Genomic DNA, 57,671 nt, shown 5'->3' on the forward strand with positions numbered 1-57,671 from the left:
GCCAGATCACAGGTTTGTTTGTTGTTGCAAGATTTATTACAATGTCTAATTCCATTGTTAAGTGCAACTGCACATTTGATCGAAATTAAATACCCGCAAGCACCTGATACCAGATACCCTTTTTGGAATAGAGCGTCTTCTTTACCTCGGGCCAGCCGCCGAGATAGCTGATGTCGAACAGCTGCTCGGGAACCACGTATTTGCTTGCCGATTCCTTCGCTACCGTCTCATTTACGGAACGGAAGCCGTAATCGACAAGCACACGCTGCGCTTCGTCGCTGTGCAAATAATGGATGAACGCCTCGGCCACCTCGCGAGTGCCGTGCTTGTCTACATTTTTGTCTACTACCGTCGCCGGGTTTTCAATCAAGATTGTGCTTTTCGGCACGACGATATGATAGTCCTTGCCCTGCTTAATGCGGGCGAGCAGTTCGTTCTCATACGTCACGATCACGTCGCCGACACCATATTCGAACGCCGCCATAGAGGCACGGCCGCTTTTATCGAGCGATTCCACGTTGGCATGGACAGCCTTGAGGAAGTTTTTGGCATAGGCCGGATCCTTGGTGCCTGTCTCTACTTCCGACTGCTTCAATCCCGCGCCATAAATCGCATTAATATCCCACTGGGCGCCGCCAGAGGTTTTTGGGTTCGGATAGACGACCTTGACTCCACTGCGAGTGAGATCGGACCAATCCTGAATGTTCAGCGGATTGCCTTCACGCGTGCCAAGCACAACAATCGACTTGGTCACGAATTCACCGTCCGCTTGCTTCTTCCAATTCGGGTCAATGAGTCCCGCATCGGCAATTTTGTTGATGTCGCCTTCCATCGCCAGCACCGCAACGTCGGCATTAAATCCGCCTATAATAGCCCGCGCTTGCGTCCCGGAGGCTTCATAGGATTCCTGAAATACAACCTTTTGTCCCGTTTGCTGAAGCCAGTAAGCCTGGAACTGCGGCAAAATTTCGGCGAAAGCATCCTTCACTATGGAGTATGCACCAATGACAAGCGTGACATCGCCGTTTGGAACGGAAGATTCCGCCGCCGGATCACTCTCCTGCGCCTCGCCACAGCCCGCTGCTGCAAGCAGCAGGGAGATGGCAAGCAGCAGGGCGAGCAAACGGCGGCCTGTTGTCTGAATAGCATTCATAATGGCATACAACTCTTTCTGCTCGATGTTTTCAAAACCAAGCTATTAGATATGAATTGGCATTGGATCTTCCTTCAGGCTGTTTTCCTGAATCCAGCTCTCTTGATCATTGAACAAATAAGCCCGATGCACCAGCACATGAACGCGGTCGCCCGGCTGCAGCACATCCTTCTCCAGCGAACGGTAGGTGACGAGCTTAACCGAGCCTACCTCTAGCTCGACCAGCCACTCGCTGCCGCGGAAATGAATATGCTTGACGCTTGCTTCCAGCGCGGCAGATGCAAGGCGAATTTCACCCGGCTTGCCGATTTCGATATATTCGGGACGGATAAGTGCCTTCGTGCCCGGTTTGCCAGCAGCAGATCCAAAGCCCTTCAACGCGCCCACATCCTCGACAATTGTCGATTCCCCGATAAAGCTCGCTACGAACGGCGTCTGCGGGTCCTTATAAATCGCCCAAGGTGAGCCCTTCTGCTCCAGCCTGCCCTTGCTGATAATCATAATTTCATCAGCGACCTCAATGGCCTCATCCTGGTCATGCGTAACAAATATCGACGTAATGCCAACGCGCTCAATCATTTCCTTGAGCCAGGTACGCAGCTCTGTGCGGATTTTCGCATCAATCGCCGCGAATGGCTCATCGAGCAGCAGCAGCTGCGGTTCAGGCGCGAGTGCTCTAGCAAAAGCGACACGCTGACGCTGACCTCCCGATAGCTGATGGGCATAACGATGCTCAAAGCCTTTCAGCCCTGTAAGCTCAACAAGGGTCATGACACGCTCGCGGATTTGTTCTTTGGTTTGCTTTTTCACCTTAAGTCCAAAAGCGATATTATCATAAACGGTCATATGCTTGAACAGTGCATAGTTCTGGAATACAAAACCGATTCCGCGCTCCTGCGGCGGCAAATCATTGACGCGCTTGCCATGGAATACGATATCGCCAGAGGAAGGCGATTCAAGCCCTGCCAGCATGCGGAGAATTGACGTTTTGCCGCCGCCGCTCGGCCCTAGCAGGCCAATAAGCTGGCCTTTCTTAATGTCGAAGCTGACATCCTGCACCGCATGAAAATCCCCGAAGCTTTTGTTTAAATTACGGACTTCAATATGCATGGCTCAATGCACTTCCTTTCGTTTCTTGGCCCATTCCATTAATAGCAGCAATCCAACGGAGAACGCCGCAAGCACGAGCGCAACCCCGTTCGCTGCCACAACATTAAAATTTTCCACATCCTGATACACGAGCGTCGTGGCCGTCTGCGTCTTATTCATAATATTGCCGGAGACGACGAGCACGGCGCCAAATTCACCAAGCGAGCGGGCAACCGTCAGCACAACTCCGTAAATGACACCCCAACGAATCGACGGCCATGTCACCTGCCAGAACGTATACCACGAGTATGCGCCAAGCGTAGACGCCGCTTCCTCCTGCTGGGCCCCGATTTCCTGCAATACGGGCAGTACCTCGCGCACCATAAGCGGGAAGGTGACGAACAGTGTTGCGAGCACCATGCCTGGCAAGGCATAGACGATTTTAAAGCCCGACGCTTCAAAAAAAGTTCCAATAATTGTACTTGGCCCAAGAATAAGGACAATCATTAGACCGCCGATAACAGGCGATACCGCAAACGGCAGATCGACCAAGCTGTTCAGCAGGCGCTTGATACGCGGCCCAATCCATTTTGCCCGTACCAGATAAAGCGCAAGCATGACGCCAAACAGCGTATTTAATGCGGTTACAATAACGACGATTAATGCGGTCATCTTAAGGGCATGAAGCGATTGCTGCCTTAGCAGCCCTTCCGTAAAGCCGCTCCAGCCCTCCGCCCAGGACCCGCGCACGATTTCGACAAGCGGTATGATGAGTAGAAGTATAAATACGACATAAGTGAGCGTAATCCAAAGTTTCCTCATTGGCCCGGCCTCCTGGATTGAATCAGGTTAACCGTCCACAAGATGACGAAGGACAAGGTGAGCAAAATAACGGAAACCGCGGCCGCTCCTTGCGGGTTGTCGCTTTCGATTTCCCCAAAAATATAAACCGATGCAATGAGCGTTTTGCCAGGAATGTTGCCTGCTACAAGCACAACTGCCCCAAACTCGGCTATGCCGCGCGAGAACGCCAGCATCGCTCCGCTAATAATACCCGGAACCATCGACGGTAAAATAATGCGAAAAAACGTCAGCGCTCTTGAAGCACCCATCGTATACGCCGCTTCTTCCTCCGAGCGATCCAGCTCCTCCAGCAAAGGCTGTACAGCGCGGATAACGAATGGGAAGGTGACGAACACCATCGCGATAATAATCGCCGGTTCATGGAATACAATGTCGAAGCCCAGCTTCGTCGCCAGTCCGCCAACAAAGCTGCGTGGGCCCAGCAGCAGCAAAATCATCAGCCCAGCAACCGCTGTGGGCAAAGCAAAAGGCAAATCGACGAGCGAATTGAGAAATCTTTTCCCGGGAAATTTGTAGCGGATAAGCACCCAGCCAATCATCGTTCCGAGAAAAATGTTGATAATCGTCGCAATAACGGCGAGCCTGACGGTGAGCAGCACCGCTTTCCACGCCAGAGGATCGCTTACACTTTCCCAAAATGGCTGCCAGCCAAGCGACAGCGATTGCGTGTAAATACCGAATATCGGAATGATTATCAGGATAATAAAATAAAGCATAACCGTACTTCGGAAGCCGAAGCTCCACCATTTGTTTCGAAACATAGCATTCACGTTGACATTACCCTCCAGACCATCGACTCGTGTCGTAGGTGAAACCACAGACGAACAGCGAAAAGTAAAAATGCAAGGTGAAACGGCTGTCGCCATCCTTTGGCGGTAAAGCTACCGTTTCGCGATGAAATATAAGCCCATTATAATTGTGTAACTTATAAATGCTTATATTTCGAAAAAAGATAATCCCTATTAACAAACTTGGTATTATCAATTTAGCAGATCATATTAGTCCAAGTCAATGCTAAATTGGCCTTTTGTTTGTGGAGTTCAATGGATTGCTGGAAATATGCTTATGAAGATGCTTTCCTGCGGAAAGCTTTAGGCGAACGCTCCGCTTCAGCCCAAACTTCCACTCCGCTCCTACAAAACCGCCAAAACCATCAATCAAAAGAAAGAAAGAAATTTCTGACGGATTCCGATTTTTCTGAAGGATTCTCCGAAAATAGCTCCTTCGAGTTATTGCTAATTTTAGTGTCTGGACTATAGTTTTGGAGCCCTTTCGACGCTGGTCTGGCTACTCTCCCAACTCGGGACCGAATCCTAAGCAGCGGATTGCTGATATTCTACTGTAGGAGGAAAAAAAAATAAGAATGGATCCAAATATCGTGAAACAAGGGAGAGTAAAAAATGAAAACCGTTCTGAGAATTATCGTTTGCTTGTGCTTATTAGTTGTACCTGTAGGAGCTGCAGGAGCCGCTGGCTATATCTATACAATGAATGATGTCATGTCGCTTTACGATAAAAGTACCCCATCTCTACAAAATGTGCAGGCACCCCCTTACGATTCGGGCAAGCCTACGGTAGCCGTTCTGCTTGCTGCGGAAGTTACCGAGGTTTTTGATTTCCTGGTACCCTATGAAATGTTCGCGATGACGGAAGCTTATAACGTGTATGGAGTTGCACCCGACCGCAATATCAAGTCACTAACAGGCGGCCTTGATGTTGTGCCGCATTATTCTTTCGAAGAAATGGACCATTTGCTGAATGGAAGCCCGGATATCATTGTCATTCCATTCATGCCTATATTGGATGAAAACAAATATGCACCCGTTCGCGAATGGATAAAAAAGCATGCTAGTGATCAGACGATACTGCTATCCATCTGTAATGGGGCCGAGAACTTGGCCAACACCGGCTTGCTGAGCGGTAAAGCTGCTACGACACACTGGGGTGATATAGACAGGCTGATCAAGACTTATCCCGATATTGACTGGAAGAAGGATCAGCGATACGTCCCTGTCGATCATATCGTATCCTCAGCGGGTCTTACTTCCGGGATTGATGCAACGTTGTATGTGATCTCGCAGCAATTGGGAGAGCCAGCAGCCGCAAAGATAGCAGCGGAGATGAAATATCCGTCCTACGCCTATGTGCGAAATCCACAAATAGAGCCCTTATCAGCAGGGCTTAGCGATTTAACCTATGTAGTTAACAATGCTTATCAGTGGAATAAAGTTAAAGCGGGCGTCCTGTTATACAACGGTGTAGATGAATTGGCATTGTCAGCGGCATTCGATACGTATTCGGCATCTGGAACAACGAAGACGATAACGGTATCCAGCTTTAATGAGCCAATCATCACCAAGCATCATTTGACTCTGGTTGCTAGAAACTCGATTAATAATGCGCCGAAGCTGGATAAAATGATCGTTGTCGGAGCGAAAGCACAAACAAAAGCGGGGCAGGATATCGAACGCTGGAGCACCGAAAACAAGGACACGCCAATGCTCATGCTGCATGAAGGCAAGGCTGAGCGGTTTGCTATGGAGCCTGCGTTTGAAGACTTGGCAAAGCAAGAAGATGTGCGTACAGCCCAATTCGCCGCAAAGCGTCTGGAATATCGCGCGACCGAGCAGCTCAACCTGCAAGGGGGTTCCTTTTCGCTTGAGGCGTTCGCCGTTCCTGCCTTCATAATGCTGCTTTCCTTGCTGGCAGCTTTTTATATAGACAGACGATTTTTTGCAAAGAAAACAAGACAGCAGAAATAAGCATAAAGTTCTGATTTCTGCAATGAGCCGCTTCGGATAACGGCAAAAACGCCTTATTCATTATCCCCAGCAATGGGTTTATGAATAAGGCGTTTTTTTAAGAACAGGCGACTTTGCTTTATTCGCCCTCAATATAATAGACGCTCTCGCCTGCTTCTATCTCGGCTTGGCCCTGCGTTAAATCCGTCATCCACGCGATAAAAGCTTCCGCCTCCGGCTCCACCGGCAAACAGCTGACGATGACGCGGTCGGTAAACGCCGTATCGCCTACGCGAATGCCACGGCCGTGCAGCTCATTCTCCAGCTTGCCATACCAGGTGTAGTCAACGGACACCCGCACCTCGCGGTGCAGGACGTTGACGATTTCATCAGCTGCTTCGATTCCGGCAACTGCGCCATCCGTGTATGCACGGACGAGGCCTCCAGCGCCCAGCATCGTGCCGCCAAAATAGCGGGTGACGACGACGGCGATATTTTTGAGACCCTTGTGCTTAATGACCTCCAAGATCGGCTTGCCCGCCGTGCCGCTTGGCTCGCCGTCGTCAGACTGCTTCTGGAATTGGTCGCGCTCCCCCACCATATAAGCGGAGCAGTTATGCGTTGCGGTTTTGTGCAGCCGCTTGATCTCGTCAATAAACTGCACGGCCTCCTCCTCGGTCTCTACCGGCTTTGCATGGCCAATAAAACGGGAGCGCTTGATGACGATTTCGGCATGGGCCTGCTGCCTAACCGTTCGGTAACGTTCAAGCTTCATCAGGAAGGCTGCCTGAAACGACGCCTACAGGCGCGCTTCCAGCTCCGCTTTCTCCTTCTCGTAGCCCGGTTTGCCAAGCAGCGCGAACATGTTTTTCTTGTAGGCTTCTACGCCCGGTTGGTCAAACGGATTTACGCCGAGCAGGTAGCCGCTGATGCCGCAAGCCTTCTCGAAGAAATACACGAGATAGCCGAAGGTGTATGGCGAGAAATCCGCAATGTTGACGATAAAGTTAGGAACTTGGCCGTCTGTATGCGCAAGCAAAGTGCCTTCAAAAGCTTTTTTGTTGACGAAGTCCATCGTTTTGCCTGTCAGGAAGTTCAGACCATCCAGATCCGCATCGTCATGGCCGATGGAAATGTGCTCGGACACTTCCTTCACTTGAATAACGGTTTCGAAAATGTTGCGGTTGCCCTCTTGGATGAACTGGCCCATCGAGTGAAGGTCTGTCGAGAAATCAACGGAGGACGGGTAGATTCCTTTGTAGTCCTTGCCTTCGCTCTCGCCAAACAGCTGCTTCCACCACTCCGATACGAAGTGAAGCGACGGCTCGTAGTTCACGAGAATTTCAGTTGTTTTTCCTTTGCGATACAGCGAGTTGCGGGCAGCCGCGTATTGGTAGGCTTCATTTTCAGCCAGATTCGGGTTGCTGTATTCTTTGGCAGCGTCAGCCGCGCCTTTCATGATTGCATCAATATCAACGCCAGCTGCTGCAATTGGCAGCAAGCCTACAGCTGTCAATACGGAATAACGGCCGCCAACGTCATCAGGGATGATGAACGATTCGTAGCCTTCTTCGGATGCGAGCTTCTTGAGCGCGCCTTGCTGTTTGTCCGTCGTTGCATAAATACGCTTGCGTGCAGCTTCCTTGCCGTATTTTTTCTCCAGCAGTTCACGGAACAGACGGAAAGCAATCGCTGGCTCAGTCGTTGTGCCGGATTTGGAAATAACGTTGATCGACCAGTCGCGGCCTTCAAGCAGCTGCGTCAAATGCGTCACGTAAGTGGAGCTGATGTTGTTGCCGGCAAAAAGCACTTGCGGCGTCTTGCGCTGCTCATGCGGCAGCAGGTTATAGAAGGAATGCGACAGCATTTCGATCGCTGCGCGCGCGCCCAGATAGGAACCGCCGATGCCGATTACGATCAGCACCTCGGAGTCCGATTTGATTTTTTCAGCCGCTTGCTTAATGCGGGCGAATTCTTCTTTGTCATAGTTTTCAGGAAGGTCAATCCAACCCAGGTAGTCAGAGCCTGTCCCCGTGCCGTTATGTAGTTGGTCATGCGCAAGGCGAACTTGCTGCGTCAAGTTGTCGATCTCATTTTGCCCAATAAAAGTTAGTGCTTTGCTGTAATCGAAATGTACCGTTTTACTCATAAACAAATAAGCCTCCTTAGGAATATAAACAGCATCTCAGCCGTTTTCAAAATATTGTACGACTAACGGCGAGGCTCAAGCTCCCCACTGATAATCAACATCATGTATAGCGTCAAAATCTACAATATCGGATTTAAACTATAAAAACAAGCTTATAACAATGAAATCTTGATGAAGAAGCCGTATAATGAAAGGAAAACGCTAGCCATGGGAGGAACCTATTGATGAAAACAGCAGCATTTATCGGACTTGGTGTAATGGGTATGGGAATGGCGGCAAACCTGCTGCGCAAAGGCTACAGCGTCACGGTGTACAACCGTACACCCGGAAAAGCGGCAGCGCTAATTGAGCTTGGAGCGACAGAAGCATTAACTCCGGCCGAAGCGGCCGCTGGCAATGACGTCGTGATTACGATGATCAGCAATGATCAAGCGATTCGGGACGTTTATTATGGTGAAAATGGGATTTTCAGCGCCGTCCGTTCCGGTGCTGTGCTTATCGATAGCAGCACCATCTCGCCAAGCTTGGCGCGCGAGCTTGCAGCAGCCGCCGAGCAGAAAGGCGCCTCGTTCCTTGATGCTCCGGTTACAGGCAGCAAGCCGGCAGCCGATGCGGGGACGCTTGTATTTATGATTGGCGGCAGCAAGGCGGTGCTCGACGCCAATGACGACATTTTGCTGGCAATGGGCGGCAAGCTCATCTATATGGGACTAAACGGCAGCGGCTCCATCGCCAAGCTGGCGCATAATACAATTGTCGGCATCAACGTTGTGGCCCTGACAGAAGGCATGGCGATTGCCGCAAGCGGCGGACTCGACAGCAATGCGTTTCTAGAGCTGGTGCAAGCCGGCAGCGCATCGAGCAAATCCGCTGAGCTGAAGGGACCTAAGCTGATCAATGCCAACTACGATGTGCAATTTTCGCTGGAGCTGATGCTCAAGGATCTCAAGCTGTCCTCCGTGCTGTCAGACAGCCTGCGGGTGCCTACCCCGCTGCTGGAATCGGCGAAGAGCATGTTCCAGGTCGGCGAGTCAATGGGACTGAGCGAGCTGGATATGTGCGCCGTAGCGCAAGCTTACGAGCAGTATATCGGGCGTAAGCTCGGCGGCGGCAGCCTGTAAGCCTATCTTGCGTGCTAGGCTTGCCTTGTATATTCCTTTAATTATAAAACCGGGTACGGCATGTCCTTCTAAAGAGACAAGCCGTACCCGGTTTTATTTTTGCAAGGCGAAGCAGTTATCCGCCCCTCCTTAATAATACGGCGATATCATCAAATACACGACAACGCCCGTAAAGCTGACGTAGAGCCAGATAGGCATCGTCCATCTCGCGATTTTGCGGTGGCGCTCCACCTGCATCGAGAGGCCTCTGGCTACAGATATGAGCGCCAGCGGCACAACGACGATTGCCAGTAAAATATGCGTGATCAGCACGAAGAAATAAATGCTTTTCAACGCCCCTTCGCCGCCGTATTTCGTCGATTCCGTCAAATAGTGGTAGGTCACATAGGATACCAGAAACAAGGTCGTCGAGACGAATGCCGCTCCAATAAAACGGCGATGCAGCTTGATGTTCTTTTTGATAATCGCAACTAAAGCGACGACCAGAGCAATAAACGTAAAGCAGTTAAAAATAGCATTGAGCAGCGGCAGCAGCTTCACATTAAAGCCAAGCTCCCCATCATAGGCCGGCAGAAAAAACAGCACCGTCACCAGCCCTACGATCACAACGGTCAAAATCGCAATCAGCGGCGTATAGTTTTTGTCCGGCAGCAGTTTAAGCGACTGCTCCTGTTCCCTTTTATTCATCGCTTCTTCCTCCTACAAATATGCTTCATCATATACTTTCCTATATTTCAAGCGGAAAACACAAGCTTCCTTTCCGATTATGCCATGCCAAAGGAAGCTTTTTCAGACGTTTATGTCACAAAAAATCGAATTCTGGGCATGAATTAGAAAAGTTGACACATATGAAGCTCGAGCCGGGGACAACGCAGCTTATACCGAATGAAGCTCCCGATAATCCTGCGGGGTCATGCCGTACACCTTCTTGAATACTTTGATAAAATAAGGCGCATTCTGGTAGCCGACTTTACTGCCGATTTCATAGATTTTCAGCTTTGAGTTGCGGAGCCAATAAGCCGATTTCTCCATGCGTATCCGCTGGATGTATTCGCTCAAGCTTTCATCGGTTGCCGCCTTATATACTTGAGAGAGATACACGGGGTGCAAAAAAACATGCTCTGCAATCATCGTCAGGGAAATCGTATGCGCAAGCTGCTCGTCAATGAATCGCTGCACCTTCTTAATGAGCCTGGAATGGCTGCCCATTGCCTCGGTCTCAAGCGCGCTGCGCATGTTTTCCGCCAATCGCATGAGCTTATCCCGCAGCAGCCGCTGCTGTCTTAAAGACTCGAATGCCATCATATGCTGTTCCTCTATTTCCAAAAAGTCAAACAAGCCATATCCGCTTTTATGGGCAATAAAGCTAAGTGTCCCTGTAACAGCACAATAAACCTCCAATGAATGCTCTGCGGAGCCATCGAAATCAGTCTCAAGCTCATCGAAAATCAAGCCCAGCTTCTCCATGAAGGAATCCCATCTTCCTGACTCCAGCAGATCCGGCAGCAGCGGCGGCTCATACAAATGCTTGAAGGTGCGGACCGGCGCCAGCACACGCTGCTCGCCGAGCGAGAGAAACAATCCCCTGCCAGCGCCAATATGCTTGATATAAGCCGTCAGCGCAAGATGATAGGAGGATGACAAATGATCGGGAAACAGGTCCCAAGCACCGATAACAATCGAGATTGACCCCTTCAAATATCGCTGAACCTGCTGCTGCAAATATAGGCAGCGCCGCATAAGCTCCTGCTCCGCCAATCCGCCAGCGATGCTGCTGCTCCCATCCAAAGCTTGGACCACAACGGCCAAATAGTCACGGGAATCGCTGCACATCCATATTTGATAAAAATCGCTGAGCACCTCCTCGGCAATATTGCCAACCGCATATTCGAGCAAAGTCCGATCATTGTGCCCATATTGGAAAAAAGGCTCCTCTAAACGGATAAGCAGCAAACTGGCAGCGTGCTCCAGCGAGAAGGGAAGCGCGAGCTTCTGGAGCCTCTTTTCCAAAGCAGCTGGTGTGATCGCCCGATTTTCGAGCAAATCAATCAGCAAATTCCGCTGCAGCAGCGGCAAATTTTCCCGTAATGCCCGCTGTGTGTTATCACGCGAAATGGCTGCTTCCCTCTCCTTCTGCACAGCCAGCAGCGCCTTCTTAACTGCGCTAATCAGATCCTCGTCATTGACCGGCTTGAGCAAATAATTAGAGGCGCCGCTAGTCAGCGCTTCCTTGGCATATTCAAATTCAGCATAGCCTGTCAGCAAAATGACAGCGGTTGAGCTTGACGATTTTCGCACGCGCTCCATCAGTTCTAGACCGGAAATGCCCGGCATCCGTATATCCGTAATCATTAGATCAATGAAGCATTTGCGCATAATGGCCAGTGCATCCGAAGCTGAAAAAGCTTTATGAATCTCAATGTCGGCCATACCGAATTCAAGCAGCGTTGCCGCAACCCCTTCAACTACCGAACGTTCATCATCAACGATCAAAAGCTGGTACATGGCCGAATCTCCTTTTTTTCCTGACATGCTTACAGCATCGCGTACAGCGTACATCGGGTACAGCCTTCATTCGTTCACTATCACTATCACTGTCACTCACTCCCGTTCACTTGGAAGGGCACTCCACCGTATCGTTGCGCGAAGGCCCCCATCAGCGGACTGCTCCAGCGTGAGGCCAGACTTTCCACCGTATTTATGAACAAGTCGCTGTTGAACGTTGCGCAGGCCGCAGCTCTCGTCCAGCACCGCATTAGAGCTGATTTTCTGCCGCAGCAGCCGCAGCTCCTGCTCACTGAGACCCACACCATCATCTTCACATACGATTTCATATCCCTGCTCGCCGATTAAGCCAATAACTCTAATCATGCCCGCCCCTTCTCTTGGCTCTAAGCCATGAATAATGGCGTTCTCAATTATCGGCTGCACGATCAGCCTCGGCAGCTTGAGCTCCAGCATCGCATCCGGAATTTTTATTTGAAAGTGGATGCGGTCCATCCTCATTTTTTGAATCGACAAATAGTTGTGAATCAGCTTGATTTCCTCACGCAGCGTCGTTTCCTGCTGATCTACATGCGTCGTATAGCGGTAATAGTCGCCAAGCTTGACCGCCATTGCCATTACCGCATCCCGCTCGCCAATGCGCGTCATATTTTTAATGAAAAACAAGCAATTGTATAGGAAATGTGGATTAATTTGCGATTGCAGCTGCTTCAGCGTAGCTTCTCTGGCATGCAGCTTCTCCGCATAGATGCTGTTGATTAAATGCTGGATTTGCTCGCTCATCAAATTGAACTGCTCAAATAAATAACCGAATTCATCATGCTTGCGGCTGCCAACACGTACGGAATAATCGCCCCTGCGCAGTCGCTTGGCGGCCAAATACAGCTCCCGGATCGGAACCTGCACATTACGATAAAGCAAAAATGCAGATAACACACTTATGAGCAAGATTAAACTCAGCGATAGCCAAAACCAATTTCGGCTAGAGGTTATCGGTGTTAGAATGTTCTCCAGCGGCATGTATTCGATTAAATACCAGCCTGTAGCCTCCGACTTGGCATAAAGAATCATATACTGTTCGTTTTGCAACGAGGCTAGAAACGTCCCTTGCTTGACATCCTTCTTATTATTCTCAAACAGAGGCAGCAGTTCATTAATTCGCTTCATGTCCGCTGTACGCGCAACGATGGGCGCTTCATTTTCATGAAATAAAAAAGGGTCGCCGGGGCTGTCCGCCTTAAACCGGGTCAGCATATCCGCAATATCTTTCGTATCGACCCGAATCTCGCCTACCAGATCAGCTTGCTCCAAATCCTCATAAACGAACAGCGGCTCCACAATCCGATAAACGAAAGCGTTCGGTATTCGGCTGTTATCCTCTGCGGAATAAGTCCAGATGAAAGGCTTGAGCCCGCCTCCGTGCACCATATCGACGAATTTTTGCTTATAGGAAATAGAGTTATGCGTACTGACTACTTCTCCTGAAAGGGGCGCAAATAACGTATATGCACGCTCCAGGATGCCTGCCTTCCCTTTAATCTCCAAATCCTCCTGCACGCTCAGCTTTGCCTCAAACAGCTCGGAATCCGTGCTAGCGGGAGGCAGCGATATAAAGGCGCGTACTAGCGGCTCAATTCCTAAATTATTGACTGAGATCATATATTGATCGAATTCAGCATCTATCTGCTGTACAAAAAAAGAAAGCTTGTCCCCGCTGTTTTGCCTGATTTGCTCTTCTACAACATGAATGCTTATTTGGTTCGAATAGGAATACAAACCGACAATAGGGATGAGCAGCAGCCCCATAATGGCTAATATTTTTTTGAAAATATTTGATTTCTCCATTACGGAGCCTTCCTCCCTGAGCAAGAAAAGCGCCCTATTCCCCTCCTTAAGGGAACGGACGCTCCTGTTGCCTAATGTTCGATTGTTGGATTGTTGGATTACTTATTTTTGAACAGCGGCATACCATTCATTAACCTCTTCGGTAATGGTGTCCCCAGCAGAAGCCTTCCACTGTGTGACGAACGTGTCAAAGGAATCAATCGGACTGCCGCCATAAATGATTTTATTAAACGTTTCCTTCTCGCTTTTGTTCAGGAAATCCCAGCGCTTCTTGTAGGTTTTGGTCGGAGAGCCAATGTACAGATTTGGCAGCGCATATTCCCGCTGGCTGTAGTTGACAGCACCAGCATTCACATTTTTATCCGGCTCTCTGAACTGCTTCTGCTCGAATGCCGTCGCTGGCTCCTTGCCACCCGCCAAATCGCTCATTGTCTTCATAACTAAAGAAGGGATGCGGGCTCCATCAAACAGCAGCGTATATTTCTCAACATTCATCAGCGGCTTGTCTGCCGGAAACTTATCTGCATCCCAGACTGGCTGCCCATCCTGAAGCATAAAATCATAGCCTTCTTTAAATCCGTGTTCAAACGGACTTCCCGGCTGTGGATTGCCCTGCTGTTCATATAACAGATTGGCATACATAAAAAAAGCTTCCGGATGCTTGAAGTCCTTATTAATTAAAATAACGCCATTGCCCGTACCCGATTTGCTGCGGCCAATTTTCCCATCCGGTCCTGCAGGCAGCGGATATGCGCTGTAGTCGGCATTTTTATCTACCTCTTTAACTGCTGGCAGCGGCCAGCCTCCTGCCCAATACGGAGCAGCCACGATTCCCGCCTTGCCTGATGAAAATAATTCAGCCGCCTTGCCCTCATCGTGCAATCCTGCTTCCTTGTGGATGTAGCCCTTCTCCATCCACTCCTTCAGCTTCGCAAGCACCGTCTTCACTTCCGGGGCAATCGAGCCGTATGCAAGCTTGCCTGTCGCGGCATCCAAATTCCACTGCCCCGGCATCGCACCATAAGCTCCGAACAGGAAATCCGCATCAGCGAGTCCCCAGGTGTTCATGCCATTTTTCAAGCCAACAGCCAGCCCTACGGTGTCCTTCTTGCCATTGCCGTCTGGATCGGCATTCGTGAACTGCTCCATCATTTTTTCCATCTCTTCGATCGTTTGTGGCGCCTTCAAATTCAGCTTTTTCATCCAATCATCCCTGATCCATAAAACAGTATCATTATTGTTGGAGTAATCGAGAATCGGAATCGCGTACCGTTTGCCATCCCGAACATAAGGATACCAGACTGTTTCGTCTTCCGCCATCGCTGCTTTGTAGGCATCGCCCGCATACTTGTCGAACAGGTCGCCAACGTCTGCGAACTTGCCGGAGTCAATTAAGGCGTCAATAACATCCTGGGAACCCCGATATTGAATAATATCAGGAAGGTCCTCGTTCGCGGACAAAATCAAGCGGATTTTCGTATCAATCGCGCTGCTGTCGGCTGTCCATAAATAATTGAGATCGATATTGAACGTATCCTTGGCCCACTGGACATGAGGATTATTGTTGATGTCCTCCCCGGCGCGAAACTTCACATCAGTGGTCATCTGGCGAACGATATTGATTTTAAGCGGCTCCTCGTATTTGCCTGCTTTCATCGCTTCAGCTGCGGCTTCCACAGCTTGCGGCTGCGAAGCGTTATTTGACGCTTCCTCATTTACGGCCGATGAGCAGGCGCTCAAAGCAGTCACCCCCAGCATTATAGCGCTCCATAATGCGGTCGTTTTCCTCCAGCTTTTATTCATCATAGATACTCCCCCTATTTAATGGCACTATTCCTTCACGGAACCGAGCACAATCCCTTTAACGAAAAATTTTTGCAGAAACGGATATACGATAATAATGGGCAGCGTAGCAATAAAAATCTGCGCCGTTTTCACCGTCCGGTTCGACAGCTCCTTCATTTCATCCGCATTGACGCTCATGCTGCTTAAGTCCCGCTGGACTACAATCGTCTGTAAAAGCGTAGACATAGGATACTTTTCGGCATGAGTCATGTAAATCAGTCCATCAAACCAAGCATTCCAATGACCGACCATTGTGAAGAGGCCGATCGTTGCCAGCGATGGGAGCGATATCGGCAAATAAATTTGCCATAATGCGCGAAAGTGGCCCGCTCCATCTATAAACGCCGCTTCCTCTAGCGCTTTCGGCACCGATGTGCGGAAAAAATTCATCAATAAAATCGTATTATAAACGCTAACAGCTCCCGGAAGCACAAGTGCCCATACCGTATTGAGCAGCCCCAGCTTTTGTACGACGATATAACCGGGAATCAGACCGCCGCTAAACAGCATTGTAAATACGAAAAACCAGGCATATATATTTCTGCCCCTGAATTCAGAGCTCTCTTTAGACAAGGCATAACCAATCAGAATGGACAAGGAGAGCGCAATCGCTGTGCCAAGCACCGTTCGAATGATTGAATTTCCAAAAGAGCCGATGAAAAAAACATTCGATAATGTAGCCTTATAGGCATCTAGCGAAAAACCGACCGGCCATAGCTTTACCAAATTGGCATCGGCTGCTGTAGAGGTACTGAATGATACCGCAAGCACATGAAGGAGCGGTGCTATACACATGAAGGACAACAAGGCTAGAAAAATAACGTTGAATGTAGAGAAAACACGATACGAAATTGAACGATGAAACATACCGCTCCCCCCTTAAAAAATACGATAATTGGCCAGCTTGTAGGCAAGCCTGTATGAAATAATAATCAATATAAAGCTCACTAGCGATTTGAACACGCCAACCGCTGTACCGAATCCAAAATCGCCACCCAGCAAGCCTACTCTGTAAACATAGGTGTCGATAATATCTCCTTTTTCATAAACAAGCGGGTTATATAGATTAAAAATCTGGTCGAACCCGGCATTGAGCACATTGCCAAGCGATAAGATCGCAACCACAATCGTAATGGGCAAAATAGACGGGATCGTTATTGAAAGCGTCTGACGCCAGCGATTCGCCCCATCAATAAGCGCCGCTTCATAATATTCGGGATTTACGCCCGCAAGCGCCGCTAGAAAAATAATGGTCGAGAAGCCGAAATCCTTCCATACATCGCTGACAATGACCGTAAATCTAAACCAATTCCCATCGCCAAGGAAAAAAATCGGCTCGATTCCAAACACCGCAAGCAGTTGATTGACAAGCCCGCCATCTGTAGAGAGCATATCAAGCAAAATGCCCCCAAGAATGACCCAGGACAAAAAGTGGGGCAAATAGACGAGCGTTTGCACAAACCGTTTAAACAGCATTTTACGCACTTCATTAAGCAGCAGCGCAAAAACGAATGGAACAATGAGATGCGCTACAATTTTGATGCCCGCGATCAGCAGCGTATTCCAAATGACTTGCCTAGCATCCGGATATTCAAACATCAGCTTGAAATTTTCCATGCCGACCCATTCGGAATCCAAAAATCCAAGCTGGGGCTTATAATCCTGAAAGGCCATAATGAGACCGAGCATCGGCAAATATGAAAAGATCAGAACAAGGACAATTCCCGGAATAAGCATGACGTGCAATGGCCAAACAAGCTTGAAATTCCACCTCCGCATCGCTCTTTGTTTCAATAGCTTCCCCTCCATTTAACCATCTTCTTGTTTATTGTTAGCGGTTACAGAAGCTATTGTAGCTTTCGGAAGCAGCGCGGAGATATAACAATGTTTTAGGATTCATGTTGCATAGTTAAGGAAACGTCCAGTGAGAATAATAATGAGGGGCAGGATGGAATGAAAAGGGTGGAGGAGGATAGAGGAACGGTGATAAATGAAAAGGAACGACGATAGACAAGACGATAGACAAGCATGAACGACGATGAACAACCTTGAACGACTATAAATGACTATAAAGAAAAATGTACGACGAAAAGGGCTGCTTCGCATATGCGAAGCAGCCCTTCCTTTGATTTTGGAATCTTATTCGTAAATGTACGAGCAGCAGTAATCTGCTACCGTTGCAACCTGAAGCTTGAATTTCGTGTTGGCAGGCACAGTGAACTCGCCTTTGCCTTGAATGTGCAGCCACTCCGTCTCGCCTGGAAGCAGCACTTTCAAATCACCAGCAAGAATTTCCATAATTTCTACGCAGTCCGTACCGAACTCGTAGTCGCCTGGCAGCATAATGCCGAGCGTTTTTTTCGTTCCGTCCGCGAACAATACAGCGCGGCTTGTTACCTTACCGTCAAAATAAACGTTAGCTTCTTTGACGACCGTTACATTTTCAAATTGAGACATGGCGGGTATAATCTCCTTCTATTTCGAAAATTAAAGTACGGATTTCACTTTACTTACAACGTTCTCAACCGTGAAGCCATATTCAGCAATGACGCGATCGCCAGGAGCCGAAGCGCCGAAACGGTCGATACCGATAATCGTGCCTTGATCGCCAACATAACGCTCCCAGCCGAATGGGGAAGCCATCTCGATAGCAACGCGAGCTTTAACTTCAGGAAGCAATACAGAATCTCTGTAAGCTTTGTCCTGCTTCTCGAACAGATCCCAGCTCGGAAGGCTGACAACGCGAACTTGAATGCCTTCTTCTGCAAGAGCTTTCTGAGCAGCAACAGCCAGTTGAACCTCGGAGCCTGTAGCAATGATTTGCGCTTGCGGCTTGCCGTCTTTTGCATCGGATACAACGTATCCGCCGCGGCGAATGCCATCGCGAGCGTTATCTACAGAACCTTCAAGAATCGGCAGGTTTTGGCGAGTCAGAACAAGCGCTACTGGATTGCTTGTGTTCTCCAGCGCATAAGCCCATGCTGCGGAAGTTTCGTTGCCGTCAGCTGGACGAATAACCGTCAGGTCAGGAATGATGCGGATCGATGCAAGCTGCTCGATTGGCTCATGTGTAGGACCGTCTTCGCCGACAGCAATACTGTCATGCGTCAGTACGTATACTACAGGAAGCTTCATCAGAGCTGCCAGACGAATAGCTGGACGCAGGTAGTCGGTAAATACGAAGAACGTACCGCCGAAAACTTTCAGACCAGTATGAAGGGCAATACCGTTCATTGCAGCAGCCATACCAAACTCACGAACACCGAAATAAATATTGCGGCCATCGTAGCTGCCTGGCTTGAACACTGGCAAGCCTTTCAGGTGTGTCATTGTCGAGCTTTCAAGGTCAGCGGAGCCGCCAACAAGGCTAGGAACATTTTTCGCCAGGCCGTTCAGGGCATTACCGGAAGCTACGCGAGTCGATACAGGCTTGTCTTCTGTTGTGTAAACCGGAAGGTCTGCATCCCAGCCAGCTGGCAATGAACCGGAAGTTGCGATTTCGAATTGAGCAGCAAGCTCAGGATTCGCTTTTTTGTATTCAGCAAACAAAGCATCCCATTTCGCATTCGACTCTTCGCCTTGCTTCTTCACTTCTGCGAAGTGTGCGCGAACTTCGTCTGGCACGAAGAACTGATTGTCTTCTTCCCATCCGTAGAACTGCTTAGTCAGCTTCGTTTCTTCAGCGCCCAGCGGCGATCCGTGAGGACCTGCATGTCCGCCTTTGCCGCCTTTGTTCGGGCTGCCGTAACCGATAACGGTCTTCACTTCGATCAAAGTCGGTTTAGCATGGTCTGTTTGCGCTTCTGCAACCGCTTTGGACAAAGCATCCAGATCGTTGCCGTCTTCTACGCGCAGCACTTGCCAGCCGTAACCTTCAAAACGCTTCTGAACGCTCTCCGAGAAGGACAGGCTCAGTTCGCCATCTAGAGAAATATCGTTTGAATCATATAGGACAACCAATTTGCCGAGCTGCATGTGACCAGCCATGGAAGCCGCTTCATGCGAAATACCTTCCATTAAATCGCCGTCGCCACAAATGGCATAAGTATAATGGTCGATTACGTTAAAGCCTTCTTTATTGTAAGTAGCAGCAAGCTGTGCTTCTGCAAGCGCCATACCAACGCCCATAGCCACGCCTTGCCCCAGTGGACCAGTCGTTGCGTCAACGCCAGCTGTGTGGCCAAATTCAGGGTGACCCGGAGTCAGGGAGCCCCATTGACGGAAGTTTTTCAGTTCCTCAATTGGAAGATCGTAGCCAGACAGGTGCAGCAGGCTGTAAAGCAGCATGGAGCCATGCCCTGCGGAAAGTACGAAACGATCGCGATTTACCCAAGTCGGGTTAGCCGGATTGTGAACCATGTTTTTAGCGAAAAGCTGATAACCCATTGGAGCTGCACCCATAGGCATGCCTGGGTGTCCAGATTTTGCTTTCTCAATCGCATCGATCGCAAGCGTACGGATCGTATCAATCGAAAGCTGGTCAACTGATTTTTGAGTAACTGTCATTAGCTTGTTTCCTCCTAAAATCCATTCTGGTCTTTTTGTTTTAAGTGTTGCTCTCTCTTTAGAAGCATGGCAAGCGTAAACGGCTTGCGCCGTCCTCTGGTGGCGCGGCGCGTTTCAGTCCGAGAAATATAGAGAAAGGATGAAAAAAATCATAGCCTTTCCTATATTTCAAGCGTAAACGGCTTTCTCCGTCCTCTGGCGGCAAAGCTTCCGTTTCGAGGGTGAAATATAAGCCCATTTATAAGTGTAAAACTTATAAATTCTTATATTTTGAAAAAGCTACTTTCCTGCGGAAAGCCTGCATTTTTCAACATGCTTATAGGTGTTGCGCAATTGAACACAATGGCTTTGAACATTGTAACACCCGTCAGAGCAGTTTGCCTATTAAAAAATATTGATAAATAACCGCGAAAAACCTAATTAAATACGACAGTCTTATTATGATGAACGATAATTCGGTCCTCAATATGCCATTTAACTGCACGGGCAAGAACGACACGCTCAATCGTGCGGCCAATCCGCTTCAAGTCGTCCACATTGTCCCTGTGGCTGACCCGCTGCACATCCTGCTCGATAATCGGACCGCCATCCAGCTCCTCTGTTACATAATGCGCCGTAGCGCCGATAATTTTCACGCCGCGCTGGTAAGCTTGTGCATACGGCTTGCCGCCAACGAAAGCAGGCAAAAAGGAATGATGGATATTAATAATGCGATTCGGAAATTGCTCGATAAATTTCGGCGAAATAATTTGCATGTAACGGGCAAGCACAATAATGTCCGCTTTATCGGCAACGACCTCCATCTGCTTGCGCTCCGCTTCTGCTTTCGTATCCGCAGTTACCGGGATGTGGTGGTAAGGAATGCCGAAGCCTTCCACCATTTCTCGCATATCTGGATGATTGCTGACAACCATGGCAATATCGGCGTCAAGATCGCCGGCTTTCCACTGCCACAGCAGTTCCATCAGGCAATGATCTTCTTTGGATACGAAAATCGCCAGGCGCTTTTTGCGGCTTGCACGGAACGTATGCCATTTCATATCGAAACGGTCGGCAACGCGGGCAAAATCCTCTACTAATACCGGCAGCTCCTTGTCGAGGTCAGCCAAATCGAACTCAAAGCGGATAAAAAACATTCCGCCCTCCGGGTTCATGGTGTACTGGTCGGACTGCACGATATTCGCCCCATGCTCATATAGAAAATGGGAAACAGCTGCCACGATGCCGGAACGGTCTGGGCAGGAAATGAGCATGCGAGCCCGCCCGCTCTTGGCGGATGGCTGCTGCGATATAGATGGTGATGACATGTATTTCAAACTTCCTTCCTTCAACTATTATCTTCAATCTATTCATCAATTATAAATCTTTATATTTAGAGCACAGCTTTGCCTGCAAACCATGCGGTAATCCGTTGATTAATTTGCTCTTCCGTCAGTGCTGACGACAATGCGCCGCCTTCAATAATGAGGTCGTAAATCCGCTCCATTGGCTCGCGCGGATCAGCTTTTCTTGCTTTGGCATCTGCCTTAAGCAGTTCCCATGTAGATAGCACGAATGCACGGTCAATGCCTTGCGGAGCAAAAAACTGCTGGAGCTTCGCAATATCCTCCAGAAAGCTGTCGCCAAACCGCTGCTGAACTTCGCCGCGAAGCAAGGCGATTTCTACTTCGTACATCGGACGCTCCGTTTTCGCATCTTTGCCGATCCATGGCGTCTCCAATACAAATGGACGCCCTTTAAGTGCTTCATGATGGACAATGGATTGGATTGCATCATAACCCAAATATCCCGAGCCTATCGGCGTATGGCGGTCCTTTGCCGCTCCACGCGGATTTTTACTGTCATTCACGTGGACTACTGCAACTCGGTTAAGCCCTACCAGCTTGTCAAACTTGTCCAGCACGCCGTCCAAATCATCAACAAGATCGTAGCCCGCATCATGCATATGGCAAGTATCCATGCAAATGGTCAAGCGGTTGTTGCTTTGGACCTTATCAATAATCGCTGCCAGCTCTTCAAAGCTGCGGCCGATTTCCGTGCCTTTGCCGGCCATCGTCTCAAGTGCAATATTGACATTCGTTTCCTTGGTGCCTTCCAGCACCGCATTCAGCCCTTCGGCAATACGACCAATGCCATATTCAGCATCCTTGTCGGTATAAGCGCCTGGGTGCAGCACGATGTTCTGCACACCAATGGCAGCAGTACGGCGGATTTCCTCCTGCAAAAATTCAACAGCCAGATTATAGGTGCTGTCCTTGTAGGAGCCGAGATTGACGATATACGGTGCATGAACAACGATCTCATCAATACCTGCTGTTTGCATGAAAGCTTTGCCTTCTTCAATATATAGCGTGTCAATCGGCTTTCTTCGCGTATTCTGCGGTGCGCCGGTATAAATCATGAATGTGCTGGAGCCATAAGAAATGGCCTCCGTTGCTGCGGTCTGCAGTCCTTTGTCCGAAAATGAAACATGGGAACCGATTTTCAACATCGTTATATAACGCCCCTTTCGGTTTATCACACCTATTTTACAAGGAATGTCGAAATAAATCTAGGAATACGCTATAATTCATGCATGAGGTGAAAATTGGATATGAAATCAGCTCCTGATTGGTTTATGTATTTCATCATTTTCTGGGCAATCGTCATGGTCGTATTCATGGCAATCGGCGGTTTCTTTATGTTCCGCAAGTTTTTGAAGGTGCTCCCTCAGCGGGATGGCAAGTCCAAGCTCGATTGGCAAAACTATTGGGTGGACAGAAGCCGCAGCATGTGGACCCAGGAGTCGAAGCTTTTTCTTGATGAGCTGGTCGCGCCTGTCCCATCTGCGTTCCGAGATATAGCGAAACACTCCATAGCTGCAAAAATCGGTCAAGTGGCTATTGAATACGAAGCCAAAGAGGTCACAAGGGCACATTGTGTAGAAGGATACATACGAGCTACCCCCAAAAGAGACTACAAAGTACTCGTTACCTTTCTCGAGAAGCAAGGCATTGATTACAGCCCTTTCAAGCATTTGCTCAACAAATAGCGTTTCTTAGGAGCTGCGGGGAAATTAGTACCCGCTTTTGTTGACAAAATCTCCACGGTTTTGGGAGTTTTGTCAACAAATTAGCGGTACTTTATTTCGTCGCAGTCTCTTAGTTCTATCGATAACGAATAGCCTGGCGCTGGCTGTTTAACGAGTCTTTCGTCCGTGTAAGAACATGTATGAGCACGGCGACGGCTCGCTCTGATCTCTTTTTTTGGAACCTATTGCGATCAGATTTCGTTTATATTGCCAGGAGGTGCTTCACAATGACAAAAAATAATAAAACCAAAAAAAGCAGCTTGATGGTGACGAGCTCCCTATTAGTAGCAATTATGCTCGCAACCGCCGCTTGCTCAAGCAATAGCAATAATGCTCCTGCTGCATCCAGCAGCCCGGTTGCCACAGACGAGCAGCCAGCTACCGTATCGCCAACACCAGAGGAAAGCGCGGCACCATCACCGAGTGATGGCGGTAGCGTAACAGAGCCTGGCGAAGCGTCGCCAGAAAGCAGCTCAGGTACAGACATACCGACCGCCAACCCGGATTTGAAAACCGGTGAAGGTGTGTTCAATGGTCTTATCGACACCCACTCCATTGAAGTAGACACGCCAAGCGGTACCATCGTTTTGCAAATTAATGATGAGCTGCTTGATGTCATTAATTCGCTGCCAGAGAAAAGTAAAATTAAATACCAATATGTTGAAAAAGATTTAGACGGCTTCACACAAATGTGGGCGGAGAAAATCGAGAAACAATAATCGAAAGCTGGTGGATGCATGCGGATCGCGGTAGCTGGTGGTACTGGTTTTGTCGGACAAGCATTGGTCAAGGCTCTTCTGGAGCGGCGTGATGAAATATGGATCATTTCGCGCTCTGGACGAAGCCAAAACTCGCCTGTAGGAAAAGGCCTCCATTATTTAACATGGAGCGAGCTTGCCGAGCATCCTCAAAAGCTGGAGGGAATTGACGCCATCATTAACCTCGCTGGCGAATCCATTAATCAAAGATGGACCGCCCAGGCTAAGCAGCGGATTCTAAGCTCCAGACTAACAGCTACCGCACGCATCGCCCAAATCGTCCAAGCTCTAAAAGGCAAACCGAAGGTTGTCGTTAATGCTTCAGGCATTTCAGCCTATGGGCTGTCAACTACCGAAACCTTTGATGAGTACAGTCCGACTGCCGTAACAGACTTTTTGTCGGAAGTGGTCAAGCAATGGGAAAAAGCTGCTGATGCGATTAAGGTAGAACGTCTCATTAAACTAAGAGTAGGCGTCGTGCTGAACAAAACCGGCGGTGCTTTCCCATTAATGGCACTGCCTTATAAGTTATTTGGCGGTGGACGAATGGGCAGCGGGCAGCAATGGATATCTTGGATTCATCTGGAGGATATTGTCCGCCTCATCATTTTTTGCGTGGATCAGCCAAATGTGAAAGGGCCTGTTAACGCTTCTGCTCCAGAGCCTGTTACGAATGACAGCTTTGGGAGAGCGATCGGCAAAGCAATGCATCGGCCACACTGGTTCCCGGTTCCCGCTTTCGTCATGAAGGCTGCGGTCGGCGAGCTTGCAACGCTGCTGCTTGATGGACAGCGGGCGCTTCCGCGTGTAGCCTTGGACAATGGATTTACTTTCCTATATCCGACTGTTGAGAGCGCCATGGAGCATATGTATAAAAAGTCCTGAGCCTGCGCCTTCCATCAGTTGCCTTGCTTTAATTCATATTTAGGGCCATTTACCCCAGCTAGCTGGACGATGTCCCCTTCTGAAAAAGGATAGGTTTTGTAAGCAATCATCGTTTGGCCGTTCAGCATGCTTCCATTCCGGGAGCCAAGATCTTTGATGAAGCAGCCTTTGTCTTCTCTATAACATTCAAGGTGAAGCCGGGATATTCCCTGCGCTTCGTCACCATAGCTGACCTGTTCGCCTATACGGCCTATTGTAAACCGGCCTTTCTCCCAAATAAGCCTCTGCCTTTGCCCTTCCCACTCCCTCTGGAGTGAGAATCCGCTATCGGCAGCAGGCTTTTTGTTATGCTGCCCTAGCAGCACGGTCGCTTCCTCTCTTCTAATTGACGGAGCTTGAGAGGAAACGATCTTTTTAAACTGGGGCACAGCTTCCTCCAAATCAATAGATGATTTAGGATGTTGAACGCCCTCTTCCCCATTTTGATTGACTCCTCTAAAACGTGAACGGCTAAACTCTTCTTCAATGCTGACTTCCCTAAAGCTCTCTTCTTCTACTAATTCTGATTCAGCCACTTTGCTTTTTGTGAGCCATAGGGCTAGCAAGCCGGCAACACCAATAAGCGATAAACCTAGACATATGAATAGCAAACTGCTGGAAGGAGCCGCTAAATAAATATAGCGCCATATACAAGCTACTGCTACAAAGATCATCGCGCTGATCAGCCATTTTCCTTTCCGAGCAGGCTTTGGCTCCTCCTCATTAAAGCTAAATTGAGGCAAAGGTTCGACTTCTATATCCCAATTACCTAGAGACTCTTGCATATATGCTTCGCTTTTTTTAATATTGTCGCTATCACGGCCCAACTCGTCAGCTTCTCCATAATGATTAGAGCTGCCATGATCGATAGGCTTGTCCGGACTCATATTACCAGCAATATTAACATTTCTAGCAATACTAGTACTGCCAGCTTGATTTGGTCTGCTTGTGCTTGAAGCAGAAGCAGGAAGGCGATACGTACCCTCATACATTTTGCTAATGCGTTCCAGCAATTGAGAATGAATCGTGCTGATCGTGGCATCTTCTCTGCTTAACAAGCGCAATAGATGCTGAAACTCCTCGCCATTTATTTCTTCTATATAAGAAGACCAGCGTATTGCCAGAGCTAACAGGGAGTGAGTACAGTTTGGAGCAGCCTGGCCTGAATTCATCGGTTTTAAAGGCATATAAACGAGAAAAATATCGCTTAGCTGCTCGCCGACAAATAGATATGACTCTTCCAGCAAGCAGCCTTCAGGGCGAAGCATATAATGGCGGCACTCATCCAGCGCTTCTATAATCCCAAGCAGCACGGCATAAAACTTCTCCATCGTCAGCGATTGTATCTGCAAGCGATGAAGCAGCAATTTTTTGCCGCTTATTCGATACCTGAACGTAATGAGCCCATCCAGCTCAAACCATTCAATGGGCAGCATATGTGGAATCGAGCCGCCTTGCAGCATTTGCAGTTCTACATCTTCAAGCTCTTGTCTGCGTATGCCTCCCTCGCGATCTATAATTAGCTCATGACCACGGCTCATCGCATAATCTACAATAAAGCTCCCCATCGCTTCTCCCCCTTAGCTTGCAGCTCTATTAATTAGGAACAGCTGAACTTAAGTTAAATAAATACGCTGCTAGGCTTATGTGAGCATAAGCCACGCGGTTAATGCCCCTGGTACGACTGCAAGCATAAATGGAAAGGTGGTTCCCCCCGCTGCCCAGCCTCCAAGCTCCTTGCGTCTAGGCTCAGTGCTTCGGTGCACTAGCAGCAGCAAGCCACTCAACATCCTCCTGCTAAATGGCCTATTAAACAAGACTAGAAGCACCCCAATTAAGCCTGCATACAAAACGGCATACATCATCATTTGCAGCACCATACTTGTGCCAACCCACATACCCAGAGCAGCGAACAGCTTAACATCCCCTGCGCCAATTCCTCTCGCCAAATGCAAAATGAACAGTGGCACAAAACCCGCAACTGCTCCGATTAGTCCCACCCACAATCCGCTCCAGCCTCCAGCAATAGTCTGATATAAGCAGCCTGCTGCAAAAAAAGTCACGGTCAAGCGGTTAGGGATAAGCATGGAACGCAAATCTGTCAGTAATGCAGTGATAAGCAGCATGGCTGCCGCTGCAAACGGTATGGTGAGCATAAGACTCTGCCTCCTTCTACTTATATGCTTTCCTACTTCTAATTTGATTTTTTCTCAACCTGAAAATGCATGGATGCTTGCTGATCGCCCACTCCCGCTGTCAGCTCCCACATGCCTGGCGTCGTATTGCCCGATACGAGCCAGGTCCACTGGACAAATCCGTCGCTGCCCGCTGTCGCCTCGCCAAGATGCTTGGCCTGGCTTTGCCCACTTTTGTACATCACCTTTAATGAAGCGGTCGCTCCCGGCTTTGTAAGCACGATAGCGGTTGCTTTGTGGCCCGGCCTTAGCGGCACAGGCGATATCGATATAATCTGAATAGGAATATGTTCGGGACCATTTTGCGCTGCTGTATCTTGCGCCGCCGCGGCGTCGCTGATCCATACCCGCTCCGAAGCCTGCTCTCTTAAAATAAGCTTCTGCTTCATGAAAGGAAGCTGCATTGGAAATTCATATTCCGCTTCAATAATCAAATAAGGCTGCTGCTTATTTTTCAAATCCGGCAGCGCCAGCCTTGAAAGCTTGATTCTAGCCTTCTCCAGCACGGCCTCGTCTGCATTTTGACGGAGCAGCGGCTCTATCGCCCCTCTTCCAATTTCCGTTGCAGCCATATCTATAAGCGGTTTCCAATCGCCGCTTAATGCAGAGGAAGCTAGTGTCCCTGCCGGATCAGGCAGCCACTTAGCAGCATCAGATGCCGCCGCGCTCCAATCTGCCAGCGGCATTTGTGCGGCACTAAATTCTGGTATAGATGCGGATACTTTCTGATAGGCCAGGTCTACAGGATATATATGCGCGGCAATTTGCCGGGCGGATTGCGAGGCAGCTGCTTGAAGCGCTATTTGGATTGTGCATAAACGTATGAATATGATGAATACCATCAGCACAAGCAGAAGCATTGGCATAACCAGCGCTGCCTCCATAACGATGCTGCCGTGCTCCCCCCTCCGGCAATCAGTATGACCAGCCAATCGTCTGCGTCGTTTCATAGCGGCCATTCGTCACCCTTCCCTGCAATAATCCATAGTTTCCTAGCAGCTGCATAACGCCAGGCAAAAACCACAGCTGTGCAGATGTCCGCACCTCTCCTGTCACAGCTGTGGAAATGCCAGATAGAGTAACCCCGCTATTTTGCTCAATGACTGCAATCATTCTGGATACGGATGCTTCTTTATTGGCCCCGCCATGCAGAAGCATAAAAAGCCGCAAATAATCCGTATACGAAATTTCCACATTTACATATTTAGATAATGGGGCCGATCCCCGATCAGCAAAGGCGAGCATATCTTCCATCGTCTTCTCCAAGCCGTAAATAAGCGAACACGATAAAATCAAGAGGGGATGTCCAGCAGATCGGCAAGTAGATAAGCCCTCCATAGTACGAATAGCCATGCGTACGCTAAACAGCTCGCCATAAGCTGCGGCCACATTGCCTATGCGATTATGAAACCCGTAAATCACATATTCGGCTTCTTGATTATGAAAGGTCAGTGCCTGTGAAAGCTCAGCGGTATCCCCCTTTTCAAGCATCGTCTTCAATTGCTGCGGGGCAAAAACCGAATATCGTTGCATTACATATTCGCCCAAATAGACGGTATCTCTAGCTTGCTCCAGCATATCGGCTACTCCGCCGAACAAGCCATTAGAAAGCTCCGCAGAAGCTTCAGCCTGTGCATGGGCATCCACGCTGAATGCTTTTGTTTCAGCATTTGAACCTTGCGCTGCGACTGTATTAAATTGTAAATTTCCTTTGTAGCGCTCTTCCAGCTGATTAAATAATGCCTGCTGCTCTTCTGAACCAGCCACGCTTTGAAAGCCCCCCAGCATATGGCCGGCCTGTTTCCATAACGAACCTAGCTGCTTTTCTTGCTCTTTGCGCTGCTTCTCGAGTCCCTCATTGGTTAGCTCCTGCTGACGCTTAGCAACGATGAAGCCTGGCTGGACATACGGACCTTCATATTGTCCATACAACGTAATTATTTTCGCTGTTCCTGTACGCAGTATTGTTGTGTAACGATCTACTGAGTCAAGCAGCAGCGTAAAAGCTGAGGTGAATCCACTCGTTTCATTATGAAAAGCTATATACAACTGTGCCTGATCCTCCAGTTCAGTACTATATTCAGTGAACCAAGCATCTGGTAAAATCAGCTGATCTGCTGTCTTTTGTATATCCTGCAATTCAGTGGCCGCTACAGACGGCAAGGTATAGGAATCGGAGCCTACGACTGGTTTGCCAGATACGCGGTCATATCCGCTATAAGCAGGAGACTGTCTCTCCTTGCTTTCAATTAGCCGCATTTCCTCGTTCAACTGCCTTGCTTGTTTCAGTTCATCCTTTGCCGTGCTCTGCAGCTTTATATGTTCGCTCATCAGCTTGGCCGTTCGTTTCTTGAGCTCATTAATCAGCGTGATTGCTTCTGATTTATATTCCGCTCTTTCCTGCGTATATTTGGGTGCTTTGCCAGCGGCTATTAATTGCTCGTCAACGATGACCCAGCCAGCATATTCTTCATAACGCCCGGCAAGTGATGATGCTGTGCCCCCCTCTGCACTTGAGGAATCCAGCACCCCATACGGCAGCAGCGCCTTCAAGCCGCTTGTTCCCAGTTCCTCAGCTGCCTGCTTTTGCAAGGCTAATATACGGGCGAGGCTTGCTTGGCGTTTGTCATACAGCTTGCGCAATTGCTCCAGCAAGTCCACTGTCACCGCGGACTCCTTCATCGCCCCCGCCATGGGAGCAAACTTTGAAGCCAGCTCCAGCGTAAAATCAATCGGTGCTTTATATTTCATTTCTTCCAGCACCTGTCTTTCAAACACCGTATGGCTGCCCAATACTGCAGCCTGATCCGTATGTGAATGGACTACTTTGGCATCAATTGGCCGAGAAAAGGCAGCGGATGATGCGCTACGCTCCACATTCGTTTTCACAACCTCGCTGTAGATCGCATCTCCACTCGTCCCGCCTCGCCCAAATAATCCGTATTGCTCATAAAGCTGACTGTCGAAGGCTGATAATACGGATCTTGCACCTGCTCTCGCTGCATCCTCGGTTATTTTATGGAGAGCCGCTATTCTGGCGTAGTCAATAAGGAGCGACATGAACAGCAAAAGCGACGACAGCACCATAGCAAAAAATATAGTAACTGCACCTTCACTCCGCCACAGCCATTTGCATAAGCAGCTTTCCCTAGGCAAATGCCGGCTCAGCCTATCAGTTCGGCTTGCTTTCATTTTTCGCCTCCATTCAACGGGCCTTTGGCTTTGCTATTGCTGTTTTATTGCTGTAGGAGGTAAGGACCTGAGCAGCCTGTTCCTTACCGCCGCCCTGAGGGCTTCCAGCAAATTTAGCCGTATAATATCTAACTAAATCAACGCCGCGGATAAAATCTACAGGATCGGTAACCGGGCTGGAAGCAACTGACTTAGGCTCCCCAATGCCTAATACACGCTCAAGCGGCTGAAGCGACACTGGCTGTAAAAGCTTTGTCTCAATATGGCGCTGAGTGACCGTACGATGGTAGCCAATACTCCCCTCAAAAGGAAGCCCCCGCTCAGCACCCATCCATCCTGCGGCAGCTTCCATTTTTTGTGCAGGCAAGCTATCCCCTACCGACCCGTGCAAAGGCAAAGCCAGTTTCAGATCCGCTGATTCACCGCCTAAGCCAAACAATGAGCTGAGCATCCGATCCTCATTCATTCGCCAGTATAAGCTGTCGTATTCCCCTTCAGGCAATAGGCCCGTCCGTGAATTTCGGAAGCTGTTGTCCCAACCGAAGGCCGTCCGCTCTGTCGTAACGGAAGCCGAATAATAAAGCACTGTCTTCTGGTACATGTACATCCCAAGCAGGAGAAACAATAAAATAACAGTGAGCAGCAGCGGGAACACAAGCGTTGATTCCAGCGTAAAGCTGCCCTGCTCCCCGTGCAGCCACTTGCGAACGAGCGGCCTAAGAGAAAATTTTGTCTGCTTGGTCATCGGCCTTGCCCATTAAACGCCCAATAAGTTCTATAATCCAGTCCTTGAACAGCAATGCAATAATGATAACGACGGCAATAATTAAAATAATTTCCAGCGTGCCTAAGCCGCTCTCCGATTTCCAAAATCTTTTCCATGCTTTTTTTACGGTTGTCATCATTCCAGCTTCCTCTCTATTTTCAATTGCACCGTTAAGGCTTAAGACATTAACAGCATGGCAGGAGCAGCGATAAAAACCATCAACACGAGCAAAATGCCAACCAGCGGAAAAACGAGCTTGGAGGATGCCTCCTCGCCGCGCGCTCGCGCAACAGCCTTGCGCTTCTCCCATAGCGTATAAGACAGCTCCCGCAGCGCCAGCACAAAATGCTCCCCGCCCCGGCGATAATTCAGCAGCAGCACCGTCGTAAAAATCGAAACCTCCTGCACCGCGCAGCTGCGATTGAATTTCTCCGCCGCTGTACTAAACGACTCGCCATTGTGCAGCGAATATACGACTTTGTTCCATTCTTTATACAGCGGATGCTGAGCAGTATCCTTACCTTCAAGACAGCGCCCCAGCGCCTGCAAGGCGGTTTCGCCTGCCCCAACCAAAAGCATCAGCTTGCTGATCATTTCCGGCAGCTCCAAAATAATTTCCTGCTTGCGCTGCTTGATCAGCTTCCCCGCTTCCAACAGCTGGCGCACAGGCAGCAGCACTCCAAGCAGCGCTCCCATTGCCAGCAGCAGCGGTTCGCCTGCTGCACAAGCCAGCCAAGCGCAGCCTATCATCGCGGCATATCCGTAACCAGCTGCGCCGCCGAGCAGTTCTTTCGTCTGCTGAAGCTGCCACCGGATTCCCCGCAAAATAACGAGCTTAGCGTGATAGCTGCTAAGTGAAAGTGCCATGTATTCATACAAGCGGCTTCTTTCCAATAGCTCGCTGAACGGCTCAATGAAAAGCAAATGCTTTAAAACATCCTGCTCGCGTGTTAGTTGGCGGGATGCAGCCAGAATCATTCGGAGTCGCTTCGCACCGATAATAAATAGCCATGCCACCATGAGCACAATCGGAATTGCTATCATTTGCGCCCGCTCCTATACTCGAATGCTCATTATTTTATGGATAAACCAAAAGCATACTAACAATGCACCAAGGCCAATCGTCAGCAGCAGATAGCCCATGCCTCCATATAGAGGCGCCATATAATCTGGAGCCATTAGGTTCAGAAACCCAAGAAATATAAAGGGAATCGCCATCATAATGCGTGCCTCAAAGCGTTTTTGTGCCAGCAGCATCATAATATCCTGCTGGATTTCCAGCTTTTCGCCAATCGTCTGCGCCGTACGCTTCATCACCTCTACCAAATCGCCACCCGAGCGCTTGCAGGCAGCAAATACATCAACGAATTGAACGATATCCTCTACATGGGAGCGGGCTGCTAAACTCCGCAGAGCCTGCTCCAGCGGCTCCGCATGCTCGAGACGGTGCTTCACGATTTGAAACTCCAGCAGCAGCTCCGTTCTTGGGTCAGGATATAGCAGCTTTAAATCATCCAGTGTCGCAATAAAGGCATTTTCCACCGATCTTCCTGCTGCAAGACAGGATGTCAGCGAATAAAGCGCCTCCTTGAATTGCAGCTTCAGCCGCTCCTTGCGACGCGAAATTAATGAAGCTTTGTAATAGCGTGGTGCGCATAAACCCAATCCGGCTGTGATGAGACAAACCAGAAGGGAATGGTACACCGAATATAGAGCTGTAAAAACAGCTGCATAACCGATAATCGCTGCCACTGCGAACTCGCGATAAGACAGCACATACCTATCATAATTTGTTAAATATCCGGTCTTGGCTGGCTGCCTGCTCGCATTACTCCCGTTCCTTTCCTCATCTTTGCCACTTTCGAGCTCAAGACCGCACCAGAAAAGCACTCTAGCAAGCAGCGTTTGCCCGACCTTCCCTGTATTCTTGGCTTTCTCGGCTTTCTTTGTTTTCTCGTCTTTCTTGGTTTTCTCGGCTTTCCTGGCATTCCCCGGTATCTCCATAACGGTCCCCCTCCAGTGTTAGACCTGCCATTTGCAGCTTGTCCCGGTGAAGGAGTGAATGGACGGTACGCTTTAAAGCTCCTAGCACCTTGCTGTCTTTCTCGCCCTCCTCCTCAAAACGGAACAAGGGGCGAAGCTCGATTTCCCCGCCATCTATGCCGGTAATTTCAGCTATTTCCGTTACACGGCGCGTACGGTCGCGAAACCGCGATAGATGGATGACAATATCCAGAGCAGAAACGATTTGCTGCCGAATGACCTGAACGGGCAAATCTGCTGCCCCAAGCGCCATCGTCTCGAGCCTTGCCATCATGTCGCGGGCACTGTTGCTGTGACCAGTTGACATGCTGCCTGAGTGTCCGGTATTCATCGCTTGCAGCATATCCAGCGATTCCGCTCCCCTTACCTCGCCAACGATGATTCGGTTTGGACGCATCCGCAGAGAAGCGCGAATGAGATCGCGAACCGTAATTTCACCTTTGCCCTCGGTGTTGGCATTGCGCGTCTCCAGCGATACCAGATTGGCAACGCTGCGAATTTGCAGCTCAGCAGAATCTTCAATGGTTACAACTCGCTCATCAGCAGGAATGAACTGCGACAACGCATTCAGAAAGGTCGTCTTGCCCGTCCCCGTCCCTCCGCTAATAAAAATATTGTATTGCGCTGCGGTCAGCTGCTGCAGGAAGCTTGCTGCCTCTGCCGTTAAAGCTCCCGCCTCAACGAGCAGATCCATCGTCATCGGGCGCTCAGGAAATTTGCGTATCGTCATCGCTGGCCCGCGCAAAGCTACAGGCGGCAGCACAACATGGACGCGAGAGCCATCCCTCAGACGGGCATCAACGATGGGCGAAGACTCGTTTACGACACGATTGACCCCTGCAACGACAGCCTGAATCAAGTCCTCCAGCCGCTCCTTGCTTTCAAAGGCAGCTGGCAGCTGCGTCATCGTTCCGCTTCGTTCAATAAAAATCTCACCGTGATGGTTAATCATAATTTCAGTAACTGTCGGATCATCCATCAGCGGCTGCAATATGTCCAAGCCTCGAAAGGAATGAAACAGTCTCCGCACCAACTGGACCTTCTCCGCCGCCGTAAGCGGATGTCCCTTATTGCAATAGTCAAATACCGTCTGCTCCACGCTCTGCGTCAGCTCTTCATCCGTTACAGCACCGCTGAAATCAAGCTGCGACCTAATCTGGTTTCTTAATGCAAGCACCAGCTCATCGGTTAGCAATCCGAATACCTCCCTCGCTTACCAATTGCTGAAACAACCGCTCCACGGCAGCTTTATACAATGGCGATGCAGCAACTACCGCCGGCGATGAACGCCCTTCGGCAGCTTCGGGCAGCGCTGCGGCAATCGACCGGCTTCCGTTTCGCAGCTTAATCGTAAACATATCTAGAGGCCTCTCCTCTGCTTCATCACCTCCGGCTGGCGCATTACGGCGGTTAACAACAAGTCGAATACGGCGGCTAAGCAGCTGAAAATCTTCTTTCCACCTGCGTTCGGCGTAGCCAAACGCCAGCTCTGTCTTCCGCTGAACAGATGGATCATCCGTAACCAGCCACAAAACCAGGCTGCTTTCCCTCCAAATCGACAGCTCGATCTCCCCCATCCCATCCTGCAAATCGATTAAAATGAGATCATATTGCCTTGAAGCTCGCAGCAGCTCCACCATCGCCGCTGCATCTGCTGGCAGCAAGCTGTAACGATCCTCCTCATTGTCGCAGGGCAAAATAAAATCGGCTTTCAGCACCGGATGCCGCTTGCGGTGCTGCGCAAGCCATGCTCCTGCCTTATCTGGCTCAGCCTTCAGGTGATAAAGCAGCTGTGACATGCCTTCTCCCTCGGGCAGCACGCGCTGGTCTCCCGCTCCCAGCCACACCTCAAGGGCGCTCCAGCGCTCCAGCGTCAAATAAAAAACACGGCAGCCATGCTTGGCAGCTGTATTCGCCAGCTTGAGCGCAAGTGCTGTCTTTCCAACGCCGCCAGATGCCGAGCCGATAGCGATAACTGACGCTCCACCCTCACTGCTTGCACGATCTGCACTCGGCCGGACTGCGCCATGCAGAGCCGCCAAGCTCTGCAATAGCTCCGGGAGCGGCTGATATTGCAGCAGCTCCGCATCATACTGGGCATATTGCCCCTTGGCAGCTACGAATGCCGCCACTGGCACACCAGCAGGCAGGTGTGGAGATGCAGCAGCCAGCATGGCAGGCTGGGCCGCAATCAAATCAACGGCATAACCTCCCTTGAGAAACTGGATGAGAGAGGCTGGATTTGTAAAAGCCGTGAGCTGCCACTGCTCGCCGAACGGGCTATCCCTCACATATTCTGCAAGCCTTCTTGCATACTCCAGCTCACTTACTGCAACAGCTAATTGATAACGCACCATTCACCCTCCTTCCGAAGCAATACTACAACCCGCAATCTGAGCTCAGACAACGCAAAAAAGCACCGTAAAGGCGCAGTTTACCTGCGGTCCTTTACGGTGCTTCCGTAGTTATCCGATTTAAGATTGAGAAAAATTTATCACGTTTAAGTGTGTACTGTCAACTGCTTTTTTCTAGAAATCCCCAGCAAGGTGCTGGCCATCCTTTGATCGTATATTTCATTTCATCGAGAGTAAAGAACAAGGACATAAGCGCATAACTTAAACAGTCAAACCTATAAAACTCACCTTGTAATACAAAAATAATATCAGATTCGGGCAATCACCTAGGTCGTTAACGCCGCAATATTCTTATTATAAACAAAGGAGGCGAATAAACCCGTGACTACGAATAAAACACCTAATTTGAGTTTATCGGATTGCGTTGGTACAGATGGCGTTGCGCGTACAGAGATGAATGTGAACTTTGAATCGATTGATGCGGAATTTGCAAAGCGCGGCACGAATCTCCTTTGGAAAGACGCTGACCCTACTGGAGCAACGGATAGCTCAGCCGCTCTGCTCAGCGCTATTGCGGAGGATTCCGATACCATCATAGTCCCAAAAGGAATATATGCGCTTCACTCCAGCGTGTCGATACCCGCCACTAAAAGGCTAGTTTTCGATCAAAATGCCCGCTTTCGTCCTAAAAAAAATATAACGCTTACGGTAAATGGCCCTGTCGATGCGGACGCTTTCGATTGGATTTTCGATCTGACATTGGGTGGAAAGATTGCTGGCTATATAAAAATTGACACGATTTATCCCCAATGGTTTGGCGCGAAAGCTGATAACGTAACCAATGACTATTTGGCCATTCAAAATGCGGAGGATATTGCAAGCACCAGCACGGCTACCGTCGTTTTCGCTGGAGAGTTCGCCATCAGCGCCTCCATTGTCAAAAAATCAAACTCCCACTGGTTCGGCTATAAGGCTAAGCTTCGGAGAATGGACAATGCCAATCCCAGTGGCATGGGCTTTACTCTCGTCTATGCCCCAGAAAACACGAAAACCTGGTCCATTCGAGGCATGGAATTTGAAGCCATCGACCACGGTACGAGACTCCTTAAAGATATTAAAACAGGCTTCTCTCCCTCCAAAAACAACTCCTGCATTGATGCTTATCACTCCCATGACTGGAATGTCAAAGACTGCGTATTCAGAAAATTTTCCCAGGGCATTATTTATCGGGGCTGCAGCAATTTTGTCATTAAAGACAATTCCTTTTATTCCGATACTGGAAAAACAATCGCTTCCATGCTTGACGGGACGTACCAGCCTTTTGGAACGTATGCTTACACGGGAGCCATTGTTTTTGGGCATTTAGGCGCTTCGCCGGAACCCCGCAAAGCCAGCAATTTCATGATTTCCGACAATTACATGGAGGTCATGGGACTCGATCTCGGCATTGACGCGCTTGCACAAACGTATGACGAGAATCCATGTATCATATCACGCAATATTATTTTGGGTGCGCAATGCTCCATACAGGTGTATAGGGGGAGCTATGCCGATCCGCTGACGGCGGAAACGTATAGAGGAAATATTCAAATTGACCTGAATCGCCTCTACGCATCATGGGAGCAGGCCATTTATATTCGAGGCACGAACAGCATCGTCGTATCCAACAACTATATTGAATATGCGGCGCAAAAGCCGGGAGGCAATGCAGATGGAGCGGGATCTTCAGTCGGAGCTATTGTGACGAGGGTGAATCCTTTCAAAACAGAGCCGCACTCGCCATTGCCTTCGGATCAGGTTGGCATTGATATTTTTAACAATCGCATTGTGAATCCTGGAAGAAACAATCAAACGATTGACGGAGCCATTCATATCAAAATCCCGAACTGCCGTGTCGTCAACAATGATATTATCCGGGAAAAAGTAAAGTTTCCAAATCTTGCGCCTGGCCCTGCGATTATCGTCGATAATAGTGAATCCCTGCTGAATGCCGATATTCGCGGCAACCGGATTGATTATTTTCAAACGGGGATTTTGTGGGCGGGCAGCCCAAAAGAGCATACCGAGGTCGAGAAATCCTCCATTGAAGGGAATATCATTAAAAATTGCGCCGGTGAAGCCATTACACTGGATACATTCCGGGTAAGCGGTACCTTGATTCGTTCCAATCGGCTGCATAATTGCACGCTTGGCCTATCCGTGCGCAACTCCCCTTATACGACGGTTGAAGACAACCATTTTAACCACTGCACCAAAGGCATCGAGCTTCGTCCCGGCAACCTCGCCAGCGACTATATCCCGCTTAAAAGTGGAAAAAAGTATACGGGCGAAGACATGGGCCTTGTTGGAGGCGGTACCATTATTGTACGAAACAACGATTTTGTCGATGTCGACACGCCTCATCTAACAACCGGGACGACGGGAAATGATTTTTATTTTCATGGACGCTGTGCAATATGGGAAGGGGATCGCATCAACAGCAGGCCGCTGCTTCCGAATCAATTTGCCGCTGCTGTTCCTTCCGCCACCTATACGGCCCGAATCTGGCATAAGCATGACCGTATTCAAAGCACGACTATTGTCAGTGGACAGGTCTATGAAAAAATTTGCATACAGCCTGGCATGTATGGCAAAGCGCCAACTAAACCGCTTACCTGCACGGTAACTAATGGTTCCGCCATTGCGACAAACGTTACCAGCGTCGCCAATATAGGCCGGGGGCAATATTTACTCGTGGGCGACAGCGTCAAATATGTGCTTGCTGTCGATTACAAAACCAATCGAATTATGTTTGACAGCGTATTTACCGCTTCCGCATCCGGCGCTGCCATAACACTCAGTCCACCGCAGTTTGTCAATCTGATCGTATGCCCTTAATTCCACAAGCACGAACAAGCGCTATATAAGCTCTGATATACCGTCAGCCAGCTAAGCAGGCTTGAAAACCGGTTTAGGATGCTTATATAGCGCTTGTCGTTATGCGTAATATATTTACTCGGTCTGCCTCTGACGAAAGTCAACCTGGCCCGCCCGCCTGAAACTCCAGCAGCTTGCTGAACGTTCCCTTGGACTCGCGATACAGCTGATTATAGCCGCCTTGCTGGATGATCCTGCCCTCTTCCAAAACGATAACCTGGTCGGCGTCACGAATCGTCGACAGACGGTGGGCAATAACAATAATCGTTAGTTTTCCCTTCAGCTGCTCAAGCGCCTGCTGAATTTTCAGCTCATTTTCGCTGTCGAGCGAACTGGTCGCCTCATCCAGTACGAGGATCGATGGCTTCCTGAGCATCGCCCGCGCCAATACGATACGCTGCCGTTCCCCGCCAGACAGCCGTACCCCGCGATCACCCACGATCGTGTCCAGTCCCCGCGGCAGCACGCGAACGAAGGCATCAGACGCCGAAAAAGCGAGCGCCTCCCACAATTGCTTCTCCGTTGCCTCCGGCAATACGAGCTTTAAATTTTCACGAATGCTGGCATTAAAAAGAAACGGGTCCTGCGAGACATAGCTGACCGCACTGCGGTAAGCAAAGCGATTGCTGTCGTCCAGCGGGGCACCGTCAAGCAGCACCGCTCCGTGCTGGGGTACAATCAGCCCGATCAACGTATCGATTAGCGTGCTTTTTCCCGCCCCAGACTTGCCGACAATTGCCGTCATGCTGTTCGCCGGGATACGCAAATTAATATGCTTCAGCGCATACGTCTCATCCTGCTCCCGATAGCGATAATACACATCTTGGCAGACCAGCTCATGCGCAAGCTTCAGCGCAGCAAGCTCTGTCCGCTCATCTGTTCGTTCTGTCCGCGCAGCAGGCTGATTCAGCTGTATCTCCTCAGCAACGCCACATTCCTTCATCAAGTCATTCAGGCTCTTGAACGCCGGGAGCGTCAGCACAATTTGCTCCATAGAGGTTTGAATGAGCGTCAGCTTCGGCCACAGCCTTGTAAAAATCAGCACAATTAATGTGAGCTGGGCTACCCCAACCTGCAGAACCTGCACCGATAAAAATACGCAGCCCGCAATCATCAATGCTGAGATACTTTTAAATAGGAGCTGGCTATTGGATTGCAGCTTCACAAACTGCACATTATTGTGCTCCATTTGCTGCGTCAGCTTGCTGAACCAGGACAGATGGCTTTCCTCCAGCCGATTGCTTTTGATCTCCTTAATGCCATTGAAATGATCCGTTATGCCCGCCACATAGCTCTGCGACAGCTCCGTCAATCGGGTGCCAAGCGACCTTGCCCCTCGCGTATACTTACGTGAGAACAAGCTGAGCAGGCCGCCGCAAACTAAAATAAGCAGTGTTAGCTGATACGACAAATAAAACGCCAGCCCGATCTGCACAAGGGTAAAAATCCCCGTCGTAACTAAACGCAGCGAGAGCTGCATGCCCTGATTAACCCGGGAAAGCTCGGAAGACAAAATATGATTGAAGTCCGACTTGCGCTTGCCGAGAAAAAAAGCCCAGTTCGATTGCAGCAGCGCCTGATAAATATCCATCCGCAATTTCGTTACAAAGCTTTGAAGCAGGGCAAAGCCCTGATTCGTCTGCTGTCTTTGCAGCAGGCCCTGCCCAACATTAATGCCAATGAATATAGCCAATACAGCGACAAGCAGCAGCTCCTGCGGCAGCTCGCCAAGCCAGTCACTGACCTGCGGCATGACCGGCAAGCTTGCGCTTTGCACATCAAATAAACCGATGATGCCCAGCAGCGGTATTAAGACGAGCAGCCCTACGCCCTCAAGCGAGCTGACAAGCATAATACCCAGCATGTTCAGATACAGCTTCTTTCCTGCAAATTGATGCAGCTTCTTCATATATAGCAAAATCGGTTTCATATACTCACCCTTTTGCGAGGCTGCTTGAGCCTGCGATAAAAATACAGAAACGGCCGCAGCGGAAAATAAAGAAAATGCAGTCCCTTAGGCAAAGGCAGCGTCTGCGCATCCCAGGCACTTGGATAAAGCTTGCCGATGAAATGGGTCAGCTTCTCCCGGCTTGTCAGCAGCATAAAGGTATAACGCTTATAAAGCAGCGCCATCTTTTTCTCCTCCGGAATCGGGCTAATCGTAATGCTCTCCTGAATAAATGGAAAAATGCAGCGGACAAGCCTATGCGCAAGCGGGCTGTCGGCCAACGGCAGCAGCTCCCGGGGAAGCCTCACCCCAAGCAGCTCCCGCGCCAAAACAAGCGCCTGCCCTACGGCCGCCGCCCCTCCGTTTCTACGCGTTTCCTCCATCAGCGATTCGCCGCCATCCTCGCAGGCGGAAGCAAGCTGGGCAATATCATGCAGCCAGCGCAGCCGGAACCAGCCATGTCTTGCCCCATGGCTGACGAGATAATGAAACAGATGCTCCGGCCCCAAATAGGGGATCGGACTCCCCGTCTGCTCATAGATTCTGCGCTGCGCCCAAAGCTGCTCAAAGGATGTTTCCTTAACCGCATCAGGGCTTAGTCGCCAGTGCAGCTCAATTTGCGTATGATTGGCCGTATGTTCAAAGCAGCTATGATGCGTTTTCCACTTTAAATCATTAAACAAGCGCGGCGCTGGGTCCCGATCATAATAACCAAGCTCTTCAAGCACCGCCTCGGCCCGGTCAACATCCTCTATGGGTACTAAAATATCCAAGTCCTTGCTCGTGCGCTGGGAAATATCGCCGTACAGCTCATGAGCAATAACTGGCCCTTTCAATTGCAAGGAGCGGATGCCGTGCTCTGCCAAAGCCGCTACAACCCGCTGCATCTCGGCGCTGAGCCTCAGCATCATCAGCGTATTGGCGTAATAATCCTGCTGGAGCGTCTGCAGCACCGAATTCGGCAGCACCGGCTTCGCAAGCTGCTTCAGCTTTAAATAGAGGCTTGGATATACGCGGTGATGTCGTGCCAAATCGATAATCTTCTCTCCATTCAGCCTGCTGCCAGCCCAGCGGCGGCCAATGACTGCCGGATCGGCATTCGGATGCAAGCACTCGAGAATAAATTGCAATTCGAGCGGAAGGTTGGCCACTTCCCATTCATACGTTTTGTCCATAGCGATGCTCCTTCTTCCGCTTAATCTGATTACCGAACAAGCCAACGACGGTGAAACGTCCCATTTCCTCCACGCCCGTTATGTAGTAGGGGCCGCTGCGAAGCCAAGCATGGGCAATCAGTTTGCCTGATGCGTCCTTGGCTGTGCCCAAATAGAGCGTGCTCGCTATTTTTCTGCGTTTCAGCAGCTTCATCGCGGCGATTCCCTTAACGAGACATTCGCTTTCCCACCAAGTATAGCGGCTCATCTGCCGTATCGCTTTCGCCACCTCACCGAGCATCTGCTCATGCTCCGCTACCCGCTCATAGGGCGTCTCCTTCATCGGAACACCTAGCGTAGGAGCAACTTTAGCGAAGGGAATCAGTTTGAGAAGGCGCGCCCAGGCGAGCAGCATATAGGCTTCGAACAGAAGCAGCTTGCTGCGAAGCGGAAGCGCGATGAAATGGCTCCATTTTTTAAGCAAAACGATCGAACCGCCCTTCCTTGAACTATTCGCTAGCCTGCCGTATCCCCTGCTCCGCCACCCTGTGCGCCTGCATGCGAGACAGGCTCAAGCAGTCCTTCCGCATAAAGGTCCTGTAAAAAGTCTGCCACCTGCTGGTCGCATGCCGCTGGCTCCACTTCATACTCTTTGAGCAATTGAGCAACAATGTCGCGGCGTGTCACGGGTGACGCCGTCCGCTCCCAAATGATGCCGCCCAGCTTGCCCATGTTATAATATTTGCCCGAAGACAGGCTTAACAGCACTTTATCGCCATCCATATCAGTAGCCAAATGACCTTCTGTCCGCTGGATAATCTGTTCAGGCTGCAGAAGCGGTCTAGCTTGTTTAGACATTTGCCTCACGTCCTTTCTGAGTCGCTGCCAGTATTAAATCAACCATTTCATAAGCGGAAAATGCCCCTTCTGCGGGACGCTGCAATTGATAAGCCTGCACGGTTGCTGCAAGCCGAACAGTGGCAGAAAAATGCCAATTTTGAAGCTTTAAAGGTGCGATTAGAAAATGTCGGAAGGTGTGGTTCAGCAATACAGGCAGCTTTGCTAGCGAATGCAGCTGTGCTAGCGATACCGCATTTGCTTCTGTGCGCGAAAGCTCAAATACGGCGGCGAGTGGAAGTGGATAGGATAGGAAGCTGGCAGATAACGGAACAGCGAATTTAGATACGGAATAGGCCAGCGGCTTGTAAAGCTGACTCGTTCTTCCGAGCTGCTCGACGCTTTGCTGCCACAGCTTTTGCTGCGGATAGGAGGGCATGACAATAGACGCGCCATTTGCGCCAGCCTCCGGTTCCTTTAAGGCAATTACATCATCACTAAGCAAGGGATAGCCACGGTCTATAAAAGCTGCGGCCAGCGTCGACTTTCCTGCCCCAGAGTCTCCTACGAAGGCATAGGCCTTGCCGTCTATGGCTATGGCGCTCCCATGCAGCGGCAGCTGCTTTCTTTGCAGGAGCAGCGCTCCTACGCATGTTCCGAGCAGGTAAAGCCGGAGCCTGCCCTCATCCATGTTTTCGCATGGCGCCACAATAATCCGTTTGCCCTCTTGAATGCAGAAGCTTGCGACCTCGTGAATATAAAAAAATAATTTTGCGCCGTGAACAGCGTAATGATCCTGCGTTTGATCCAAAATCGGCCACGTAAATTCTGGCTTGGCCAGCTCTATTTCAACATCTGCAAGCGCTTCCGAATTTGCCGAAGCAAGCAGCTCAGGAAGCTCGATTTCACTCCTGATGCGGAGGCCGAAAGCGTCGTAGATTGCTTTTTTCCCCATTAATATCATCGCGTTCACCCTTATATGAATAAAATCGCGTTGCTTCAAGCCATCAATCAAATACAAGGTGAAACCTATGCTTTCCTATATTTGTACAAAATCAACAAAGTCCTTGTACAAGGTTATCTTGCTGTATAAGGACCTTGTTGATCACTTTTACTGCATAAGTATAATGGATTTATTTCTAGGAAAAGGAAACGCCTGGATCGATAGGGAACGGAGTTGGGTCATCTGTAATATCGAAGTCCCCCGCTTTTACAAAATCAATGTAACGTGTACCTACACCAGCCATCGTCTCGCTCACTTGCAGCGTTTCGAGAACCGGAGCTTGCCATTGTTGTTTTTCCATGTTTATTCACCTCCTTTCAAATGAAACTGCTGCACAAATCGGCAGGCCACCAAGCAATGCAATAAATAACGGCTGTTTAAATCAACCGCGTATTCCGGCTTTGGTGCTGAGCCCACCTGCGCAAGCGATGCCTTCATCTGTTCTACATTGAAAAACTGCGCAAGATAAGGGTCCTCGCAATAGTGACGCAGCTCCTCTACAAATGTTGACCAAACCGGCGTCATTCGGTGAACCCAATCTGCCGCTTGAATGCCTCGCACCCGCTGGTTTAGCCGAATTTGATCGGGCAAATAGCTCGCCGTAGACTCGCGAATTAAAGCACGGTCGTAGCCATCATGAACGTATTGCTCAATCGGAACAGACAAGCAGAACTTCACAACCCGCGGATCACTGGTCGGGTCCCGTTCCCACAGCTCGTAGTTAAGCGATAGCTTCGTACGCTGCGTACCACTCATATTGGTCATCGCCATATCCTGAAAAGGCCCCGGCTGCGCTTTAATCGCATCTTTTTCAAAAACGCTGCCGGCTCCTGCCTGCCGCTCCTTCAATCTGGCAAAGACGTTCATCCGCTTGGCAAAATCCGGATTGATCATGAGCGGCATCTCCTGCTGCCCATGATTCTGATCCTGAGGAAACAGCTTCGGATAGGCGTTTTTCCCAACATAATACATAATCCGTTTGCGCCCGACTGCCTTGCGCTTGCCGAACATCGTCACTTCCCGGTACAGCCGCAGCCATTGCAGCCGCTTGAGAAGCAAGGAATAATAATCGATAGCAGGACCCCACGAAATCGAATGGTTCCCCATTGCTCCCGTGAGCAAAATGCCCATTCCCTGCTGATGCGACTGCTCGTAAACCCCTTTAATCCAAAATGAATTTTCTACAAATTTAAAGGGAATCTCCAGCATTTCCAGCCATTCATCCGCTTCCGACAGCGGACTGCGGCCCTGCAAATCCAAATATTGATCGGCAATATTGCCGACAAACCCTACGGTTTCCTGGATAAAGGGACGTTCGTCTGCCATATGCCGCCTGGACGTCCAATCCTGAAAGTCCGGCTCTGGCACATAACTGAAGGTATGCAGCTGCTTTTGCTGCGCCTGCAGCGATTTCGCCGCGAAGCTGACGACCGAGCCGGAATCGAGGCCGCCGCTAAGCGTTGCGCCTACCTTCCGAAACGTCCTCATCCTGGCATTGACCGCTTCCTGAAAAACCTCCTGAAAAGCCTCCGTATACTCCTCGCGCCGCTTCAGCCGCAGCTGCTCTGGGGGCTCGATCTTGCTGTGCTGCCAAAAATCGAGCTGTCCGTCCATTATGCGAAAAGCATGACCCGGCGGCACCTGGCGAATATGCTCATAGGGCGTTGCGAACAGGTCGCTCGACTCATGAACAATAGCAACTGCCAAATAATCGGCGAGCCAGCTTTCATTCAGCTTTTTCTCTACATGATGGGCAGCAAGCAAGGGAGCAATGGTGGTGCAAAAGGAGCTTTGCTGGGCATCAGAGTGGATATACAGCGTACGGCTGCCGAACAGATCGGTCGCACCGAATAGCAGGGATTTACGCTGATCCCAAATGATGAAGGCGTAGTCGCCAATTAAATAACGCGGCGCTTCCTCTCCCCATTTGGCATAGGCCAGCATAATCAGCTCGCTATCCGGCATGCGGGCTCGCCGCTCGCGATCGATGAGCAGCTGCTCCCACAGAAAAGGACGATTATCGATCATGGCGTCAGCCGTAATCGTTAGTCCCAGCTCAGCTGCGTGAAAGGGCTGCGGCTGTCCGACCGATTCAGGCGTAATCCACTGGGCATGGCAGCCTAGGAAAACGCGGCCGTCATGCCAAGTATCGACGGCATCCGCTGGATATTTTTGCAAGGCTTGCATTAGGCGCAACCCCGCTTCTACAGAAACGGGAGCTTCGGATTTCTTCTGATAAATAGCGGCGATTGCGCTCATGCGGTACCTCTTTTCTTTTTGATACTAACTGTATTTATTATAGCATATAAAGATACATTTTGTATCATTTTTATTAAAATAATTGTGCGTTTTTTTCCTATGCTTCACCATTTTTCACAGCGACAATAATGGTTTTTGTTCTTTTACTCCATGGTTCATATTGGGACGGCCCACCGAATAATAAATGAGCTGCGTATTGGCTAGTTCATGCTCACTATAAATGTTGCGCCCATCAATGAGATTAGGCGTTCTCAGCCAGGATTGAATACTTAGCGGTTTAATATCGCGGAATTCCTTCCATTCAGTCAAAATGCATAGAGCATCCGCCTGAATAGCCGCTTCCTCCGCCTCTGCGCAATAGACGACGCCCGATTCGCCAAATTGCTGGCGAAAATTAGCCGTCGCTATCGGATCGTAGGCTTTGACATTTGCCCCCCGCTTTACCAGCGCGTCAATAATTTCAAAGGCTGGGGCATCGCGCACATCATCCGTTTCCGGCTTGAATGCCAGGCCCCAAATCGCAATGGTGCGGCCCGTCAAATCGCCAAGTGAGGCTTCCAGCTTGCGAATGACGTTAAAGCGCTGGTCGCGATTCACATCTACGACCGATTTAAGCAGCTTGAAGTCATAATCCATCTGTCCGGCAATTTGAATAAGCGCCTGCGTATCCTTTGGGAAACAGGAACCCCCGTAGCCTATTCCGGCTTTCAAGAAAGATGAGCCAATTCGCTGATCATAACCCATTCCTTCCGCTACCTCGGTCACATCTGCGCCTACCTTCTCGCAAATGTTGGCAATTTCATTAATGAAGGAAATTTTGGCAGCGAGGAAAGCGTTGGAGGCATATTTAATCATTTCGGCGCTGCGAATATCGGTGCTCATAATGTGCTCGGTGAGCGGCCTATGCAGCTCTGTTAAATACTTGCGTGCCGTCTCCCCTGATGTGCCAATGACAATCCGGTCGGGGTGAAGCGTATCTTGAACCGCTGTGCCTTCCCGGAGAAATTCTGGTACGGAAGCGACCTCGAACGGAAAAGCAGTCTGGCTGGCTATAATCGTCTGAATATGCTCATTCGTGCCGACTGGCACCGTGCTTTTGGTCGCAATAATTTTAAAGCCATTCATCGCCAGGCCGATTTCGCGGGCAGCCTGCTCAATGTAGTTCAAATTCGCTTTGCCGCTTGGGAGCGATGGCGTCCCTACCGCAATAATAATAATGTCGGATTTCCTCACCGCTTCCGGCAAATCCGTAGTAAATTGCAAGCGTCCCTCCGATTTATTGCTCGCTATGAGCTCTTTCAAGCCCGGCTCATAAATCGGCACCTCCCCTTTATTCAACAAGGCAACCTTCTCCTTCAGGTGGTCAACGCAGATGACATCGTTGCCCAGTTCCGAGAAGCATACGCCCGATACTAAACCCACATAACCCGTTCCAATTACAGCAAGCTTCATGCTGCCCACTCCTCTCTATATGCAGCCCAGACGCTTGATCGGACTGCTGCTTTATATACTTTTCCACTAATAACCAACTCAAAATGCTAAACCGTCGAGCGATAGATACGAATGGCATTCGTTTCATCGGCAAGCTGCTCAATCCACTGGACAATCTGGTATTTACGCCGCTCATTCATGGCGATTGAAGCGCCGCGGCTCCATCCTTCCATTGTTAGCTGCGAGAAGCTTTGCTGTAGGTTAAGCTCTATTAGAGCCTCCCAAGTAACCAGCATATGCGGATGCTTGCCCTGCAATGCTAGAATCGTATTCCGATCCTCCGTCATGGATGTCCTGACCAGCACAATCAAAGGTTTCCCGAGCGTGACCGCCTCTCCGACTACACCCCAGCCTGGCTTCGAAATGATGAGATCCGCCGCCGCCGCGTAATTTTGCGATTCGGTGTAGCCTTGCGGAATTTGGAAAATATTCGGCCCACTCACCCGCATATTTTCCGATATGATAAATACACAGGAGTGATCGTTCCACAGAGAAAGCGAGTCTAGCGCTTCTGTCTCTATTCCCATGCCTAGGGCAAAATAAACGATCGTTTTGCTGCCGTCCGGATTCAGCTCCCGCACGATCCGCTGCACCTCAGCAGCTTGCGGCGTTCGGCAATAAAAGCCTGTCTCCAGCCCGCTTCCCGCTGCCCATTCCCGTTCCTCCATGCCCGATCCCGCTAGCGGAATAAAATAGTCCAGCTGTTCATAAGCCTGGCGCAGCGGAGCCAACAGCTCCTGCTCCACAAAAGACGCATATGCGGTTTGCCAAGTGAAGTTGGATATGCCCACCGATTTCACTCCCGCAAGCGCGGCTGCGGCAATCGGAATTGGAGAAATATCGGAAATGACCATGTCCAGCCGCTCACTCCTCATAAAATCAGCTTCCCGCCTTACCTCAGCTGAAAATGCCGCCATATATGGCGCGTAACCAAGCCTAAACCTTTCTTGATCGGGCTCAACCGAGCCGGTTCCTCCGCCAAGCACATAGCCAAGATCGGATGAACAGCTGCGGAACTCTATCCGTTCCGGGCTATATTCAGCGCTGTATTCCGCTAATGAAGCCTGAAGAAAGGCAAGCGTTTTGCCCGAGCAGATTATTAGCCGATAACGCCGCGGCGAATAAAGCAGCAGCGTTCGAATAAGCGCAATGCTGCGCGTTGCATGGCCATAGCCATAATCTGAAATATAGTACCCAAGCGTTGTTAAACGGCCGTTCGTGCCGCGAGCGCCAAGCATGGTTATACCTTAATGCAATGCTCGGACACTTCGTCCCAGGTATGATAAATTTCCACAACCTGATTGCGCTCCTCGGACATGCCGCTTTGCACGACAATAATCTCAAGCTCCGTCAATGCACGGATGCTGTGCAGCATCTTCATCGGAATATGCAACACATTTCCAGCTCCGACGCGCATAAAATTGCCATTTTGAATAAACTCCCCACTGCCTTTGACGATGGTCCATACTTCCTCGCGCGCCGAATGCAGGCGATAGCTGAGGTTTTTGCCGAGCTGAATGCCTACGCGCTTCGTGGATACGCAGCGGCCATCCTCATAAGTGCGGTCGTCAAGCACTCTGATCCAGCCCCATTGGCGCTCGATATACATCGGCCCCTGGTCGGAGCTGATAAAATCTTTAATGCGCGGGCTCGCGCTTTTATCCGTCACCAATATGCCATCGGGACTCACCGCGACTACAACATTTGACAAGCCGAGAATGGAAACGGGGATATCGATTTCATTAATAAGATGCGTATTAATGCAATCCTCGCTGATGATGCCTCTGCCTATTTGCTTGTTCTGCATTTCTTCGGTCAGCGTATTCCACGTGCCAAGGTCTTTCCAGTAGCCCTCATAAGGCAGAACGACGATGCTCGTCGCCTTCTCGACTACTTCATAATCAAAGCTGATTTTCGGCAGCAGCTGGTATTGCTTCGCAAGCTCCTCATATTGAATAGGCAGCCCTCTGCTTGCCAGCAGCTCAATTACATAACCCAGCTTGAAGGCAAAAACGCCGCAATTCCAGAAGGCATTGTCTGCAATAAGCCGCTCAGCGATTTCCTCCGTCGGTTTTTCCCGGAAGTGACTGACCGCAACATATTCACTGTCTGTCTTGCTTGCCATTACCGTACCCGCCACTGCTGAACTCGCCTTTTCCGGTATAATATAGCCGTATTTGGATGACGGATACGTTGGTTTCACGCCAATGAGCGCAATCTCGGCATCGGAGCGGTTCAGAACATCCTCCAGCTGCTTTACCGCTTCAAAAAAGTGGCTTTCCACATAGGGATCAACGGGCAAAATCGCCACTGCCTCATCCAGCCCTACTCCCGCATGGGAATATAAATAGGTGGCGGCAAGCGATATGGCCGCGAACGTATCCCGCCGATCCGGCTCGATAATGAGCGGAACGTCCAGTGAAATTTGGGTCTGCATCATTTCGATCTGGGCCTGGCTCGTCGCAATATAGCTGGAATCGCCCAAGCCATTTTCATTAATTTGGCCCCATACACGCTGCACCATGGAAACCATTTCCTGATTCTCATTTTCCAGCACCTTCAGAAACTGCTTCGATCTCGCATCATTTGATAACGGCCATAGACGCTTGCCTGAACCTCCGGACAATAATACCAGCTTCATCATGGATTCCTCCCCTTCTTATATAGAAAGCAGCAGCTTGCGATACTTATTAAGCGATATTTCCTTGCGCAAATGCGCCTCCAAATAATCCCGGCCACTGAGCCCCAGCTCCTCCAGCTCCGCGCCGCCAAGCTCAATCATCGCATTCAGCTTTCGCGCAATATCCATATACTGCTGAGGCTCCGCCACGATGCCGCAGCCGCTCTCTTCAATAATCCGGTACGCCTCGCTGCCCTGCTCCAATACACCTAGAACCGGCTTGCCTGCTGCCATGACACCATAAATTTTGCTCGGAACCGACACGCCCTTGATGCCCTTCTGGTTCACGACGAGATGCATATCCGCCGCATTAAGCGAATACCTGAGCTGCTCCTTTGGCTGAAAAGGCAAAAAGGCTACATTCGCGAGCCGCTCCCGCTGCACATAATCCTGCATCTGCTTCTTTACAGCTCCTTCGCCGATGAAGGCGAAAATAACATCCGGGTAATCCCGAAACCGGCTCGCAAGCTCCACCAGATTTTCCAAGTCATAATACAGGCCTAAATTTCCGGAATACATAATAACGAATTTATTTTGCCAATCATGCTCGCGAAGAAACGCTTGAACCTGTGGATGCTCCTTGGACAGCGGAATAATTTCCTCTTCATTCGTCCAGTTGTTAATGACCGTATTATCCGTCACTCTCCGGCTGGCAAAGCGTTTAAGAAGGGTATCCTGCATGTCATAGCCAACCGTAATAATATGATCGGCGTATTTGCAGTTCAGGGTGTCCACCCAGCGCGCCAGCCCGAGCACCGCTTTATTGTTCATATAACCTGCGGCTGCTGCCTGCTCAGGGTTGAAATCCTGAATGTTGTAAATATGCTTGGAGCGCTTAAGCGTCTTGCCAATGGTTCCGATCAATCCGCCCAAAATCGGCGGCTGCGATATCGTATAAATGAAATGAACCTTTTTCTGCTTCAGCAGCTGAATATTGGCATGAAAAAAGTAGGATGCGATATAACGCAGCCTACTCAGCTTGTTACGCTTATCTACCTTAGGCAGACGAATGCGAATAATTTGAATGCCCTCTAACTGGTCATAGACGACCCGTCGTTTGTCACCGGCAGCTTCCGCTTCCTTCTCACCCTGCTCGGACTGTGCTGCGATGACCGTAATGTTGAAATCATCCTGCAAATATAAGCACAGCTCCGTCAGCAGCTGCCCCGTTGAAGCGAAATCAGGATAAAAATAATTTATTACGAATACGATATTAGGCTTCATGCCATGACCTCTTTCGCGAATCGCTCTCTTAAATATTGCGCCGGATAACCGGCATGAATCTCATTGGCCGGGATGCTTTTCAGCACCGTGCTTCTTGCTGCCGCAACGGCCATTTCATGCAGGATGACGCCGGGATAAACGAATACATCGCTCGCCACCCAAGCGCCATCTTTAATGACAATCGGCCGGACTTCCAGCGAAAAAGCTGGATCATTGATTTTATGGCTGCCTGTGCATAAATAAGCATTTTGTGAAATGACGCAGTGGCTGCCCACTTCAATTTCATCCAAGCTATAAAACTGGACATGATCACCGATCCAGGAAAAATCGCCAATGCTGACCTTCCAAGGATACGTGAACTTTGCCGTTGATCGAATTAATACGTCCTTGCCGATATTCGCGCCAAACAGACGAAGCAGAAAGCTTCGCCACGCATACATATTGTGCAGGGAAAACCGGAACAGCGTGCCTTGAATGAGCCACCATAACAGAACATACGCGCCGCTTCTGCCCCTTGAATAACCAGCCTGCTCGTACTGGTCCAAGCGAATGAGATTTTTCATCCGATTTTCAACAACTCCTCATAAACCTCCGTCGTTCGTTTCACATATTGCTCCCGGGTGAAGGATTGCTGGAGCAGCGAATAGCCTTCTTCTCCCATCAGCTTGTAATTTTGTTCAAAAATGCTCGTTATCGCCTTTTGAAGCGCCAGCTCATCCTGCGGCGGAACGAGCAGGCCGTTCGCCCCACTCAGCATTTCTGGCACGCCGCCAACATCGGTCGCTACTATTGGCAGCGAAGCCGCCATCGCTTCCAGCAGCACCGTCGGAAAAATATCATAGACTGACGGCAGCACGAACAAATCCGCCTGCTGCAGCAAATCGGCAACATCTCTGCGCATGCCGAGGAAATGCACATTGTCGAGCTTATATTGCTGGGCCATGGCAAGTAAGCCTTGCTTGTATTCCTGATCCGTATCGAAAGCAACATCGCCTACGATGACAAAATGCAGATTTTGCTCGACTTTCTTCCTCTTCATCAGGTGCGCAGCCTTGAGCAAATATTCAATGCCTTTCATCGGCGACAGCCTTGCCACCGTAATGACGATGCGGTCTGTCTCGGCCAAGTTCAGCTCCTCACGCAGCAAGCTGTGGGCCGTTTCACTAGGCGCGGGGGTCGCGGAAGGCGCGATCACCTCAATGCCATTATGAATTTTAATCAGCTTCTTTGACGTATGGCCGCCCCATTGAAACATGATTTTGCTGCGTTCGCATAAGACGATAATGCGGTCATTAAACAGATGGTCCAAATAGCCGACAAATTTATAGGCGATTAGCGGCTTTCTAGGAAGCTCATGGACAGTTTGCAGCGTCGGAATACCGAGCATTTTACCGACAATATTGCCGCCAATGACTTCCATTTTATGCGAATGAATAAGCTTAATTTGATACTGCTTGACGATTTTTCGAAGTGCGCGCATTGATTTTACCAATTTAACCATATTGCGAAAATAATAAAGCGCATCGGTCGGCTTGCCGAAGACGGCAAGGGCTGCGAACAGCACCGTTGCTCCGCTCGCCTCATATTTTTCCACATAAGGGCTCCATTCCGGCAGCACCACATAAGGCTTGTATTTCGCCTGATCCAGACCTTGAACCAGCTGCAGCAGCACCGTATCTACACCGCCAACATGGCTTGCATACGGCTGAATATAAAGAATATTTTCCACTTTCTATCCCTCCGTTGACAAAGCCCGGTTTACGGCTGATGTTACGGCTCTGGCATAATAATTCGGGTGCATTTTGCGCCACAGCCCAAACTTCAGCTTCCAGCTCGACTGAATATACCGTTTGTTTGCGAACACCCAGTCCATCGATTCCTTTAAGTTTTGCGGATCAAGCGGATCAATAATGAGGCCATTTTGCTTATCGACGATAATGTCCTTCGTTGCTCCGGCATATTTGGACGCCAGTACAAACGTGTTCGTGCTTAACGCCTCATTGACCACAAGCCCCCACACCTCAATTAGGGAGGGAAAAATCAGGCAATCGGCTTCCACCAAATAACCAATCAGCTCATCCTTCTGCTTATAGCCTTCGAAGCTGATCTGCCCCGTTAGTCCATATTGCTCCACACATGCCTTAAGCTTCTGCTCATCCGGGCCCGAGCCGACAATGGTCAGCTGCCAGGCTGCATCGCTATGCGTCTGCTGGATGGCGTCAATAATTTGCGCAAGCCCTTTGCGTTCAATCAATTGTCCGATGAAAAGCAGCTTGATCGGCCCCTCATCGCTGCGCAGCTTACTCTGCTTATGCTCGGTATATTTTTTATGGAAAAATCGAATGTCCACCGTATTGTAGCCAATGACGATTTTATCCTTGCTGACGCCGTAATACTCCAGGCATTCCGCTGACTGTGTCCCGTATGTAATAAAGGAATCCGTTAGCTTGAAAAACACTTTGCGCACCGTGTTCACCAGTTTATTCTGTACCCGGCTGCTTTCCAGCGTGCTGCCCCACCAGACGATAAATTTCTTTCGGAACAGCTTGCTGTAAAACAGCGCTGACCAGTAGCCAGGCGAATCGTAGCCGGAGGTGATGACGACATCTGGATTATGCTTCATCAGCCGCAGAAAAATGCCGGGATTTATATGAACGCCCATATCCAGCTTTTGAATAAAAGCATGCACGCCCGGCAGACATTTGTACGCATATTCGATTTCGCCATAATCAATATCCCACTTGCGATTCTGCTCCTTCTCCTCCAAATACCAGACCGTCAGGCTCGTATTGTCATCACGATGCAGCTTGTTTAATACGGGTATGCGATAGGGCGCAATCGTATTGGTTAGAAGAAGTACCTTGTTCATATCAATCTCCCTTTTTCTGAAGTACAGCTGGATTTATAGCACGCAGATTTAAGCCCAAATTTTTGTTCAAGCCTAGGTTCTTGTTCAAACTACTATTCGGACTTACTGGCAACGCTAGAGCTGACTGGGGGTCTTGAGCTGCACCAGAGCTTGCACTTTTTTTTGTAGACTTCATAATCCGGCCATACGTAAAATACGCCGCCAAAATAACGAAAAAATATTTATTTTCCGTATAGCTCCAGCTGAACTGCAAGCTCCATAAATTCAGCATCAATAGCGAGACCAAAATAATTTTCGTATAATCGGCCGCTACCCAAATCGTCTTAATAAAATCAATAATAAACAGCGCAACCATCACGACCAAAATGAGGAACAGTACACCGCCATTTTCACCAAGCACATCAATAAACATATTGTGAGAGGACACGACAGGCGTAACGCCGTTTATGCCCGCCCCAAGCAGCGGATTATTGTAAAAAGAGTCCATATACAGGTCCTGGATAAAATAACGCCTCATCCCCGACTGGTCATCATCTCCGGCTGAATTCATCAGGCGATCGTAGAAATAATCAAATTGGTTTTTAACAAACGGCAGCTGCGACAGCAGCACAACCGAAAAACCCAGCGTAACGAGCAGCTTGAGCTTTAGTTTGCGCAGGATTAGCGGCAGCAGCATAACTAGCGTAAGCAGCAGCGCCACAAGCGGCCCACGTGAAGCACTAATAATGATGCACATTAAGCTCGAGGAAATAATAATAATCGCCAGCAGGCTGTTTATTTTTTGCTGCAAGAGCTGAATAAAAGCAAGCAGCAGCACAACAACACCCGTCATCGCCATCGGCAGCGGATGCACATTAAAGAAGGCATAACGTCCGAGAGGCGCACCCGACAGCACAAAGTCAATGATGATATACAACTCAACTCCAAACCAGCTGTACAAAATATACGCTAGCAGCTTGTCGATATCTTCCTTCGTCTGCAGCACAATTCGTGAAATGAGCATCAGCCCGACACTAAACAAAATAAATCGCGACATTTTGCCAATTGCAAACACGGTGTATTCCGAATACAGCACGCTTATGAGGACTACCGCGCTCCAGAACAGCGTAATAAAGTCGCTTTTAACAAAATGGATAGGTGTATGATGGAACACGACCTTGAAAAAACAAATGATATACAGCGCAATGTAGCTCAGCAGCGTAATATCCATAACGGGTGAGACTGTCCCCGATCCGCCTTTAATAATGTTGGTGACGGGCAGAAGAGCAATCAGGAAGATGGCGATATTGAAGCTGCCGGCGCTTTTAATCAGGCTGTTTTGCATAAGCGCACCTCTATTGTTGGAGTTAATATGGATACCCGAAGAAGAAGTAAAAGTAGAAGCTTAAGCGCCTAAAGCAAGCTGTTTTTTCTCCGCCTCAGCGCCTTTGAGACTCTTGGCGATCGTAATAACAAGCGCAACATAAATGAGCGTTGAAGCAATTAATAGGCCCATCCCCCCCGCCCATACATGCAGGGCATAGAATACAAGCAGCACAGCAATGGGAAAAATTGTTTTTTTGAAATCTTGCTTGCGCGGCGCCGCTTTCAGCGTCATAAAGGAATACACCAGCAGCACCAGCGTCGTGACCAGCGTACCAATCAAACTCGCAGCAATTAGTCCATACACTTGAAAATAAACGACGCCAACAATCGCCAACGGCACATAAATGGCCAGCTGTACATAGGAGGTTAAGGTAACAATTCTCGGCTTGCCTACTGCGCGAAGCAGAACAACAGCGACGTTCATGACGCCTGCAAGGCTGGCCGTTACAAGCATAAGCCCCAGCAGCGGAGCGATACCCAGCCACTCCCTACCAAGCAGCAGCTCGACGAGCCACTCCACATTCAAATAAAAATACGCAGAGGTTACAGCCGAAAAAGAAAGGATGAGCAGCAGCATTTGCATAAACTGCACCTTCAGCTGGCTGTGATCCTCCCGATTAAGCTTGGAAAGCACCGGGAAAAAATATTGCCCGAGCGCATAAGACGCATCGCTGATGCTCATTTGGCTGAGCTTCTGCGACGTCTGATATAGTCCAAGCACCGTCGTTCCCAGAAAGCGGGAGGCAATGACCTTATCCAATTGATAAAGCACAAGTGTCGAAATGCTGTTCGCCCAAATCCATTTGCCATATTGGCGAATATCGGCGATGCTGCCCATATCGCGGCTCAGCTTCGGCTTATCCTTGAACCAGACGAAGGAAGCCATGCAGCGGAACAGCTGGGCGATAAGCTGGCCGGCAATGACGCCAATTGGCGAATTCAGCACAACGACGAGCATGACGGATAAGCTTAAATCAAGCATAATCGTAATCAGCTGCAATATGCCCGTCGAGCGAAAATCCTTATGGCGCATTCGCTCATACCATTTAATGCTGACCGCATTGGTTGCGAGCGGAACGCCCGCTGCCAGCAGCAGCAAGGACGTCGCCCGCCCCTCGCCGAACAGCTGCGCAATATAAGGCGCGGTTATGAGCAGTACGAGGCTGATGCCTACGCCTCTCGCCAGCATCATCGTCCAAAGCGCATTTTTCTGCTGATGGTTCAAGTCTTCTTTCCTCTGAATGATCCCTTCCATGACGCCAAGCTGCGTGAGCAGCTCAATAATCGAAAGGCTCACGAGCGCAATGCTGACCAAGCCCATCTCAGCCGGACCGAGCATGCGGGCGATAATGAGAAACTTGACGCCCGTCAGCACCTTGGTCACAAACTGCTGGATAATGACCCAGAACGGGTGGTCCTTCGCTTGCAAGATTTGCTTTATTTTGCCCATAAGCCTACCCATTCCTACTCATCATAATGTCTTCTTTCATTTGATCGTGATAATGTGTAAAGCCGGAAATTTGGCTGGAAATGATTTTGCCCAGCACCTTAATTTTCGTCTCCAATGGCAGAAAACGATACATATACGCCGAAATGCGATTATTCTCTTCCGTGAACAAAATATCCTGGGCGAAATTGCCCCATTTGTCCGCCGGCATTAAATTAACAACCATGCCGCCAAGCGCCGAGGGCAGCAGCATATTCGAGCCATGCACCCCGACAATGACCGCGCTGGAAGCATAAATCTCGCAAGCCTTCAGCTCCGCTTCCAGATTGAATTTGCTTACACGGCAATCATCAATCCAATCCGGGAAAGCGAAGGAGCGGCCGAGGCCGACTACGCTGAACTTGACGTCCTTCTCCTGCTTTCTAATTTTGCTAAAAAGCTTGACGATCTTGTTGCGCTGCGACCAAATAATCGGCTTAAGCAGCATGCGCAGCAGCTTATAGCGCTTCGCCGCTTTAATGACATAAGGATTATCTAGCCATACCCGATCCTCACGCCAAATAAAAGTAATTCGCGTCGGCCCAGGCTGGGGCTCCTCCATCTGGAAGGGGCGCATTTTCGTAAAATGCTCAATATTGAACCGGCTCGGATGCGAATAGGCTTTGCTGACGAAAACCTGCTCAAACCGCTCGCATTGCGCCGTAATTTGCTCATCCAGCTGTGGATAAAAATGCTGCGCCTTGGAGAGCGGCACATTGACCGTCCATACCTCAGCCGCATAATCCGGCACCATCCATTTCATAAACGACTGGACGAGGACGATGATGCCCATATCCGGATTTTCGATGCGCTCACGTTCAGCGTTCAGCAGCTTGAGCAGCGAATGACCGTAAAGAAAGTCGATGCAGTTAATGATAACGACATCGCGGTGGGCCTCTCTTATTTCTACCTCAAGCCCGACCTGCTCATCTACAGCTGGATGCTGAAGGCTATGAAGCAGCGGCTTACCGAGCCAGCCCTTGGATGCCTTATGTCCACTAAGCGTATACGACGCCCGGTCGATCAAATACGGATAAGTTGTCGCATGGCCGACCTTCAAATCCTCCACGTATTCGCCGCCGCAGGCTGGGCAGCACGCTTCCACGCATACATGAATGCCCTGCCACAGCACTCGTTCATTGGCAAGAACAACGCCGCAATGCCGGCAAATGCCTTCATGCTCGATTACCGGTTTAATTTTAATCATCGCTCACTCCAGCTTTCTTCAATAATAAAGAGCGGCCGAGTTGCTCTGCCGCCCTGTTCTGCTTATGATTATGATTAAACGCCTGCCCCAGCAGCACCAATTAAGCTGTTGT

Annotated in this window: 50 protein-coding genes (1 of these 50 running past the window's edge); 6 read left to right on the plus strand and 44 right to left on the minus strand. The window is 49.6% G+C overall.

What is annotated here, in order from left to right:
* Positions 1-85 precede the first annotated feature (85 nt).
* Genes ABEW34_RS22535 through cysT form a run of 4 tightly spaced genes read right to left on the minus strand, consistent with a single transcriptional unit; the run spans position 86 to position 3,876 of the window.
* Positions 86-1,153 carry a sulfate ABC transporter substrate-binding protein gene (locus ABEW34_RS22535; protein ID WP_430161582.1) on the minus strand — a complete coding sequence of 356 codons (1,068 nt, stop codon included), beginning with the start codon at positions 1,151-1,153 and terminating at the stop codon, positions 86-88.
* A 45-nt stretch (positions 1,154-1,198) separates the two neighbouring features.
* Positions 1,199-2,263, minus strand: a complete 1,065-nt coding sequence (locus ABEW34_RS22540; protein ID WP_430161584.1) for a sulfate/molybdate ABC transporter ATP-binding protein — start codon at positions 2,261-2,263, stop codon at positions 1,199-1,201.
* A 3-nt stretch (positions 2,264-2,266) separates the two neighbouring features.
* Positions 2,267-3,064, minus strand: a complete 798-nt coding sequence (locus tag ABEW34_RS22545) for a sulfate ABC transporter permease subunit (protein ID WP_430161586.1) — start codon at positions 3,062-3,064, stop codon at positions 2,267-2,269.
* The gene (cysT, locus tag ABEW34_RS22550; RefSeq protein WP_430161588.1) at positions 3,061-3,876 is read right to left on the minus strand and encodes a sulfate ABC transporter permease subunit CysT; all 816 of its coding nucleotides are present in this window, start codon (positions 3,874-3,876) and stop codon (positions 3,061-3,063) included. Before cysT ends, ABEW34_RS22545 begins: the two co-directional genes overlap by 4 nt.
* Positions 3,877-4,506: 630 nt before the next feature.
* Between cysT and ABEW34_RS22555 the strand changes: the two genes are divergently transcribed.
* Positions 4,507-5,868 (plus strand): DJ-1/PfpI family protein, encoded by a 1,362-nt coding sequence (locus ABEW34_RS22555; RefSeq protein WP_430161590.1) that lies wholly within the window; start codon positions 4,507-4,509, stop codon positions 5,866-5,868.
* Between the two features lie 118 nt (positions 5,869-5,986).
* On the opposite strand, the gene ABEW34_RS22560 is transcribed toward ABEW34_RS22555, so the two are convergent.
* Positions 5,987-6,622 (minus strand): YigZ family protein, encoded by a 636-nt coding sequence (locus ABEW34_RS22560; protein WP_430161592.1) that lies wholly within the window; start codon positions 6,620-6,622, stop codon positions 5,987-5,989.
* 24 nt (positions 6,623-6,646) lie between these two features.
* Entirely contained in the window at positions 6,647-7,996 is a 1,350-nt protein-coding gene (locus ABEW34_RS22565) for a glucose-6-phosphate isomerase (protein ID WP_430161594.1), read from the minus strand.
* Between the two features lie 224 nt (positions 7,997-8,220).
* Between ABEW34_RS22565 and ABEW34_RS22570 the strand changes: the two genes are divergently transcribed.
* On the plus strand, positions 8,221-9,117 hold the full coding sequence (locus tag ABEW34_RS22570) for an NAD(P)-dependent oxidoreductase (protein WP_430161595.1): 897 nt from the start codon (positions 8,221-8,223) through the stop codon (positions 9,115-9,117).
* A 129-nt stretch (positions 9,118-9,246) separates the two neighbouring features.
* On the opposite strand, the gene ABEW34_RS22575 is transcribed toward ABEW34_RS22570, so the two are convergent.
* From ABEW34_RS22575 to ABEW34_RS22620, 10 genes are all read right to left on the minus strand, one after another.
* On the minus strand, positions 9,247-9,804 hold the full coding sequence (locus ABEW34_RS22575; RefSeq protein WP_099519147.1) for a DUF420 domain-containing protein: 558 nt from the start codon (positions 9,802-9,804) through the stop codon (positions 9,247-9,249).
* 189 nt (positions 9,805-9,993) lie between these two features.
* The gene (locus tag ABEW34_RS22580; RefSeq protein WP_430161597.1) at positions 9,994-11,622 is read right to left on the minus strand and encodes a response regulator transcription factor; all 1,629 of its coding nucleotides are present in this window, start codon (positions 11,620-11,622) and stop codon (positions 9,994-9,996) included.
* A gap of 96 nt (positions 11,623-11,718) precedes the next feature.
* Positions 11,719-13,467, minus strand: coding sequence for a sensor histidine kinase (locus tag ABEW34_RS22585; RefSeq protein ID WP_430161599.1), 1,749 nt, complete (start codon positions 13,465-13,467; stop codon positions 11,719-11,721).
* 102 nt (positions 13,468-13,569) lie between these two features.
* A complete protein-coding gene (locus ABEW34_RS22590) occupies positions 13,570-15,273 on the minus strand; it encodes an extracellular solute-binding protein (RefSeq protein ID WP_430161601.1) in 1,704 nt (567 codons plus the stop codon).
* A gap of 24 nt (positions 15,274-15,297) precedes the next feature.
* Entirely contained in the window at positions 15,298-16,179 is an 882-nt protein-coding gene (locus tag ABEW34_RS22595; RefSeq protein ID WP_430161603.1) for a carbohydrate ABC transporter permease, read from the minus strand.
* Between the two features lie 12 nt (positions 16,180-16,191).
* On the minus strand, positions 16,192-17,121 hold the full coding sequence (locus ABEW34_RS22600) for an ABC transporter permease (RefSeq protein ID WP_430161605.1): 930 nt from the start codon (positions 17,119-17,121) through the stop codon (positions 16,192-16,194).
* A 330-nt stretch (positions 17,122-17,451) separates the two neighbouring features.
* On the minus strand, positions 17,452-17,769 hold the full coding sequence (locus tag ABEW34_RS22605) for a pyrimidine/purine nucleoside phosphorylase (RefSeq protein ID WP_046233271.1): 318 nt from the start codon (positions 17,767-17,769) through the stop codon (positions 17,452-17,454).
* A gap of 30 nt (positions 17,770-17,799) precedes the next feature.
* Entirely contained in the window at positions 17,800-19,818 is a 2,019-nt protein-coding gene (gene tkt, locus ABEW34_RS22610; RefSeq protein WP_056041349.1) for a transketolase, read from the minus strand.
* 416 nt (positions 19,819-20,234) lie between these two features.
* On the minus strand, positions 20,235-21,125 hold the full coding sequence (gene purU / locus ABEW34_RS22615) for a formyltetrahydrofolate deformylase (protein WP_056041348.1): 891 nt from the start codon (positions 21,123-21,125) through the stop codon (positions 20,235-20,237).
* A gap of 65 nt (positions 21,126-21,190) precedes the next feature.
* Complete coding sequence (locus tag ABEW34_RS22620; RefSeq protein WP_430161608.1) at positions 21,191-22,309, minus strand: deoxyribonuclease IV; 1,119 nt, start codon at positions 22,307-22,309, stop codon at positions 21,191-21,193.
* A gap of 102 nt (positions 22,310-22,411) precedes the next feature.
* Between ABEW34_RS22620 and ABEW34_RS22625 the strand changes: the two genes are divergently transcribed.
* From ABEW34_RS22625 to ABEW34_RS22635, 3 genes are all read left to right on the plus strand, one after another.
* The gene (locus tag ABEW34_RS22625) at positions 22,412-22,849 is read left to right on the plus strand and encodes a DUF2621 family protein (protein ID WP_056041344.1); all 438 of its coding nucleotides are present in this window, start codon (positions 22,412-22,414) and stop codon (positions 22,847-22,849) included.
* A gap of 266 nt (positions 22,850-23,115) precedes the next feature.
* Positions 23,116-23,607, plus strand: a complete 492-nt coding sequence (locus ABEW34_RS22630; RefSeq protein ID WP_430161610.1) for a hypothetical protein — start codon at positions 23,116-23,118, stop codon at positions 23,605-23,607.
* An 18-nt stretch (positions 23,608-23,625) separates the two neighbouring features.
* The gene (locus tag ABEW34_RS22635; RefSeq protein ID WP_430161612.1) at positions 23,626-24,531 is read left to right on the plus strand and encodes a TIGR01777 family oxidoreductase; all 906 of its coding nucleotides are present in this window, start codon (positions 23,626-23,628) and stop codon (positions 24,529-24,531) included.
* Between the two features lie 14 nt (positions 24,532-24,545).
* Here ABEW34_RS22635 and ABEW34_RS22640 read toward each other — a convergent pair whose 3' ends face one another.
* The 10 genes from ABEW34_RS22640 to ABEW34_RS22685 form a co-directional block, all read right to left on the minus strand.
* Positions 24,546-26,138, minus strand: coding sequence for a DUF6382 domain-containing protein (locus ABEW34_RS22640; RefSeq protein WP_430161614.1), 1,593 nt, complete (start codon positions 26,136-26,138; stop codon positions 24,546-24,548).
* A gap of 75 nt (positions 26,139-26,213) precedes the next feature.
* Positions 26,214-26,726: an A24 family peptidase gene (locus tag ABEW34_RS22645; protein ID WP_430161616.1), complete on the minus strand. Its 513-nt coding sequence runs from the start codon at positions 26,724-26,726 to the stop codon at positions 26,214-26,216.
* Between the two features lie 38 nt (positions 26,727-26,764).
* Positions 26,765-27,724, minus strand: coding sequence for a TadE/TadG family type IV pilus assembly protein (locus ABEW34_RS22650; protein WP_430161618.1), 960 nt, complete (start codon positions 27,722-27,724; stop codon positions 26,765-26,767).
* Positions 27,681-29,957 carry a hypothetical protein gene (locus ABEW34_RS22655; protein WP_430161620.1) on the minus strand — a complete coding sequence of 759 codons (2,277 nt, stop codon included), beginning with the start codon at positions 29,955-29,957 and terminating at the stop codon, positions 27,681-27,683. The genes ABEW34_RS22650 and ABEW34_RS22655 overlap by 44 nt, the downstream gene beginning before the upstream one ends.
* A 13-nt stretch (positions 29,958-29,970) precedes the next feature.
* The gene (locus ABEW34_RS22660) at positions 29,971-30,702 is read right to left on the minus strand and encodes a TadE/TadG family type IV pilus assembly protein (protein ID WP_430161622.1); all 732 of its coding nucleotides are present in this window, start codon (positions 30,700-30,702) and stop codon (positions 29,971-29,973) included.
* Positions 30,674-30,862: a Flp1 family type IVb pilin gene (locus ABEW34_RS22665; RefSeq protein WP_430161624.1), complete on the minus strand. Its 189-nt coding sequence runs from the start codon at positions 30,860-30,862 to the stop codon at positions 30,674-30,676. The genes ABEW34_RS22660 and ABEW34_RS22665 overlap by 29 nt, the downstream gene beginning before the upstream one ends.
* 38 nt (positions 30,863-30,900) lie before the next feature.
* Positions 30,901-31,767: a type II secretion system F family protein gene (locus ABEW34_RS22670; protein WP_430161626.1), complete on the minus strand. Its 867-nt coding sequence runs from the start codon at positions 31,765-31,767 to the stop codon at positions 30,901-30,903.
* 12 nt (positions 31,768-31,779) lie between these two features.
* Positions 31,780-32,727 carry a type II secretion system F family protein gene (locus ABEW34_RS22675; RefSeq protein WP_430161628.1) on the minus strand — a complete coding sequence of 316 codons (948 nt, stop codon included), beginning with the start codon at positions 32,725-32,727 and terminating at the stop codon, positions 31,780-31,782.
* Positions 32,615-33,961 carry a CpaF family protein gene (locus tag ABEW34_RS22680; protein ID WP_430161630.1) on the minus strand — a complete coding sequence of 449 codons (1,347 nt, stop codon included), beginning with the start codon at positions 33,959-33,961 and terminating at the stop codon, positions 32,615-32,617. The genes ABEW34_RS22675 and ABEW34_RS22680 overlap by 113 nt, the downstream gene beginning before the upstream one ends.
* On the minus strand, positions 33,948-35,120 hold the full coding sequence (locus ABEW34_RS22685; RefSeq protein WP_430161632.1) for a hypothetical protein: 1,173 nt from the start codon (positions 35,118-35,120) through the stop codon (positions 33,948-33,950). The genes ABEW34_RS22680 and ABEW34_RS22685 overlap by 14 nt, the downstream gene beginning before the upstream one ends.
* Positions 35,121-35,501: 381 nt before the next feature.
* Here ABEW34_RS22685 and ABEW34_RS22690 point away from each other — a divergent pair, with 381 nt between their 5' ends.
* On the plus strand, positions 35,502-37,997 hold the full coding sequence (locus ABEW34_RS22690; protein ID WP_430161634.1) for a right-handed parallel beta-helix repeat-containing protein: 2,496 nt from the start codon (positions 35,502-35,504) through the stop codon (positions 37,995-37,997).
* A 139-nt stretch (positions 37,998-38,136) separates the two neighbouring features.
* Here ABEW34_RS22690 and ABEW34_RS22695 read toward each other — a convergent pair whose 3' ends face one another.
* The 18 genes from ABEW34_RS22695 to gmd form a co-directional block, all read right to left on the minus strand.
* Positions 38,137-39,966, minus strand: coding sequence for an ABC transporter ATP-binding protein (locus tag ABEW34_RS22695; protein ID WP_430161636.1), 1,830 nt, complete (start codon positions 39,964-39,966; stop codon positions 38,137-38,139).
* Positions 39,963-41,159, minus strand: a complete 1,197-nt coding sequence (locus ABEW34_RS22700) for a nucleotidyltransferase domain-containing protein (protein WP_430161638.1) — start codon at positions 41,157-41,159, stop codon at positions 39,963-39,965. Before ABEW34_RS22700 ends, ABEW34_RS22695 begins: the two co-directional genes overlap by 4 nt.
* Positions 41,143-41,628, minus strand: coding sequence for a lasso peptide biosynthesis B2 protein (locus ABEW34_RS22705; RefSeq protein ID WP_430161766.1), 486 nt, complete (start codon positions 41,626-41,628; stop codon positions 41,143-41,145). The genes ABEW34_RS22700 and ABEW34_RS22705 overlap by 17 nt, the downstream gene beginning before the upstream one ends.
* 26 nt (positions 41,629-41,654) lie before the next feature.
* Positions 41,655-41,996, minus strand: a complete 342-nt coding sequence (locus tag ABEW34_RS22710) for a lasso peptide biosynthesis PqqD family chaperone (protein WP_430161640.1) — start codon at positions 41,994-41,996, stop codon at positions 41,655-41,657.
* Complete coding sequence (locus ABEW34_RS22715) at positions 41,989-42,939, minus strand: aldolase (protein ID WP_430161642.1); 951 nt, start codon at positions 42,937-42,939, stop codon at positions 41,989-41,991. The genes ABEW34_RS22710 and ABEW34_RS22715 overlap by 8 nt, the downstream gene beginning before the upstream one ends.
* Positions 42,940-43,114: 175 nt before the next feature.
* Positions 43,115-43,279 carry a paeninodin family lasso peptide gene (locus ABEW34_RS22720; RefSeq protein WP_430161644.1) on the minus strand — a complete coding sequence of 55 codons (165 nt, stop codon included), beginning with the start codon at positions 43,277-43,279 and terminating at the stop codon, positions 43,115-43,117.
* Positions 43,280-43,281: 2 nt separating this feature from the next.
* Complete coding sequence (locus ABEW34_RS22725; protein WP_430161646.1) at positions 43,282-45,237, minus strand: asparagine synthase-related protein; 1,956 nt, start codon at positions 45,235-45,237, stop codon at positions 43,282-43,284.
* A gap of 114 nt (positions 45,238-45,351) precedes the next feature.
* Positions 45,352-46,689: a UDP-glucose dehydrogenase family protein gene (locus ABEW34_RS22730; protein ID WP_430161648.1), complete on the minus strand. Its 1,338-nt coding sequence runs from the start codon at positions 46,687-46,689 to the stop codon at positions 45,352-45,354.
* Between the two features lie 86 nt (positions 46,690-46,775).
* Complete coding sequence (locus ABEW34_RS22735; RefSeq protein ID WP_430161650.1) at positions 46,776-47,966, minus strand: hypothetical protein; 1,191 nt, start codon at positions 47,964-47,966, stop codon at positions 46,776-46,778.
* A 2-nt stretch (positions 47,967-47,968) separates the two neighbouring features.
* Positions 47,969-49,369, minus strand: a complete 1,401-nt coding sequence (locus tag ABEW34_RS22740; protein WP_430161652.1) for a sugar phosphate nucleotidyltransferase — start codon at positions 49,367-49,369, stop codon at positions 47,969-47,971.
* Positions 49,370-49,387: 18 nt separating this feature from the next.
* Positions 49,388-50,632, minus strand: coding sequence for a glycosyltransferase family 4 protein (locus ABEW34_RS22745; RefSeq protein ID WP_430161654.1), 1,245 nt, complete (start codon positions 50,630-50,632; stop codon positions 49,388-49,390).
* Positions 50,629-51,195 carry a putative colanic acid biosynthesis acetyltransferase gene (locus ABEW34_RS22750; RefSeq protein WP_046233296.1) on the minus strand — a complete coding sequence of 189 codons (567 nt, stop codon included), beginning with the start codon at positions 51,193-51,195 and terminating at the stop codon, positions 50,629-50,631. Before ABEW34_RS22750 ends, ABEW34_RS22745 begins: the two co-directional genes overlap by 4 nt.
* Positions 51,192-52,361, minus strand: a complete 1,170-nt coding sequence (locus tag ABEW34_RS22755) for a glycosyltransferase family 4 protein (RefSeq protein WP_430161656.1) — start codon at positions 52,359-52,361, stop codon at positions 51,192-51,194. The genes ABEW34_RS22750 and ABEW34_RS22755 overlap by 4 nt, the downstream gene beginning before the upstream one ends.
* A 3-nt stretch (positions 52,362-52,364) precedes the next feature.
* Complete coding sequence (locus tag ABEW34_RS22760) at positions 52,365-53,501, minus strand: glycosyltransferase family 4 protein (protein ID WP_430161658.1); 1,137 nt, start codon at positions 53,499-53,501, stop codon at positions 52,365-52,367.
* A 1-nt stretch (position 53,502) separates the two neighbouring features.
* Positions 53,503-54,825: an O-antigen ligase family protein gene (locus tag ABEW34_RS22765; protein WP_430161660.1), complete on the minus strand. Its 1,323-nt coding sequence runs from the start codon at positions 54,823-54,825 to the stop codon at positions 53,503-53,505.
* 60 nt (positions 54,826-54,885) lie between these two features.
* A complete protein-coding gene (locus tag ABEW34_RS22770) occupies positions 54,886-56,316 on the minus strand; it encodes an oligosaccharide flippase family protein (protein WP_430161662.1) in 1,431 nt (476 codons plus the stop codon).
* Positions 56,317-56,320: 4 nt separating this feature from the next.
* Complete coding sequence (locus tag ABEW34_RS22775) at positions 56,321-57,559, minus strand: hypothetical protein (RefSeq protein ID WP_430161664.1); 1,239 nt, start codon at positions 57,557-57,559, stop codon at positions 56,321-56,323.
* 74 nt (positions 57,560-57,633) lie between these two features.
* Positions 57,634-57,671, minus strand: the 3' end of a protein-coding gene (gene gmd, locus ABEW34_RS22780) for a GDP-mannose 4,6-dehydratase (protein ID WP_430161666.1). Its footprint extends 970 nt past the window's final position; 38 of the gene's 1,008 nt are visible here — the last part of the coding sequence; the start codon falls outside the window, past its right edge — the gene reads right to left on this strand; it ends in the stop codon at positions 57,634-57,636.

Source organism: Paenibacillus algorifonticola, assembly GCF_050481745.1.
GTDB lineage: Bacteria > Bacillota > Bacilli > Paenibacillales > Paenibacillaceae > Pristimantibacillus > Pristimantibacillus algorifonticola_A.

Bases quoted from the DNA above. Each gene is read 5' to 3' on its own strand.
- ABEW34_RS22625 (WP_056041344.1), top strand. From the start codon at position 22,412: ATGAAATCAGCTCCTGATTGGTTTATGTATTTCATCATTTTCTGGGCA.
- ABEW34_RS22630 (WP_430161610.1), top strand. From the start codon at position 23,116: ATGACAAAAAATAATAAAACCAAAAAAAGCAGCTTGATGGTGACGAGC.
- ABEW34_RS22575 (WP_099519147.1), bottom strand. From the start codon at position 9,804: ATGAATAAAAGGGAACAGGAGCAGTCGCTTAAACTGCTGCCGGACAAA.
- ABEW34_RS22565 (WP_430161594.1), bottom strand. From the start codon at position 7,996: ATGAGTAAAACGGTACATTTCGATTACAGCAAAGCACTAACTTTTATT.
- ABEW34_RS22570 (WP_430161595.1), top strand. From the start codon at position 8,221: ATGAAAACAGCAGCATTTATCGGACTTGGTGTAATGGGTATGGGAATG.
- ABEW34_RS22640 (WP_430161614.1), bottom strand. From the start codon at position 26,138: ATGGGGAGCTTTATTGTAGATTATGCGATGAGCCGTGGTCATGAGCTA.
- ABEW34_RS22560 (WP_430161592.1), bottom strand. From the start codon at position 6,622: ATGAAGCTTGAACGTTACCGAACGGTTAGGCAGCAGGCCCATGCCGAA.
- ABEW34_RS22650 (WP_430161618.1), bottom strand. From the start codon at position 27,724: ATGGCCGCTATGAAACGACGCAGACGATTGGCTGGTCATACTGATTGC.
- purU (WP_056041348.1), bottom strand. From the start codon at position 21,125: ATGTCATCACCATCTATATCGCAGCAGCCATCCGCCAAGAGCGGGCGG.
- ABEW34_RS22695 (WP_430161636.1), bottom strand. From the start codon at position 39,966: ATGAAACCGATTTTGCTATATATGAAGAAGCTGCATCAATTTGCAGGA.
- ABEW34_RS22750 (WP_046233296.1), bottom strand. From the start codon at position 51,195: ATGAAAAATCTCATTCGCTTGGACCAGTACGAGCAGGCTGGTTATTCA.
- ABEW34_RS22555 (WP_430161590.1), top strand. From the start codon at position 4,507: ATGAAAACCGTTCTGAGAATTATCGTTTGCTTGTGCTTATTAGTTGTA.
- ABEW34_RS22645 (WP_430161616.1), bottom strand. From the start codon at position 26,726: ATGCTCACCATACCGTTTGCAGCGGCAGCCATGCTGCTTATCACTGCA.
- ABEW34_RS22775 (WP_430161664.1), bottom strand. From the start codon at position 57,559: ATGATTAAAATTAAACCGGTAATCGAGCATGAAGGCATTTGCCGGCAT.
- ABEW34_RS22710 (WP_430161640.1), bottom strand. From the start codon at position 41,996: ATGTCTAAACAAGCTAGACCGCTTCTGCAGCCTGAACAGATTATCCAG.
- ABEW34_RS22540 (WP_430161584.1), bottom strand. From the start codon at position 2,263: ATGCATATTGAAGTCCGTAATTTAAACAAAAGCTTCGGGGATTTTCAT.
- ABEW34_RS22545 (WP_430161586.1), bottom strand. From the start codon at position 3,064: ATGAGGAAACTTTGGATTACGCTCACTTATGTCGTATTTATACTTCTA.
- ABEW34_RS22635 (WP_430161612.1), top strand. From the start codon at position 23,626: ATGCGGATCGCGGTAGCTGGTGGTACTGGTTTTGTCGGACAAGCATTG.
- ABEW34_RS22590 (WP_430161601.1), bottom strand. From the start codon at position 15,273: ATGATGAATAAAAGCTGGAGGAAAACGACCGCATTATGGAGCGCTATA.
- ABEW34_RS22595 (WP_430161603.1), bottom strand. From the start codon at position 16,179: ATGTTTCATCGTTCAATTTCGTATCGTGTTTTCTCTACATTCAACGTT.
- ABEW34_RS22745 (WP_430161654.1), bottom strand. From the start codon at position 50,632: ATGAAGCCTAATATCGTATTCGTAATAAATTATTTTTATCCTGATTTC.
- tkt (WP_056041349.1), bottom strand. From the start codon at position 19,818: ATGACAGTTACTCAAAAATCAGTTGACCAGCTTTCGATTGATACGATC.
- ABEW34_RS22720 (WP_430161644.1), bottom strand. From the start codon at position 43,279: ATGGAAAAACAACAATGGCAAGCTCCGGTTCTCGAAACGCTGCAAGTG.
- ABEW34_RS22715 (WP_430161642.1), bottom strand. From the start codon at position 42,939: ATGATATTAATGGGGAAAAAAGCAATCTACGACGCTTTCGGCCTCCGC.
- ABEW34_RS22765 (WP_430161660.1), bottom strand. From the start codon at position 54,825: ATGCAAAACAGCCTGATTAAAAGCGCCGGCAGCTTCAATATCGCCATC.
- ABEW34_RS22735 (WP_430161650.1), bottom strand. From the start codon at position 47,966: ATGCTTGGCGCTCGCGGCACGAACGGCCGTTTAACAACGCTTGGGTAC.
- ABEW34_RS22770 (WP_430161662.1), bottom strand. From the start codon at position 56,316: ATGGGCAAAATAAAGCAAATCTTGCAAGCGAAGGACCACCCGTTCTGG.
- ABEW34_RS22675 (WP_430161628.1), bottom strand. From the start codon at position 32,727: ATGGAGATACCGGGGAATGCCAGGAAAGCCGAGAAAACCAAGAAAGAC.
- ABEW34_RS22580 (WP_430161597.1), bottom strand. From the start codon at position 11,622: ATGTACCAGCTTTTGATCGTTGATGATGAACGTTCGGTAGTTGAAGGG.
- ABEW34_RS22620 (WP_430161608.1), bottom strand. From the start codon at position 22,309: ATGTTGAAAATCGGTTCCCATGTTTCATTTTCGGACAAAGGACTGCAG.
- ABEW34_RS22600 (WP_430161605.1), bottom strand. From the start codon at position 17,121: ATGGAGGGGAAGCTATTGAAACAAAGAGCGATGCGGAGGTGGAATTTC.
- ABEW34_RS22605 (WP_046233271.1), bottom strand. From the start codon at position 17,769: ATGTCTCAATTTGAAAATGTAACGGTCGTCAAAGAAGCTAACGTTTAT.
- ABEW34_RS22535 (WP_430161582.1), bottom strand. From the start codon at position 1,153: ATGAATGCTATTCAGACAACAGGCCGCCGTTTGCTCGCCCTGCTGCTT.
- ABEW34_RS22655 (WP_430161620.1), bottom strand. From the start codon at position 29,957: ATGAAAGCAAGCCGAACTGATAGGCTGAGCCGGCATTTGCCTAGGGAA.
- ABEW34_RS22740 (WP_430161652.1), bottom strand. From the start codon at position 49,369: ATGAAGCTGGTATTATTGTCCGGAGGTTCAGGCAAGCGTCTATGGCCG.
- ABEW34_RS22670 (WP_430161626.1), bottom strand. From the start codon at position 31,767: ATGATAGCAATTCCGATTGTGCTCATGGTGGCATGGCTATTTATTATC.
- ABEW34_RS22730 (WP_430161648.1), bottom strand. From the start codon at position 46,689: ATGAAGCTTGCTGTAATTGGAACGGGTTATGTGGGTTTAGTATCGGGC.
- ABEW34_RS22665 (WP_430161624.1), bottom strand. From the start codon at position 30,862: ATGATGACAACCGTAAAAAAAGCATGGAAAAGATTTTGGAAATCGGAG.
- ABEW34_RS22725 (WP_430161646.1), bottom strand. From the start codon at position 45,237: ATGAGCGCAATCGCCGCTATTTATCAGAAGAAATCCGAAGCTCCCGTT.
- ABEW34_RS22700 (WP_430161638.1), bottom strand. From the start codon at position 41,159: ATGGACAAAACGTATGAATGGGAAGTGGCCAACCTTCCGCTCGAATTG.
- ABEW34_RS22585 (WP_430161599.1), bottom strand. From the start codon at position 13,467: ATGGAGAAATCAAATATTTTCAAAAAAATATTAGCCATTATGGGGCTG.
- ABEW34_RS22760 (WP_430161658.1), bottom strand. From the start codon at position 53,501: ATGAACAAGGTACTTCTTCTAACCAATACGATTGCGCCCTATCGCATA.
- ABEW34_RS22660 (WP_430161622.1), bottom strand. From the start codon at position 30,702: ATGACCAAGCAGACAAAATTTTCTCTTAGGCCGCTCGTTCGCAAGTGG.